53 protein-coding genes, 2 pseudogenes and 1 riboswitch are annotated in these 56818 nt (G+C 60.8%); of the genes and pseudogenes, 30 read left to right on the top strand and 25 right to left on the bottom strand.

The window, feature by feature from the left end; genetic code table 11:
* Nucleotides 1-82: 82 nt before the first annotated feature.
* A pseudogene (locus tag OOJ09_RS19415) lies at nt 83-235 on the bottom strand (zincin-like metallopeptidase domain-containing protein); the annotation flags it as partial.
* 84 nt (nt 236-319) lie between these two features.
* Nucleotides 320-1237, bottom strand: a complete 918-nt coding sequence (locus OOJ09_RS19420) for a LysR family transcriptional regulator (protein WP_269906725.1) — start codon at nt 1235-1237, stop codon at nt 320-322.
* 272 nt (nt 1238-1509) lie between these two features.
* On the opposite strand from OOJ09_RS19420, the gene OOJ09_RS19425 reads away from it, so the two are divergent.
* The 4 genes from OOJ09_RS19425 (at nt 1510) to OOJ09_RS19440 (ending at nt 5164) form a co-directional block, all read left to right on the top strand.
* On the top strand, nt 1510-2169 hold the full coding sequence (locus tag OOJ09_RS19425) for an ABC transporter permease subunit (protein WP_269906726.1): 660 nt from the start codon (nt 1510-1512) through the stop codon (nt 2167-2169).
* A 12-nt stretch (nt 2170-2181) separates the two neighbouring features.
* Nucleotides 2182-2934, top strand: a complete 753-nt coding sequence (locus OOJ09_RS19430; RefSeq protein ID WP_269906727.1) for an ABC transporter permease — start codon at nt 2182-2184, stop codon at nt 2932-2934.
* A 53-nt stretch (nt 2935-2987) separates the two neighbouring features.
* Nucleotides 2988-3836, top strand: coding sequence for a transporter substrate-binding domain-containing protein (locus OOJ09_RS19435; protein WP_269906728.1), 849 nt, complete (start codon nt 2988-2990; stop codon nt 3834-3836).
* A 74-nt stretch (nt 3837-3910) separates the two neighbouring features.
* Nucleotides 3911-5164, top strand: coding sequence for a CapA family protein (locus tag OOJ09_RS19440; RefSeq protein ID WP_269906729.1), 1254 nt, complete (start codon nt 3911-3913; stop codon nt 5162-5164).
* A gap of 16 nt (nt 5165-5180) precedes the next feature.
* On the opposite strand, the gene OOJ09_RS19445 is transcribed toward OOJ09_RS19440, so the two are convergent.
* Nucleotides 5181-5693 carry a helix-turn-helix domain-containing protein gene (locus OOJ09_RS19445; protein WP_269906730.1) on the bottom strand — a complete coding sequence of 171 codons (513 nt, stop codon included), beginning with the start codon at nt 5691-5693 and terminating at the stop codon, nt 5181-5183.
* Nucleotides 5694-5857: 164 nt separating this feature from the next.
* Between OOJ09_RS19445 and OOJ09_RS19450 the strand changes: the two genes are divergently transcribed.
* The 4 genes from OOJ09_RS19450 to OOJ09_RS19465 all read left to right on the top strand — a co-directional run bounded on the left by OOJ09_RS19450 (nt 5858) and on the right by OOJ09_RS19465 (nt 15502).
* On the top strand, nt 5858-6094 hold the full coding sequence (locus tag OOJ09_RS19450) for a helix-turn-helix domain-containing protein (protein WP_224685811.1): 237 nt from the start codon (nt 5858-5860) through the stop codon (nt 6092-6094).
* Nucleotides 6095-6819: 725 nt separating this feature from the next.
* Nucleotides 6820-8634: a hypothetical protein gene (locus OOJ09_RS19455; protein ID WP_269906731.1), complete on the top strand. Its 1815-nt coding sequence runs from the start codon at nt 6820-6822 to the stop codon at nt 8632-8634.
* Nucleotides 8634-10178: a hypothetical protein gene (locus OOJ09_RS19460; RefSeq protein WP_269906732.1), complete on the top strand. Its 1545-nt coding sequence runs from the start codon at nt 8634-8636 to the stop codon at nt 10176-10178. The genes OOJ09_RS19455 and OOJ09_RS19460 overlap by 1 nt, the downstream gene beginning before the upstream one ends.
* Nucleotides 10175-15502, top strand: a complete 5328-nt coding sequence (locus OOJ09_RS19465) for an FtsK/SpoIIIE domain-containing protein (protein ID WP_269906733.1) — start codon at nt 10175-10177, stop codon at nt 15500-15502. Before OOJ09_RS19460 ends, OOJ09_RS19465 begins: the two co-directional genes overlap by 4 nt.
* Here OOJ09_RS19465 and OOJ09_RS19470 read toward each other — a convergent pair.
* On the bottom strand, nt 15490-15942 hold the full coding sequence (locus tag OOJ09_RS19470; RefSeq protein ID WP_269906734.1) for a hypothetical protein: 453 nt from the start codon (nt 15940-15942) through the stop codon (nt 15490-15492). The two genes, OOJ09_RS19465 and OOJ09_RS19470, sit on opposite strands and share 13 nt — an antisense overlap.
* 131 nt (nt 15943-16073) lie before the next feature.
* On the opposite strand from OOJ09_RS19470, the gene OOJ09_RS19475 reads away from it, so the two are divergent.
* From OOJ09_RS19475 to OOJ09_RS19500, 6 genes are all read left to right on the top strand, one after another.
* Nucleotides 16074-17207 carry a cysteine desulfurase family protein gene (locus tag OOJ09_RS19475; protein WP_269906735.1) on the top strand — a complete coding sequence of 378 codons (1134 nt, stop codon included), beginning with the start codon at nt 16074-16076 and terminating at the stop codon, nt 17205-17207.
* 40 nt (nt 17208-17247) lie between these two features.
* Nucleotides 17248-18183, top strand: a complete 936-nt coding sequence (locus tag OOJ09_RS19480; protein WP_269906736.1) for a DUF4007 family protein — start codon at nt 17248-17250, stop codon at nt 18181-18183.
* Complete coding sequence (locus OOJ09_RS19485) at nt 18180-21521, top strand: hypothetical protein (protein ID WP_269906737.1); 3342 nt, start codon at nt 18180-18182, stop codon at nt 21519-21521. Before OOJ09_RS19480 ends, OOJ09_RS19485 begins: the two co-directional genes overlap by 4 nt.
* Entirely contained in the window at nt 21518-22366 is an 849-nt protein-coding gene (locus OOJ09_RS19490; protein ID WP_269906738.1) for a phosphoadenosine phosphosulfate reductase family protein, read from the top strand. Before OOJ09_RS19485 ends, OOJ09_RS19490 begins: the two co-directional genes overlap by 4 nt.
* A 189-nt stretch (nt 22367-22555) precedes the next feature.
* On the top strand, nt 22556-24922 hold the full coding sequence (locus OOJ09_RS19495) for a sensor histidine kinase (protein ID WP_269906739.1): 2367 nt from the start codon (nt 22556-22558) through the stop codon (nt 24920-24922).
* Entirely contained in the window at nt 24919-26904 is a 1986-nt protein-coding gene (locus OOJ09_RS19500) for a hypothetical protein (RefSeq protein WP_269906740.1), read from the top strand. Before OOJ09_RS19495 ends, OOJ09_RS19500 begins: the two co-directional genes overlap by 4 nt.
* A gap of 13 nt (nt 26905-26917) precedes the next feature.
* Here OOJ09_RS19500 and OOJ09_RS19505 read toward each other — a convergent pair.
* The 4 genes from OOJ09_RS19505 to OOJ09_RS19520 form a co-directional block, all read right to left on the bottom strand.
* Nucleotides 26918-27681 (bottom strand): IS5 family transposase gene (locus OOJ09_RS19505; protein WP_269906741.1). Its coding sequence is split into 2 segments (ribosomal slippage): nt 26918-27343 and nt 27346-27681, totalling 762 coding nucleotides; the frame shifts between segments, so codons are not numbered across the junction.
* 382 nt (nt 27682-28063) lie between these two features.
* The gene (locus tag OOJ09_RS19510; protein WP_269906742.1) at nt 28064-29500 is read right to left on the bottom strand and encodes a hypothetical protein; all 1437 of its coding nucleotides are present in this window, start codon (nt 29498-29500) and stop codon (nt 28064-28066) included.
* Nucleotides 29466-30671: an MFS transporter gene (locus OOJ09_RS19515; RefSeq protein ID WP_269906743.1), complete on the bottom strand. Its 1206-nt coding sequence runs from the start codon at nt 30669-30671 to the stop codon at nt 29466-29468. Before OOJ09_RS19515 ends, OOJ09_RS19510 begins: the two co-directional genes overlap by 35 nt.
* Nucleotides 30672-30778: 107 nt before the next feature.
* Entirely contained in the window at nt 30779-31666 is an 888-nt protein-coding gene (locus OOJ09_RS19520; protein WP_269906744.1) for a helix-turn-helix transcriptional regulator, read from the bottom strand.
* A gap of 278 nt (nt 31667-31944) precedes the next feature.
* Here OOJ09_RS19520 and OOJ09_RS19525 point away from each other — a divergent pair, with 278 nt between their 5' ends.
* Together OOJ09_RS19525 and OOJ09_RS19530 are read left to right on the top strand one after the other, a co-directional pair.
* Nucleotides 31945-32940 carry a class I SAM-dependent methyltransferase gene (locus tag OOJ09_RS19525; RefSeq protein WP_269906745.1) on the top strand — a complete coding sequence of 332 codons (996 nt, stop codon included), beginning with the start codon at nt 31945-31947 and terminating at the stop codon, nt 32938-32940.
* A gap of 11 nt (nt 32941-32951) precedes the next feature.
* A complete protein-coding gene (locus tag OOJ09_RS19530) occupies nt 32952-33911 on the top strand; it encodes a LysR family transcriptional regulator (protein ID WP_269906746.1) in 960 nt (319 codons plus the stop codon).
* A gap of 44 nt (nt 33912-33955) precedes the next feature.
* Here OOJ09_RS19530 and OOJ09_RS32055 read toward each other — a convergent pair whose 3' ends face one another.
* Entirely contained in the window at nt 33956-34183 is a 228-nt protein-coding gene (locus tag OOJ09_RS32055) for a DUF2274 domain-containing protein (protein ID WP_420107525.1), read from the bottom strand.
* Between OOJ09_RS32055 and OOJ09_RS19540 the strand changes: the two genes are divergently transcribed.
* A complete protein-coding gene (locus tag OOJ09_RS19540; RefSeq protein ID WP_269906798.1) occupies nt 34159-34602 on the top strand; it encodes a hypothetical protein in 444 nt (147 codons plus the stop codon). The genes OOJ09_RS32055 and OOJ09_RS19540 overlap by 25 nt on opposite strands.
* A 163-nt stretch (nt 34603-34765) precedes the next feature.
* Nucleotides 34766-34966 (top strand): hypothetical protein, encoded by a 201-nt coding sequence (locus tag OOJ09_RS19545; RefSeq protein ID WP_269906747.1) that lies wholly within the window; start codon nt 34766-34768, stop codon nt 34964-34966.
* A gap of 343 nt (nt 34967-35309) precedes the next feature.
* On the opposite strand, the gene OOJ09_RS19550 is transcribed toward OOJ09_RS19545, so the two are convergent.
* Nucleotides 35310-35882: a Chromate resistance protein ChrB gene (locus tag OOJ09_RS19550; RefSeq protein ID WP_269906748.1), complete on the bottom strand. Its 573-nt coding sequence runs from the start codon at nt 35880-35882 to the stop codon at nt 35310-35312.
* A gap of 176 nt (nt 35883-36058) precedes the next feature.
* On the opposite strand from OOJ09_RS19550, the gene OOJ09_RS19555 reads away from it, so the two are divergent.
* The 11 genes from OOJ09_RS19555 (at nt 36059) to OOJ09_RS19605 (ending at nt 44830) form a co-directional block, all read left to right on the top strand.
* Nucleotides 36059-36808 (top strand): COG4280 domain-containing protein, encoded by a 750-nt coding sequence (locus OOJ09_RS19555; RefSeq protein ID WP_269906749.1) that lies wholly within the window; start codon nt 36059-36061, stop codon nt 36806-36808.
* Nucleotides 36805-37020 carry a hypothetical protein gene (locus tag OOJ09_RS19560; RefSeq protein ID WP_269906750.1) on the top strand — a complete coding sequence of 72 codons (216 nt, stop codon included), beginning with the start codon at nt 36805-36807 and terminating at the stop codon, nt 37018-37020. The genes OOJ09_RS19555 and OOJ09_RS19560 overlap by 4 nt, the downstream gene beginning before the upstream one ends.
* 35 nt (nt 37021-37055) lie before the next feature.
* Complete coding sequence (locus tag OOJ09_RS19565; RefSeq protein WP_269906751.1) at nt 37056-38279, top strand: MFS transporter; 1224 nt, start codon at nt 37056-37058, stop codon at nt 38277-38279.
* A gap of 38 nt (nt 38280-38317) precedes the next feature.
* Nucleotides 38318-38379: riboswitch (Fluoride riboswitch) on the top strand.
* A gap of 117 nt (nt 38380-38496) precedes the next feature.
* Complete coding sequence (locus OOJ09_RS19570) at nt 38497-39657, top strand: cation:proton antiporter (RefSeq protein WP_269906752.1); 1161 nt, start codon at nt 38497-38499, stop codon at nt 39655-39657.
* A gap of 1 nt (nt 39658) precedes the next feature.
* Entirely contained in the window at nt 39659-40078 is a 420-nt protein-coding gene (locus OOJ09_RS19575) for a universal stress protein (RefSeq protein WP_269906753.1), read from the top strand.
* Complete coding sequence (locus OOJ09_RS19580) at nt 40075-41733, top strand: MutS-related protein (protein ID WP_269906754.1); 1659 nt, start codon at nt 40075-40077, stop codon at nt 41731-41733. The genes OOJ09_RS19575 and OOJ09_RS19580 overlap by 4 nt, the downstream gene beginning before the upstream one ends.
* Entirely contained in the window at nt 41730-43250 is a 1521-nt protein-coding gene (locus tag OOJ09_RS19585) for a MutS-related protein (RefSeq protein WP_269906755.1), read from the top strand. The genes OOJ09_RS19580 and OOJ09_RS19585 overlap by 4 nt, the downstream gene beginning before the upstream one ends.
* A 21-nt stretch (nt 43251-43271) precedes the next feature.
* Nucleotides 43272-43577 (top strand): hypothetical protein, encoded by a 306-nt coding sequence (locus tag OOJ09_RS19590; RefSeq protein ID WP_269906756.1) that lies wholly within the window; start codon nt 43272-43274, stop codon nt 43575-43577.
* Nucleotides 43578-43595: 18 nt separating this feature from the next.
* Nucleotides 43596-44000, top strand: a complete 405-nt coding sequence (gene crcB / locus OOJ09_RS19595) for a fluoride efflux transporter CrcB (protein ID WP_269906757.1) — start codon at nt 43596-43598, stop codon at nt 43998-44000.
* The gene (gene crcB / locus OOJ09_RS19600; RefSeq protein WP_269906758.1) at nt 43997-44488 is read left to right on the top strand and encodes a fluoride efflux transporter CrcB; all 492 of its coding nucleotides are present in this window, start codon (nt 43997-43999) and stop codon (nt 44486-44488) included. The genes crcB (OOJ09_RS19595) and crcB (OOJ09_RS19600) overlap by 4 nt, the downstream gene beginning before the upstream one ends.
* Nucleotides 44489-44491: 3 nt before the next feature.
* Nucleotides 44492-44830: a DUF190 domain-containing protein gene (locus tag OOJ09_RS19605; protein WP_269906759.1), complete on the top strand. Its 339-nt coding sequence runs from the start codon at nt 44492-44494 to the stop codon at nt 44828-44830.
* Nucleotides 44831-45013: 183 nt separating this feature from the next.
* Here OOJ09_RS19605 and OOJ09_RS19610 read toward each other — a convergent pair whose 3' ends face one another.
* The 12 genes and pseudogenes from OOJ09_RS19610 to trbB form a co-directional block, all read right to left on the bottom strand.
* The gene (locus OOJ09_RS19610) at nt 45014-45301 is read right to left on the bottom strand and encodes a DUF2274 domain-containing protein (RefSeq protein WP_269906760.1); all 288 of its coding nucleotides are present in this window, start codon (nt 45299-45301) and stop codon (nt 45014-45016) included.
* A 42-nt stretch (nt 45302-45343) separates the two neighbouring features.
* Nucleotides 45344-45451: pseudogene (locus OOJ09_RS19615) on the bottom strand (DUF2274 domain-containing protein); the annotation flags it as partial.
* Nucleotide 45452: 1 nt separating this feature from the next.
* A complete protein-coding gene (locus OOJ09_RS19620) occupies nt 45453-46700 on the bottom strand; it encodes a TrbI/VirB10 family protein (RefSeq protein ID WP_269906761.1) in 1248 nt (415 codons plus the stop codon).
* A complete protein-coding gene (trbG, locus tag OOJ09_RS19625) occupies nt 46697-47836 on the bottom strand; it encodes a P-type conjugative transfer protein TrbG (protein WP_269906762.1) in 1140 nt (379 codons plus the stop codon). Before trbG ends, OOJ09_RS19620 begins: the two co-directional genes overlap by 4 nt.
* Entirely contained in the window at nt 47833-48516 is a 684-nt protein-coding gene (gene trbF / locus OOJ09_RS19630; protein WP_269906763.1) for a conjugal transfer protein TrbF, read from the bottom strand. Before trbF ends, trbG begins: the two co-directional genes overlap by 4 nt.
* Before the next feature lie 2 nt (nt 48517-48518).
* Nucleotides 48519-49880 carry a P-type conjugative transfer protein TrbL gene (gene trbL, locus OOJ09_RS19635; RefSeq protein WP_269906764.1) on the bottom strand — a complete coding sequence of 454 codons (1362 nt, stop codon included), beginning with the start codon at nt 49878-49880 and terminating at the stop codon, nt 48519-48521.
* Between the two features lies 1 nt (nt 49881).
* Nucleotides 49882-50271 (bottom strand): putative entry exclusion protein TrbK-alt, encoded by a 390-nt coding sequence (gene trbK-alt, locus OOJ09_RS19640; RefSeq protein WP_269906765.1) that lies wholly within the window; start codon nt 50269-50271, stop codon nt 49882-49884.
* Between the two features lie 10 nt (nt 50272-50281).
* Nucleotides 50282-51040 (bottom strand): P-type conjugative transfer protein TrbJ, encoded by a 759-nt coding sequence (gene trbJ / locus OOJ09_RS19645; RefSeq protein WP_269906766.1) that lies wholly within the window; start codon nt 51038-51040, stop codon nt 50282-50284.
* Complete coding sequence (gene trbE / locus OOJ09_RS19650; RefSeq protein ID WP_269906767.1) at nt 51037-53490, bottom strand: conjugal transfer protein TrbE; 2454 nt, start codon at nt 53488-53490, stop codon at nt 51037-51039. Before trbE ends, trbJ begins: the two co-directional genes overlap by 4 nt.
* Nucleotides 53491-53504: 14 nt before the next feature.
* Nucleotides 53505-53771, bottom strand: coding sequence for a VirB3 family type IV secretion system protein (locus OOJ09_RS19655; RefSeq protein ID WP_269906768.1), 267 nt, complete (start codon nt 53769-53771; stop codon nt 53505-53507).
* A gap of 29 nt (nt 53772-53800) precedes the next feature.
* On the bottom strand, nt 53801-54094 hold the full coding sequence (locus tag OOJ09_RS19660; protein ID WP_269906797.1) for a TrbC/VirB2 family protein: 294 nt from the start codon (nt 54092-54094) through the stop codon (nt 53801-53803).
* A 35-nt stretch (nt 54095-54129) separates the two neighbouring features.
* A complete protein-coding gene (gene trbB / locus OOJ09_RS19665; protein WP_269906769.1) occupies nt 54130-55146 on the bottom strand; it encodes a P-type conjugative transfer ATPase TrbB in 1017 nt (338 codons plus the stop codon).
* A 613-nt stretch (nt 55147-55759) separates the two neighbouring features.
* On the opposite strand from trbB, the gene OOJ09_RS19670 reads away from it, so the two are divergent.
* On the top strand, nt 55760-55948 hold the full coding sequence (locus OOJ09_RS19670) for a hypothetical protein (RefSeq protein ID WP_269906770.1): 189 nt from the start codon (nt 55760-55762) through the stop codon (nt 55946-55948).
* Here OOJ09_RS19670 and OOJ09_RS19675 read toward each other — a convergent pair.
* Genes OOJ09_RS19675 through OOJ09_RS19685 form a run of 3 tightly spaced genes read right to left on the bottom strand, consistent with a single transcriptional unit; the run spans nt 55935 to nt 56806 of the window.
* Nucleotides 55935-56117: a hypothetical protein gene (locus tag OOJ09_RS19675; RefSeq protein WP_269906771.1), complete on the bottom strand. Its 183-nt coding sequence runs from the start codon at nt 56115-56117 to the stop codon at nt 55935-55937. The two genes, OOJ09_RS19670 and OOJ09_RS19675, sit on opposite strands and share 14 nt — an antisense overlap.
* 27 nt (nt 56118-56144) lie before the next feature.
* Nucleotides 56145-56462 carry a helix-turn-helix domain-containing protein gene (locus tag OOJ09_RS19680; RefSeq protein ID WP_006338687.1) on the bottom strand — a complete coding sequence of 106 codons (318 nt, stop codon included), beginning with the start codon at nt 56460-56462 and terminating at the stop codon, nt 56145-56147.
* A complete protein-coding gene (locus tag OOJ09_RS19685; RefSeq protein ID WP_420107526.1) occupies nt 56459-56806 on the bottom strand; it encodes a type II toxin-antitoxin system RelE/ParE family toxin in 348 nt (115 codons plus the stop codon). Before OOJ09_RS19685 ends, OOJ09_RS19680 begins: the two co-directional genes overlap by 4 nt.
* Nucleotides 56807-56818: the final 12 nt, after the last annotated feature.

Genomic DNA, 56818 nt, shown 5'->3' on the forward strand with positions numbered 1-56818 from the left:
CGTTGCAGATCCCGAAGCCCACAGGTAGCCGCTGGCTTCCGCCATTTGCTAGCGGCGGTGATGACGGCCCTGTAGTCATCTTTCAGGAGCTTAATCCAGTGGCTAAGTACTTGGCGTGATCCGCGCGCGGTTCCGCCTCGATTCCAAGTTTCGCGCAGAGGAACGCTACATCCATCTCGGCGACCAATTCTTCGGCCCCGCGTACCCGGCGTCGATGTAGCGTCGATATGCGCCTCGCAAGCCGGAAACGTCGAACACGATCCGAGTTGGGAGGGCATCCTTAAAATTTCAAACGTTGGCGCTTCCAGAGGAATACCAATCATCCTCTCGCAGGCAGTTCCGTGGAAAAGGCAGCGATGATCGCCTTGAGCGAGACATCCAGGGCTTTGGAAAAGGTCCTGCCCTTCTGCCAAATCGCCACGTAATGATACAGCGCGGATGGTTCCACCGGCTTTATTCCCAAGTGAAACGCCGCGTATTCACGCGCGATGATCTCGTTGGTGATTGAAATGCCCAGGCCAGCGGAAACGTATCCGGCTTCGTGACCGTTGCAATCGAATTCCACCAGTATGTTCGGCTCAACGCCGGCGAAACGCATGGCATTGAAGTTCATTTGATGGGCGGCGAACTGGGGATCGATATCGACGATCGTTTCACCCGCCAGGTCTTGTGCCTCGATACAGGTCTGTTTTGAAAAGCGGTGGTCGGGATGGAAGATGCATACGTTTCGCGCCGACCCAAGCGGCGCCCACTCAAAGAGACTTGGATCCAGGGGCAGCCTCGAGATTCCGAGTTCGGCACGCCCTGCCAGAATGTGCTCGCCGATCTGCTCGTAGCTTCCCGAAAGTGACCGGACATTCGAAGCGGTCTTTGCGTGGATAATCGCCACGACCTTGGGCAAGGTCACGAAGCCGAAAACAGACGGCGCGGCAATCGCAATCCGCTGCTTTTCGTCGTTCTTCATCGCGAAGATCGACGCTTCCAGCCGACCCAGCGACGTCAAGGCAAGTTCCACGTTTCGCAGGAGTTCCCAGGCTTCCTGCAAGGGGACGATGCGGTTGGCTGATCTCTTGAAGAGTGTGATGCCGAGCGTGGTCTCGAGTTGCTTCACATGTTGACTGACGGCCGGCTGGCTTATCCCGAGCGCTGCCGCCGCTCGCCTTGTCGAACCGGCCCGCAACACTTCTCGGAAAACCTTCAGTTGACGGAGCTTCAGGTCGCTCTGCAGCAACTCCATCCCTGCGCTCCTTTCCCTGATAACGCCCACCCGGGAAGCAGATACCGCCAAACCGGGGAGCAACGAACCGCCTCAGTATATAACGGTGCGTTATAGATAAAATAATAAAAATTATAGATTGAGTGTGTAATTTCAAGCGTTTAGAATTGGGCAATATCTCCAATTAACTCCAAATTACCAATATAACAATTCGCAACCTTGGGTTATACGACTTGGTCTGAGTGACACGGACCGTCGTATCTCGCGGTATTGCGAACCAAGGAACGCGCCCCATGGGTGGTTTTACTACTCAGTTTGTTGTCGCACTCACCGTGACCATAAGCCTGGCTCTTGTCAGCGGCTGCCTGGGTACGGTATTTGGGCTGTTTCTGGCCATTTCGAAGGGCACGGCCCTACCCCGCGTCAACGCAGTCGTGACGGCCTACACGACGGTCGTCCGAGGTGTACCAGAACTTCTCATTATCCTGCTCATCTACTTCGGCGGAACGACCCTCGCCAGCAAGATCGCCGGCCGCTACGTGGAGGTGAACGCATTCACCGCAGGGGTCATCGCGCTCTCCGTCGTCTTCAGCGGATATGCGACCGAAGTGTTTCGCGGCGCGATTGCGGCAGTGCCAGCGGGTCAAACTGAAGCGGCAAAGTCGCTTGGACTGAACGCCTGGCAGCGCTGGGTGTTCATCATCGGACCGCAGATGCTGCGGTTGGCGCTGCCGGCCTATGGCAATCTCTGGATTTCGCTCTTCAAGGATACCGCGCTGGTTTCGATCGTTGGCCTGACCGACATCATGCGCGTCGCGTATGTGGGGGCCGGATCCTTGCGCGCACCATTGACCTTCTACCTTGCGGCCGCCGCTCTCTACCTCTCGCTGACCACCGTCACGCTGCTGTCGATCCGGCTGGCTGAGCGGCGCTATCCGGCACTCGGCCGGTAGGAGGGAGCGACCATGAACCTCGGCTTGATGTTTGACGCACTGGTTGTCCTGCCTTCGGGTGTTGGTCTCACCTTGACCCTCACGGTCTTGTCGCTGGCGGCCGGATTTCTTCTGTCCGTGCCGCTGGCCTTCATCCGCGCGTTTGGACGTCCCGGCCTCTCGCTCGCGGTGCTGGCATACACCTATGTCATCCGCGGAACGCCGATGCTCGTTCAGCTCTTCCTGCTCTACTACGGCCTCGCTCAGATCGAGGCGGTGCGAGCCAGCATCTTTTGGGTGATCCTGCGCGACCCTTTCTGGTGCGCCCTTTTGACATTCTCGCTGAACAGCGCGGCACACACCACCGAGATCCTGTGCCGCGGCCTCCAGTCCGTGCCCAAAGGTGTCACCGAGGCAGCGACGTCTCTCGGCTTGAAACGCTTCCAGATCGCTCGCCTGGTCACCTTCCCGATCGCTTTCAGGATATCGCTTCCGGCCTACGGGAACGAGGTCGTGGGGATGATCAAGGGCTCGTCGCTGGCGAGCACCGTAACGCTGCTCGAGATCACCGGCATGGCGCGACAGATGGTGTCCACCACGTTCGCACCGTACGAGATCTTCATCGTCGCCGGAGCGATCTACCTATCGCTCACCTCGATTGCCGTCAAAGCGATCCAACTCCTGGAGCGATGGCTTTCGACCGACGGCCATCCTGTGCGTCGACGAAGGGCGCGATTGCGCCCCGCCCTACCTGATCACGAGATCACGACGACGCCCCTGCCCTAACCCGCGGGTTTTTTCGGCAGCCCATTCCATCCAAACCAACGAAGAGGTGCATAATGCGCATACCCCTGGCTATTGCTGTTTCTATCGCATCCCTGATGTCGGCATTCCCGGCGAGCGCGCAAAGCGAGCGCGTCATTTCGATCGCCTCCGAAGGTGCTTCGCCGCCTTGGGACAGCACCGACGCGAACGGTCAGCTCTACGGTTACGATATTGATGTCGGACAGGAGTTGTGCCGTCGCATCGAGATCAAATGTACCTTTGTCCCGCAGGATTGGGACGGGATCATTCCGGCACTGCTTGTCGGCAAGTTCGACGTGATCATGTCCGGCATGGCGATCACGGAAAAACGCAAGCAGAAGATCGCGTTCTCCGTTCCCTACGCCACCGGCTTCAACCAGTTCGTGGTGCGCAAGGACCTGGGTCTCGATCCTGGCGACATCAAGCAGAAGGTCAACCTCTCGACCATCGGCGACAAGGAGAAGGCGACGATCGAACGCCTCAGATCGACACTCGCCGGCAGGGCGATCGGGGCCCTGCGCTCGTCGAATTCGGAAGCAGTCGTGAAGGAAATGCTGGGCGATGTCGTGACCATCCGCAGTTATGACAGCCAGGACAACATGAAGCTCGATCTTGCCGCGGGTCGCATCGACGGCGGCCTCGCCGACTATTTCACCTGGCGGGATTTCCTGGAGACGCCTGCCGGTTCGGGTGTGGTGTTTTTCGGGCCGGAACTAAAGGGCGGGCTGTGGGGGCCAGGCGTGGGCGCCGGCATGCGCAAGGACGATGGCGAGTTGCTCGCCAAGTTCAACGCGGCCATCGACGCGGCCACCAAGGACGGAACGATCAAGGCGCTGAGCCTGAAATGGTTCAAGAGCGATATCTCACCGGCCCTCTCGCAATAGCCGGGCACCAGTTCCGTCACCGATGTGGCGCCGGCCGGAACGCCAGCGCCCTCCCCTCCTTCAAGGCGAGTTCCATGAAAGACCAGTTCTGCGCGGTCGTTACCGGCCAATCCCTGATCAAGCACGACATTCGTGGCGTCAAAGACGAACGCTTCATCGCAGTTACGGACTTCCTGCGCCAAGGCGACGTCGTCTTCACCAACTTCGAATCGACGATCCTCGGCAAGCACGGCGGGTGGCCGACCAAGGGCAAATACTTCGGATATTCCAGGGCTGAAGTGCTCGACGCATTGCAGGCCATCGGTTTCAACGCGCTTGCGCTCGCAAACAACCACGCCTTCGATCTCGGCGCTGGCGGCATCCTCTCGACGCTCGAGGAGGTGGAAGCGCGGGGCTTCCTCCATGCCGGCATCGGGGCCGACGAGACGAATGCGAGGAAACCGGGCCGCCGCCGGCTGGGCGCGCGAGAGGTCGCGCTTCTCGCGCTGGATGCAGGCCCAGGCCCGACCAACATGTATGCCGAAGACCGCACGGCCTTCCGGCCGGCTCGGCCCGGCGTCAATCGTCTGAACACCGTTCGCAAGATGGAGGTGCCGGACGGACATTTCAGCAGACTGGCAAGACTGGGCGCTCATTTGCAAAGCTCGCCCTTTGAACTGGCCAACTATGCGCAACCGGAGGACCCTGTAGAGGTGGCAGCCGGCAACGAGATTAATTTCTACGGCACCGTGTTCACGCAAGCCTCCGATTTCGGCCGTCTGATCGAAGTCGATCAGCGCAGCGCGCGTGTCCATCTGTCCGCCATCCAGCACGCAGCGGCACAAGGCGATTTCGTCATTGCCTATCTGCACCACCATCATTGGGAACCAGGTTGGCAGGACGTGCCGCGATGGGTGCAGACCTTTGCCCGGGCGTGCATCGACGCCGGCGCGAACCTATTCGTCAGCCACGGCGCTCCTGTGCTGCAGGCCGTGGAAATCTACAATGGCTCGCCGATCTTCTACGGCCTCGGAAACTTTCTTTTCCACGTCCACCCCGACGAAACCGAATGGGATCCACCGGAAGTCTGGCAAAGCATCGTCGCCGCCTGCCGCTATGATGCGGGCGGAAACCTCGCAGAAATAGATCTCCTGCCCGTCGTGATCGGCGCGGACCCCCAGTCTCTCGGATCAGCAACGGGCAGATTGGTACCGGTCACCGTCACTGGAAGCGCAGCGCGAGACATCCTTGAGGGATTCGCGACCCGCTCGCGGGCGTTCGGCGTCGAAATCGAAGTGTCCTCGGCTTGCGGCCGCATCGCCCTGCCCGCTGCACGAAAATTCGGCTGACAGGCCCGACCGGCCGTCAGACGGTCTTGCATTCGGCCGGCGCGGATTCGCCGGCCGTTTCGCTATCCGCCTCTGTGTCTCGCAGGGCCAGTTCTTCTCCTAACGCTGCGATCAGGGACGAGACGCGACCGCGCACACGCGGCGGAAGGTTCACCAGCCCCTCAATCAGGCGCCGACCCTCCGCGCTGGCAATGAAATCCAGGCGCTCGTCGACCGGCAGGGGCCGCGCCTCGACGCGGGTCTCATCGTTTCCCGGCAGGCCTTCGAAGAAGCGGCCGACAGGAACGCCGAGCGAGCTGCCGATCTCGTAGAGCATCGACGCGCTCACGCGATTCCGCGCGTTCTCGTATTTCTGGAGCTGCTGGAAACTGATGCCGATGGATCGAGCTAGCTGTGCCTGCGAGACGTCGGACTGGACGCGAACGGTAGCAATCTGCCTGCCGACATGCTGATCGGCGGGATGTGGGTCATTTTCGATCTTTGGCTCCGGCCCCGTCCGAAAGAGGACGGAGCGTTGCGGTTTCAACAAGGCCTTTTGATCCTCCACAAATCCGTCGGATTAAGAGTCTGTCGCGTACGCTCCGGCCTCTTCGCACCGATTTTATTCTGGTCGAATCGCCATATAATATACCTTACGGGGTGCAAAATAACCCTATAGGTGGCAAAGAAAATCTGCCTGCCGATTGTGGACTCATGGTCAGTCCACGACAGATTCGAGCCGCACGAGCTTTGCTTGGTTGGTCGCAGCAGGAGCTTGCCGACAAGGCAATTGTGTCACTGAATGCGCTGGCCCGGTTGGAAAATGGCAAGGTAGATTCCCGGATCAGCACTTTGCAGGCCATTGAGGCGGCTTTGATAAAGGCGGGTGTCGAATTCTTGTCCGCTGGTCAAAAGGGTGAAGGTGTACGGCTCTTAGATCCTCTGGTTTGATAGCGACAGAGCGAATCTGCGGCCAGGGAAATTCCGGATCGTCCTTTGGCGACTGCCCTTCCCTAGGCACTGCCTCAGGTTTAGCTGCCACACCGGCACAAGTGTCAGCCGAGATTTCGCACCACGCCACTACCCCAGGATCACGTGATTGGCTCGCGCCCAGATCGTTGCAAGCAAACGCGCTTAGGCTTGGTCTCGCATCTGCAATTACCGTTCCCAGAATTGCTCTCCTGCGGGTGACGAGAGGCAAAGTCGTGATATTGTCGGAATCAGTCATGATCCGAGCTCCAGAAAGCTTTGGGGTGTGGCTAGACCGAACGACGTGTTGGAGCACGTCGTTCAGCAACGAAGAGCGAACCACATTTTACGTACATACCGTACATTACGGACACCGCCATTGTCAAACGTTCCTGACCCGATCGACAACAAAACTGAACGCTTCGAGTTGCGGCTCTCGACCGACTTACTTGCTCGCGTAGACGAATGGCGTCGCACCCAGCCAGATCTTCCCACCAGATCGGAAGCGTTCCGGCGATTGGTAGAGGCTGGTCTAGCGTCAAAATAGGTGCGGCTTGGTAGAAATGTCGCGTGCGCGTGGCAGCTTCGGCTTGTATTGTTGCGGCTCACCAGTTCTACAGTAGTCTGCAACTGACGGATTTTCATGAGGCTGCGCTGGAATTCCAGGACGGTCGTCAGCACAAGACGGCAGTCGTGGGGGGTAGTGCATGCCGACCAACAACTGGATCCGGTTTCTTCGGAACTACGGACCCATTCCGACCAATGATAATATGTACGACGAGACCATTCAGCGGGCGTTGGCTCGCTTGAAGATGCAGCCAATCGAGCTGCCAGCCCAACATCTCGCATGGTTGGTCGACAATTTCAGGTCAGAAGAATGCCAGTCCATCATCCTCACGGGCACCGCCGGCGACGGAAAGACCTATCACTGCCGACGCGTGTGGCTTGAGCTTGGAGGCACGATTGAAGATTGGAATGGCGGAGAGAAGATCCAGCGCCTCAGCTTGGGGTCTCGCCAACTCATTGTCGTCAAGGACCTAAGCGAGCTTCGCTCCGACGAGAGTAAACCGCTGATCGAGCAGATGGCGTGGGATGTCGCAGACCCCAATTCCCCTAGGGTCTATCTGATGGCGGCCAATCATGGCCAGCTTTTAGAAAAGATGAAGACCGCCGGCAGCGACAAGACGACAAGCGCTCTTGTCGAGGTGGTGGAGAATCTCCTGGTCGTTGGCCGCAGCGGAAATTCAGCGATTAAGCTCGATTTGAGGGATCTCAGTCGGTCTGCCGCCGCCGTGATGATCGATCAGGTCATCGATGCGGTGACGCTGCACCCCGGTTGGGACGGCTGCGCGGATTGTCCGGCGCTGAATGGGGCAACCTGTCCGATCCGCGAGAACCGCGAACGGCTGGTCGGAACCCACGACAAGGGTCTCTTCCGGCGACGGCTCTGCAATCTGGTCGAAGCCAGCGAACAGAATGGTGGTCACTTTACCATCCGGCAGGTTCTATCCCTCGTCACGAACATCATTCTTGGCCATCCCGACGCACGCGACGGACTAATGGCGTGCACCGATGTCGTCGAATTGGCAGCTGCGGGAACCGCGGAGCGAGCCAGTCCCTACCGCAACGTGTTCGGCGGCAACTTGAAACCAAGCCGAGCAGAAAGAACCGAGCCCTTTCGCAAGCTCAACCTGTTCGGCATCGGCTCGGAAACGAGCAACAAAGTCGACAATTTGCTGGTCTACGGCGCCGACGATCCGGCACTGGTGGAAACCTACAGAACCCTGGTGCAAACCGATCAGGTCTACGGCGAGACGCCAGCCTATAAACGGGCGCAACAGTCCTACCTCGAGGGCGACGATCCGAGCGCTGTCGCCCGTTTTCTCGGGCTACTTCGCGGGCAGCGTCAGCGGTTGTTCTTTACCATCTCAGATGAGTTGGCAGACACGCTGGACCTCTGGGACCTGACCGTCTTTCGGTACGCCGGGCTCTATCTCGAGACTAGTCGTGCGTTGGCAGAGAAACGAGCATTGCCGCGGCAGGTGATGCCCATGCTCGTGCGCGGGCTGAACCGGGTGTTCACCGGCATGCTGATCCAGAACCAGGACGAGCTGGTCCTTGCAAGTTCAGGAAGCCAGTCGCAGTCGAGGACCAGTCCTCTGCTGGAGGAATTCGTGTCCGTCGCCCGCAGAGCCGGCGAGGAAGTGGCGCTGCTCGGTGACGGGGATGGAGACATGAAGCTGGTGGTTCGGCTTGCGCGTGATGATCCGCCTGAAGTCACGCTGCAACTGTCGACGACGCGCTTTGAGTTCTTGGGACGTGTGGCCGAGGGTGCACTCCCAACGAGTTTTTCGCTCGAGTGCCACGAGGACCTTCTTGCCTTCAAGGCACGGCTGCTGAGCGCCGTCGAACGGCGGCGATTCCTTGATGGAGACGATCGCAGTGACGGGATCGTCCTCAAGTTCATCGACCTCAATTCTGACGGCCGTGCATCATCGCGTAGCGTCACGGTGAGGCTCTGATGATGGAGATCCTGAAACGCCCTATTTCCCATGAGGATCGCACAGGACCAGCGTTCTGGGTCGACGAAGCGATCTGGGGGCATCGCCTGCATGACGAACAGACGCCCTGGCTGATCCTGCTTGAATTCCTTGGCGTGCTCCGATCCGAGCAAGTCGCCGGCCGCGCTTTTGCGGAAGGGGAGTTCAATGCACTTTCCTATCGTCCGCAGACACAATTGCGACTGCGCAATCTCATCTTCAATAATCCCTACCTTTTGACCATCGGGGCAGAGGGGCTCTCCGACGATGCAGCCTGGACCAAATGGCTGGAGTTAATGGAACAGAACGCCGGCGGCCTCGAGAGCCGGGACTTCAGTTATCTCCGCGGCCGCTTCGACTCATTCGACGATTTTGCCTCTGTGGTGGGGTTCTTGCAGTCGTCCGCCATCGAAGGCGCCAGCAATAAACGCTGGAGTTCAAAGTTCGTTTTCCCCTTCGGTCCCAGCGCGCTGTATGAGGATGCGGCGGTGACGGCGTCTGGTGTTTCAACCGATAGGCGGTTTTTTGCTCGGACCGGCGAAGTTCTCTATCTGATGCTGTGCCGGTCCAAACGAGCTGCGGAGCTCAAGGAACGACTGGTCGGAAAACTCTTCGAACAGCCAACCGTTTATGATCGGCTGGTCGCTGCACTGCAAGGCGAGCCACAACTTGCCGAGCGGGATCGGCCAGGCGCCTACCTGCCCTGCTCGACCCACCCGATGTTCGATCAGCTCGCCGAGGATTGGATCGCCATTCTGGATAGCCCGATTTCGGTGTTCGACGCTCTGCCGCACATCGTAACCATCACCGGGCTCAATCTTGTTCGATACCAGCTTGACCGGGCGCGTGAGCTGCTCGACTCGGTGCCCATTACGATGATCTGCGAGATCGTATCGCCAAAAAAGACCGTGATCCGTGACCTTGCGGCGGACTCTTTCCAAGCGAACAATGCGCTGCCCGGTCTTGCCATTGAGCATTACGTCCGCAGTGCCGAAACCTCTCATGAGTGGCAGCTCGCCGTTGCATCGGACGATGCCGTTCTCAGCGCCGCAGAGGTCCTTGGCCGCCAATTTGACTGGCCCGACCCTGACGACCTACCGACCGGGATGAGCAATCCTCGAGACTTGATCGATGAGCTCGTCGGCAGGGCGAAGACAAGGCACGCGCAACATGTGGGCAAGGTTCATTCGACCTGGGCGCGGCAGATCGGATTGAGTTCGCGTCGCTCAAGCCGGCGCGTGCGCTACGCACCGACCGACCGCCTGCTCAAAACCCTTGTTGTCTGCTGCGTGAGCGAGCGGATGGAGTTCAAGGACTTCCTTGCCGCCCTCCACGATCGCTACGGCTTTGTGATCGGAGATCAACAGGCCGCGAGCATCGTCGGCGCCGGAAAAGCCGATCAGGAGGACTTCTCCGACAATGCACGTCGGCTGGAGGAACGGCTGATTAGCCTCGGGCTGCTCAACCGGCTATCGGATTCGGCAGCCTATGTAGAAAATCCGTTTCGCCGCGAGGTGCGAGCATGAACGCTCTCGATCTGATCGGCACGGCAGGCGCTGCGGCGCTCCAAGAGCGCCTGCAGGGCCTCGGGGCGGACAGCGGCACCGCTCGTTTCATGCTCGATCGCCTCACCGGACCGCAGGTTGCCGCGATCGTCAGGCAATTGGTTTCTGACCTTTCGATCCAGTCGCAAGTCAAGATTGCTGTTCCCCGCGCACTCGTCGATGGCCAGGGTCTGCCCGATTCCGTGATCACCGATGAGAGGACCGTGGCGTGGCGTCATGCCGAGTGCGACCGTCCCGCTCTCCTTATCGCGAACACCGACGATGATCAGGGCGCTTCACTGCACGATGTGGCGCTGATCGGCGCCAAGGAACTCAAAGAAGGGCCCGCCTATTGGGTTCTCCCCGCGTCCGACGGTCTGGGGTTACCGGTAGAGCACATCGAAGCATGGCACATTGCCCTCAAGGCCCTGTCCAGTGTCGATGATTGGCCACTCGCTCAGCTCAGCAACTATGTTGCCATGACGCGGGCCGCGATCGACAGCATGTCGCTACCCGTGGCGGACGCACTTGGCTGGGCGCTGCCGGCACTGCAATTGCCGCGCGACACAGGATACTTTCGATCGCAGCGGCCAAAGGACCTGCAGCAGCAAGGCCGCTGGAGGCGCCTCTACGACAAACTCATCACTGACCGTAGGCCACTGCTTTCCAAGCAGCGGCCCAATCGCCAGCCGATCGAATCCGACGAGCTGCGGGATCAATTCGAGACGGTTCGAGACGAGATTGCCGCCGAGCTGCACCCGGTGATCGAGGCTTTCGTCGACTCGCCGGCCGGGTGGCGCGAGGCGACCGAAAAGCTCGCTGAGCTGGAGTGGGAACAGGACAACATTCTTCTCATCTTCTCGGGCCTCAAGCTCAAAAAGCTGAAGCTTCCGGAAGAGACCGCTCGGTTTTTCGACTATGAGCGTCCCGATCGCCTCAGCGACCCGGACAAGGCCTATCTCGGCGATCTCAAGGGTCGATCCCTCAAGGAATCACGAGAGGACGACCGAGAGTTCTTCGAAGCCCATCGGGAGGATCTCGCGGCCAACAGGCAGTTGCGCGCCAAATGGGAAAAGTTCGTCTACGGACGCCCGATTGAGTGCACGGATTTCCTCGATGGCTTGGTCCGCAGCATTGAGCGGCTCTTTGCCCAGCTTGGTACGCTCAAGATGCCACGCGGGATCGAGATCAGGTCTTCACGCCGGACCAAGACGCAGTGGTTGGACATGAATGTCGACGTGGCCCGCGCCTTCAGCCTCAAGTATAAGGCGCTGCGTCAGGTTCTCCCACCAGCGGTCAGTTGGGACACGCCGCACATTTTCGAGTTCGAAAGGCTCCTCGAAGCCGCAAACAAGAGCCGGAAATTCCGCGAGAATGTCTCGACGTCGCGCGCAAACATTCAGATCAAGTTCGATCTCACTCTGACTGTGGGAAGCGGCCCCGGTGCGGAGAAAAACACGGTTCAGTTGATCTGGCGGGCCGAGCCAAACGCGATCGGATTGGCGTTGCCCGATGACCTGGCCAGGCTCGAAAAGAACCCATTCGGCATTGCCGAAGTGTCGCGCATGCTGGTCAGCAAGAAGGGAGCGATGCAGTCGGTGTCCCTCGCCGACGTAGGCACTTTGCAACCCTCCTTCCGCCAGGATGCCGGATCGTTGGTTCCACGATCGACCAATGTCGAAGACCTAAGCAAGGCCCTGCCCAGGACCATCAAGGCAGCCGTCGCGGGCGGTCGCATGACGCCGCCTGCCGGCGCGGACCTTGGAGAGACATGGACTACCTTCGTCGCGGGCTACTCGGCTGCCATCGAAGATTGGCGGGCGAACGGCATGGGGGGAACACCCCAGCTCGAACAGGCCGATTTGTATGCAAGGCTACTTGAGCAACTTCGTAGCTCGGCGCCAGGTGACTTAAACCGGCGGGACCTGTGGGAACCGATACTCAGGATCGGGACGGTTCAGATTGCCGGTTCGACGCCGGCTGCGATCGTAGCACCTTGGCACCCGATGCGGATGGCCGCCACCGCCGTAAAGATGCGATCTCTCTGCGGCCTGATTGATCACCTTCTTAAGGCGGAAGAAGTCAATTTCGGCGACCAGCGGCTCTTTTTTGTCGATCTCCGGTCCGAGCTCGCTCACCCTTACTATCCGGAGGCAGTACCGGGTTTCAACGGAGGTGAAGCGGTTCTCCTGACTGAGACGAGCACACTCAACGATTACAGCTTTATGGAACGGCCGGTTCGCGATCCCTCGGAAGCGTCCACCGATGTGGATCCGGCAGAGGCTGCTCGTGAGATCCGCGGGCTGATCGGCCGTTATCTCGACTTGCAGCCGCATGAGCGCGCCAATCTCAGCATCATGCTCTACAACTGCGATGCTGCTGGCCTGCCATTGGCCACGGTCAACGCGTTGGGGTCAGTTCACGAAGACGAGGTCCACTGCAACGTCCTCGTCCGCCATCGAGACCGCTCGAAGCTCAACAAGGTCTATACCGATCTCCTAGATCAGTCAGGCAACGACCCCGACGCCATCGTCGTCAGTGAAACGTCGCTCAACTTCATGTCGAAGCTCAGAATTGGGGTGATGCTTGAGGGCAGTACGGGGCGGCGCGCACCTGACGAGCGCAGCGTGGACGTGGCGTTCCTGCATGATGTCGTATCGCGTCAGGCCAGGGAGGCCTGGTTTTCCGTTCCTCGCAACGACGACACAAACCCGTCGATCGCCGATCACGTGCCGCCTCGCTGGTCGTATCGCCGGGTCGTGGGGGAAGAACAACTCACCGCAACAAGCTACCTGGTTTCGCCCCGCCAACCTCGGGTCGGCTGGTCCTATCTCGACGCTCTGGCGGCCGTGATCCGCAAACAGTCGCATCGCGACAACGAGCATTACCTGCCCGCGCGTCAGATTTCGCTGCAGGACCATGGCCTGGAGGCCATGTTCAAGGATGTTCACGGCTTGGCCGAGTGGGTCGCCACTTATGACGACCTTCTCGACAAGCGGCAGCTCATGGCGCAAGGCATCAAGGTCATCCGATATCGGCGCGAACGGACGCACGGTCGCAACATGGTCGTATCCTCGACCTCGGACCTGCGCGTCCTGCCGGTACTTGTCCGTCGACGTCTCGATCAACTCAGCCTGGGGCTTAGCGACGACCGTCTATCGGCGCTTGCCGAGAGGATGATCGCCGACGCGACGGCCATCTCTGGAGATGTCATACTGCGTGCGGCCAAGCGCGGCGTATCAGCTGGGGAGTTGATAGGCCTGGTCCTCAGTCGTGCACTTGTTGCTGAGGAGCTTTTGAAGCGTCCGGCATCGTGGTTCCTTCTCGACGACTACGCGCAATGGCTGGGCCAGCGAGAGGAAGGGATCGCCGACATCCTTGCGCTCAGCGTCGACCCGGGGCCCGATGGGCGCCCCAGGCTCCGTGCGGTTGTGACGGAAGCGAAGTATGTCGAGTCCAGTGGTCTGGCGGAAGCCAAACGTCATTCTAGCCAGCAGTTGCGACAGACAATGCGCCGGATTGAGGACGCGCTCTTCGGCGATCCGGGGCGGCTTGACCGTGACCTATGGCTTTCGCGTCTTGCCGACATCCTGCTCGACGAACCCTCGGCTCTGACCGAATGCTTTGCACTCGAGGAGGTGAGGAATGGCATCCGCAACGGCACGGTGGAGATCGATCTAAAGGGCTATTCCCACATTTTTGTTTCGGGCCCCGCAGACGCCGGTGGCTCCCCTGGCGACCAGGACGAAGTGACCGAGGTTCGAGGACTGCAGGAGATCTACACGCGCGAAGGTCTGCGGCAACTGATAAAGGCATATGAGGCCTCGGAAACGTTGATGCCGATCAGAAGCGCCCTGGGAGATCGCAGGCCGTGGGAAACATCTGAGTTTCGCGCGCCGGCACCGCGCGTTCGGTGGACCAAGAGTGCCCCAGCCAGTGGTACCGGCCCCGAGCGGGGCGCCCCTCGGCCGAGCCCTCCGCCAACGACACCCGCGCCGCTTTCGCCCGATCCCAACGTGAACGCGGGAACAGCGCCTGCTGCCGATGCCGGCGAGGCTGAGCCTAATGCAGCTGCCCGCTCCGCCGCGCCTGATCGGGAGGAACAGGAGGCGGCCGGACCGATCTCAGGGGACAACGAGAGCTTCGCCGGCATGGTGTCTCGGAGAGCGGGGCAGGTGCAGGAGGCGGCTGGCGAGGACGAACAATGGCTCGAGGCCACAGCCGGCCGGCTGCGTACCGCGCTTATGGGTTACAACCTACAGGCCAAGATCGCTGGGATGCGATTGACGCCAAACGCCGCCTTGGTGCGATTTGTCGGCAGCGACCGGCTGCGCGTCGAAGACATCGAGGCGAAACAGTCCGCCCTTCTGACCACGCATGGCCTGAGGGTGATCTCCATTTCGCCGCTGCCCGGCGAGATCGTGGTGGGCGTGGCAAGAGCAAAGCGGCAGATTGTCTCGATGTGGGATCTCTGGGAACGCCGCGCCCTGAACCGCAATGCCGCCGGTCTCAACACGAGCTTCCTCCTCGGTCTGCGCGAGCTGGATGGCGAAATTCTCTATCTCAACTTGGGTGGGCCGTTCGCTGGCGTATCTCAACACGACCCGCACACGCTCATCGCGGGCGCGACGGGCAGTGGCAAATCAGTGCTGATCCAGGCGCTGATCCTCGACATCGCCGCGACCAATCCTAGCGCCCTGGTGCACATTCACCTGATCGATCCAAAAATGGGCGTCGACTACTCCGCGATAGAGCGGCTGCCGCATGTGAAGGGTGGGATAATCATTGACCAACCGGCCGCCATCGAAATGATGGAAGGGCTCGTCATCGAGATGGACAGGCGATACGAGCTCTTCAGGCAAAGTGGGGCTCGCGACATCCGATCTTTCAACATCAAGGCCGCGCCAGAAGCACGGCTGCCGATGAAGTTTCTCATCCACGACGAGTTCGCCGAATGGATGCTGACCGAGGATTACAAGGGCGCCGTCACCTCTATTGTTTCCAGACTCGGGGTAAAGGCGCGAGCCGCCGGCATCCACCTGGTCTTTGCGGCACAACGGCCAGATGCCGGGGTCATGCCCGTTCAGCTGCGTGACAATCTCGGTAATCGGCTGATCCTCAAGGTCGCGAGCGTCGGAACCTCAGAGATCGCACTCGGGACGAAGGGTGCCGAGAACCTGCTCGGCCTTGGGCATCTGGCGGCTCGGCTGAGCGGCGAGGCCTCGACCGTCTTCGCTCAGGCACCATTTCTGTCCGACGAGGACATAGAAGACGTGGTGTCGGCGATCGCGGCTCAGGACGGTTGAGCTGGCAAAACCGGAGGCGCGGGAGGACAAAACAGGGGGGCGAGGGCGTAAATGACCCCGGCGCACGAAATCGCCGCCGCGACCCACAACAGGAACTGAATGATCTTCACCGTCGAGGGCGGCCATTTCTTGTCCTTGTTCTTGATCGAGACCGCATAATCGCCGTCGAGCTTGTTCAAATTGGTAATGTAGAGGCTGAAGGCCTGGCTGAAGCGACCCATGATGAAAACGCTGGCGATACTCACGACGGCCGCGAACAAGAAAATTGCGACGGCAATGAGCCGATCGGTCTTGAGCTGGGATGCCGCGAAGTACCACAACCCGCCGATCGCCACCGAGAACAGCGGGGGAATCTTGTAGAGGATGTCGTTCATCGCTCTGAAGTGGGCGTATTGCTCTTTGTAGATTTCTTTGACGCTGACGTCGTTGCCTTCGGGCATGGGGATGCGCATCTCCTGTTCCGCCAGTACTCTATCAGCAAATCGCCTGGGCCTCGACCGTGGGCCGATTTAGAATTTTTCCCGTTCCGGATAAGGTCGAGCTTGATCCGAAGACAGAGTCACACGCGCCCATGCCGATATATCTTGATGGTCACTCGACAACACCATTGGCGCCAGAGGCGATGGAAGCGATGGCACCTTGGTGGCATGCTCAGGTCGGAAATCCGCACTCACCTCACCTGAGCGGTATGTTGGCGTCACAGGCCGTTGAGACTGCGCGCTCGGAACTCGCGTCCCTCATCGGCTCTGATCCACAGGAACTCGTCTTCACGTCCGGGGCGACCGAGGCAAACAACATCGCGATAAGGGGCATTGCTCTCGCCGCGCTTGAAGGTGGCATCGGGCGGCGTGACATTGTCGTATCGGCCATCGAGCACAAGAGTGTGCTGTCGTCCGCGAGTTCGCTGCGGAGTGCCGGCTTCCGCATCATCGAAGCGCCGGTTGATGTGAACGGCATCATCGATATTTCAGCTCTGGAACGGTTGGTCGGCATTGAGACACTCTTGGTGTCGGTGATGGCGGTCAACAACGAGGTGGGATCCATTCAACCGCTTGCCGATGTCATTCGTATTGCCCGTGCCGCGGGGGCGCTCGTGCATGTCGATGCTGCACAGGGCGCGGGCAAACTTCCTCTCGACTGTGCGGAGTTCGATTTAGCGAGCCTTTCATCGCACAAAATTTACGGCCCAATGGGCATCGGTGCGCTGTTCATATCATCGGCCGCTTCTCTCCGGCCGTTGCCGGTGTTGTTCGGCGGCGGTCAGGAGGCTGGCGTGCGCCCTGGAACCGTACCGACGCCGCTCGTGGTCGGGTTTGGCGCGGCCGCCAAGGTCTCCAGGACGCGGCTCGTCGCGGACGCCGCCCATTCAGGGCGGCTGTCGGCTCTGTTCCTCGAAGAGTTGCGCAGCAGGCAAGTGCAATTCATCGAGAATGTTTCCGCGCCGAGTCGGGTACCCGGAAGTTTGAGTCTGAGATTTCCTGGTAATGAAGCCATGTCTATAATAGTGAAGGCCAGTGATCGGATCTCGATTTCCGAAGGATCAGCTTGCACGAGTGGGCAGATCACCGCATCGCACGTCCTACTTGAGATGGGATTTACTCATCAAGAGGCTACGGAAACTATCCGTTTATACTTCTCCCGCTACAATAGGGAGGCGGACGCCATGGAGGCGGCCGCGGTGCTATCAGCAATAGTGGCGCGCTAGGGATTGCCAACTGGCGACGCTCTCCAGTAGCATCCCCTCCATGTTGAACGACCTTCATGATCCGGCGACCGCGATTCGCGTTTCGGGCCACGAGACCTTCCCGCTTCGGCTCCTTTGGCTGAAGAAGGCGTTCGACCATGCATCCGACCCGGATGGAGTCGATCGTAGAACATTTCAGGAACAAAACGCAATTGCCACTTTCGGTGTCGGCAAGAACATGGCGCTCTCGATGCGTCATTGGGCGTTGGCGACGAAGATTCTGAGAGACAGCCCCACCCATCTTCACGCCACTGATTTAGGGCGGTTGATCTTCACCGACGGCACCGGGCTCGACCCATACCTCGAGCATCCGTCCACTCTGTGGTTGATGCATGCACACCTCGTGAGTGAGCCGCGCGCCGCAACGACATTCTACTACGCGTTCAACCTGCTCAATCAGATTGCCTTTACCAGGGACGATCTCGTTAGGGCCATGGCAGCGATCATCGAAGCCCGTGCAACCGCAAGGGCAACCGCCGAGACCCTCAAGCGCGACGTTGAAGTGTTCGTACGCAGCTATGCGCCCCGTCACTCCGATGCAGGGGAAGACGCCGCAGAACCGTTGCTAGTTGAGCTCGGCCTGTTGCGGGAGCAGCGGTCGACAGGCCAACTCGAATTTGTCCGTGGGCAGAAGCCCTCACTGGACAACAGCATATTTGCGCTCGTGTTAAGGCAGTTCTGGGAGCGTCAGCACTCATTGTCCCCCACCCTCTCCGTAGAGCAGGTGCAGTATGACCCCGGGTCTCCCGGGCGCGTCTTCAAGCTTGACGAGGATAGCCTAGTGGCACGGCTGATGAGCATCGGGGACGCCACCGGCGGGAAAATGGTGTGGACCGATACGGCGGGACTCCGTCAGGTCGCTCTGGCTGGCCGTCTCGAGGAAATCGACGAGATCGATCTAGTCAAAGCCGGTTACCGTGGGCGGAGAGCGGCATGACCAAGCTTGCCGACATCGTCAAGGTCGAACGCCGGTTCGCGCTGTCCGCTCGGATCGACACCGATCTCAACGGAACACCGCCGCTCACCGGGTATGTGTTGCAGGCGAGCGTCCGCAAGTCGCTATTGGCCATGCTGGCGGGGATCGCCGATGGGTCGCAGTTCGCCTTCACCTGGACCGGCCCGTATGGCGGCGGCAAATCTTGTGCGGCGCTGCTTGTTGCCAATCTGGTCGCCGGCAACAAGAAACAGCGTGCTCTCGCCGAAGGGATCGTTGGGCAAGATTTGGCGGAGCAGTTTTCCTCGGCGTTTCCTGGCCGAGGACGCTCGTGGGATGTGGTTGCACTGACCGGTCGGCGCACGAGCCTGGCGGGCGCGTTGGCGGACACGGCCGCAGAGCAATTTGAGTGGACTCAGGCGGCGCGGGATGCAGCGCGCGACGAACGAGCTCTTATCGACCAATTAGAAGCGCGTGCTCGTCAAAAGGGCGGTTTGCTGATCGTTATCGACGAGCTCGGCAAGTTCCTCGAGCATGCGACGAGTTCTGCCGGCGACGTGCATATTTTGCAGGATCTCGCCGAGCGAGCAGCACGCTCTGACGGTAGGCTGGTGGTTGTCGGCATCCTGCATCAGTCTTTTGAGCAGTACGCCAACCGGCTGAGCCGGACTGGCCGGAACGAATGGGCAAAGGTTCAGGGCCGATACCAGAACGTGCCCTTCGTTGCGCAAGCCGATGAGGTCGCGGCGCTCATCGCTCGCGCCATTGGCAGCGACCAAGCTCCTGCCAGCGCCAAAGCGATCGCTAGACTGACGGCGGAGGCGATCTCGCACCGTCGACCGGTCGATGTTACGGTGCTGACGGAAATCCTCACCCAAACGTGGCCATTGCACCCGGTTTCGGCGCTCTTGTTGGGGCCGGTGTCACGCCAACGGTTCGCACAAAACGAACGAAGCGTTTTCGGCTTTCTATCATCATCTGAACCGAACGGATTTCAGGCGCACTTGGCTCGGACCGAGGTCGGCGGAAACGCTTGGTATGGGCCGGATAAGCTTTGGGACTACCTGGTCGCAAATTTCGGCAGCGCGCTTTCTGTTGGTCCTGAAAGCAATCGGATGACACTTGCTATGGAGGCCGTGGAGAAGGCTGCACTCTACGGCTCGCTGGCTGCCAAGCTCGCCAAGGCCGCAGCGGTCGTCGAGTTGTTCAGGAACGGGTCCGGACTCGCGGTTGCCGACGACATCCTCTCCCTTTGCGTACCAGAAGTGAAGAAGGCCGACGTCGCTGCGGCCATCGACGAGCTGGTCAACCGGGCTATCCTCATTCGGCAGCCGCGGCTTGGCGGATATGCCCTCTTCGCCGGCAGCGATTTCGACCTCGACGAGGCCATCTCCAAGGTCGCGCTGAAGCTCGACGCAGATGTCCTGGCTGATTTGCCTTCACGGCTTGGCGTGGGACCGATCGCAGCCAAGAGCCACTACTTCGCGACCGGTGCACTGCGCACATTCGATGTCGTCATTCAGTTTGCCGACGAGAGCCCACAAAGTCCCGCTGCGTGGGCTAAAAGGACCGCCGCGTCATTGGCCAAGACGAAGCGACGGTCGGCGGGTCTTCTCATTATGCTGCTGCCCGATGCGCGAAGCTTTGAAGCGCCGGTCAAGGTCGCCGCCAAACAGCTCAGCGTCGAATTGGAAAATCTGGGCGTCTTGGCTGGCGTTGCCGCCAGCGAGCAGGTCTATCTGCTAAGGGATCATGCGAGCGACCTCTATGCCTTGGACCGCATCGAAGAGACGCATCCGCAGCTCGAGGGTGATCGGATCGCCCGCCGAGAGTTGTCGGCACGCAAATCGTTGATCGCCGAAATTGTTCGCAGCGACTTGCTGAAGGCCTTCTCTTTGGCTCGCTGGTGGGCATTCGGTGACAGGGCAAAGGATGCAGCCGGCAAGAAACTCGATGGCGGGGAACTGACCGTCTTGGCGTCGGCGCTTGCAACGGCCGCTTTCAGCAGCGCACCCGTCATCCAATCGGAGTTGCTCTATCGGGACAAGCCCTCGACTGCCGCCATGGCAGGCCTGAGGACCTTGATGCATGCCATGGTTTCGAAGTCGGATGTGGCAGACCTTGGGATTGAGAACTTCCCTGTCGAGCGTGGGCTCTATCTGACGATTGTTCAGCCGTTGGGGCTGCATCGGCAGGACGAAAAGGGCGTGTGGCGCTTCGCCGATCCTGCCGGTGACGGGGCGGGCAAGACACTCAAGCCTGCCTGGACGGTGTTGGGTGAGAAGCTGGTCAATCTGGCCGAACTCTTCGACACCTGGGCCGCGCGGCCATATGGCATCAAGCGCGGGGTCATGCCTGTGCTGGTATTGTCCTATCTGCTGGCGCATAGAAACGCGGTCGCGGTTTATGTCGACGGCGCTTTCCAGCCCGCCATCGACGATATCATCGCCGACCGCATTCTGCAGGATCCGGCAGCCATCGAGTTTCGCCGAATTTCGCGCTCCAAGCGGGATGACGCGTTCGTCCAGCAGCTCGCCGCACTTCTTTCGACCGAGGCAAATCCCGTTGAAGCGAAGGCGCTGCCAGTCGCATCGGCGCTCTATCAGCGCTTTCATGCTCTTCCGCTGTGGGCGCAGCGCACTCAGACGCTGGCCGAAAATGTTCGTAAGGTTAGGGACATCGTGTTGAAAGCCAGTGACCCTGAAGCGCTGCTGTTTTCAGACCTCGCGTCCGCGCTTGAGGGAGAACCCGATCCCGGGGTCAGCGTGGTCGCCGCACTGAACAAGGCAGAGTCCGCCTATCCGAAAATGCTGGAGGAACTCCGCAAGGATCTCGCCGAGCATCTTGGGGTCGACACGAAGACATTTGAGGGCATTGGGCCGCGCTCCTCTACGGCGTCGGGGGTGTCAGCAGAGTTGCGCGTCGACGCCTTCATCATGCGCGCCGGCGCTTTCGAGGGAAACAGCGGCGACATCGAAGGATTGGCGAGCCTGCTCGTTCACAAGCCGCCGCGGAACTGGTCCGACCGCGAGCAAGAGCAGGCCATGTTCGAAATGGCTAAGCTCTGCCTGCGCTTTCGCGAGGCAGAGACATTCGCCGCGGTTCGCGGCCGCTCCCCAACCTCCCAAGCCATTTCGGTCATGGTAGGGTTGGACCCCAAGGAGAAGCCACTCTTCCATGCCTTCCAGGTGTCGAAACAGGAGCTTGCTACTGCAGACAAAGCGGCAGACGACTTGATGGCGCAGCTTCGGCTAAAGGGCATGAGGCCGGCCGTAGAGCTTGCCGCTCTCGCGCGCATCGTAGAACGCCTTTCCGAAGGCAAGGGATTGGAGCCAGCATGACGATTGCGGTGCGTGAGCGTCATATCCTTGGGATATCAGGGGGGCGCGATAGCGCGGCCCTTGCCGTCCATATGCGGCAGACCCGGCCAGAGGTCGATCTCGAATACTTCTTCACCGACACCGGCAAGGAGCTGGAAGAGGTGTATTCGTTCCTCGACAAGCTTGAGGGGTTCCTGGGAAAACCGATCACCCGGCTTAATCCGGACCGGGATTTCGACTTCTGGCTTAAGGAATACAATCACTTCCTGCCCTCCCCCAAAACTCGGTGGTGCACGCGGCAGCTCAAGCTCCGTCCGCTCGAGCAGTGGCTGCGTGAAGACCTCGATGCCGGGGTTGTCGTACATTCCTACGTGGCCATCCGGGCTGATGAACCCAGTCGCGAGGGCTATCAGGCGACCCATGGCAACATGCAGGTGCACTTCCCTCTGAGAGAGGACGGCATCAGTAGGGCCGGTGTGATCGAAACGCTCGAGAGCGCCGGCCTAGGCGAACCCGAGTACTATCGCTGGCGGACTCGTTCGGGCTGCACATTCTGTTTCTTCCAGCAAAAAATCGAGTGGGTGCGATTGATGCGCGAGCACCCCGACGCGTTCGACGAGGCCAAGGGATATGAGAAGACCGCCCGCGATCACGGCTCACCCTTCACCTGGAGCCAGGGAGAGGGCCTAGATGAGCTCAGCGCCCCGGCGCGGGTCGACGAGATCGAGCGGGAGTTCGAGCAGCGCCGCGCGCGACTATTGGCGCGGCGCCGCGTGAACCCGCTCGCCGGCAATGTGGTGCCTACGATCGATGACGTCTACGGAATTGACGAGACCGCGGCAGGATGTGTGATCTGCCACAAGTGACAGGATGAGGTGTCGCGTAACCGCCCGGGCAACCCTTGCATTGCCACTGCCAAAAGAGCTGTAGACGGCAAAGTCACCGGCATTGGGCCGGAAGTCAGAGGGAGGTTCTTGACACCTTCGCTTGATGCTAAGCTGCTGGGGACTTAGAGCAGTCAGTTCTGCCTGGATATTGCCGACCGAGGGGGCCACTTGTTCAAAATATCTGCCCGCACAGTCTTGGAGCTGGGCGCCGAGCTAATTAGCTCGGATATCATTGCCTTCTACGAACTCATCAAGAATGCCATCGACGCCCATTCTCGGAAAGGGGTGGAGCTGGCATTCAATGTCCCGCTTCGGCGCAACTCCTATCTTAAGATCCGTGCTCGTGCTCTTGAGGCGAGCAGCGCCGAGGCGCTCAGTGACCTTCGCAGCGATCTCGAGAGTCGCCTCGACCCTACCGCCACCAACGCTCGCGCATCATTCGCGCCAGCTCTGGCGAGCAAGTCCATCGAAGACTTCATTGCCAACCTTGATGACGGTTACGCCGAAGCCAACACCATAACCGTCTCCGATACAGGGGACGGTATGTCGATGGACGAACTGAAACGCTACTACCTGACTATCGGAACCCCTTCGCGCAAACACGAGGTCGACAGCTCGATAGCCACCGGCCGGGCGACGACGCCCTATTTGGGTGAGAAGGGCATCGGGCGTCTTTCCGCCATGCGGCTGGGTGAGCGCCTAAGAGTTGAGACTGCGAAGTCCGACGATCGCACTGTCAACGTTCTAGACATCAACTGGAAGGCGTTCGCTGATCTTGATGCCATGATCGAGGACGTGAAGTTCGAACCCCGTACTGGCGGCTCTAAGCCGGATGGGGCTTGGAGCGGCACACGTCTAACCATTGGTGACCTTCGGGAGGACTGGACCGAGGCGCGCCTACTGCAATTCGCTCGGTACGACTTCGCGCGACTTACTGATCCCTTCCTTGACCCAAAAAAGCGACCCCGCATTGTCCTTTCTTGGAATGGAACGCGTATCCCTATCGACTTTATGGACAAGACGCTTCTGGAAGCCGCCCACGCCTCGTTTACGGGCCGATATGAGGTCAAGGAGGGGAAGCCCGAGCTGTTTATCCGAATGGACGCGGTCAACCTCGGCTACTCCCATCCGCGGGAGTCGGACGTCTTGACACTCACGGAGCCCGATCTTGAGGGTCTCCTCACCGGAACTTCGGGAGAAATTCCATCGACTGCGCTTGTCTCCGTTGGGCCCTTCTACTTCGAAGGTTACTGGTACAATCGCCGCCACTTCACCGCAATCGACGGCATCGGTACTCGCAATGACGTTCGCGACCTGCAGAAAACTTGGAGTGGAATTCTGCTCTTTCGCGATGGCTTCCGCGTTTTTCCCTATGGCGATGAGGAGGATGACTGGCTCGGGCTAGACAGGCGCGCGCTCGGCCGCACCGGATATGTCCTGAACAAAAACCAGTTTGTCGGACACGTTCAGATCACGCGGGCAGGCAACCCCCACCTGCTCGATCAAACCAATCGCGAAGGTCTCCGGGTCAACCCAGAACAAGCTGCCTTCGTTCAAGTCCTGGGCCATGTCATCAAGGACCTACTCTGGGGCTTCTTCAAGGACGTAGACAGGCGACACAAGCTCACCCCAGTTGAGCTCGGCGACATGAAATCGCAAATCAACGAGCTGAAATCGCGCGCTTCTGCCGCGGTTGCCCGAGTTCGGAGGCTGGTTCCCAAGGACGAACAAGATGTCGTCGATGACCTTCAGCATGCACTCGTCGAGTTCCAAGATCTCACAGCACGAGCTCAGAAACGCATCGAAGAAGTCGAAGCGGATGGCAAGCAAATGATTCAAATGGCCGGCGTGGGCCTGATGGTCGAGGTCGTGGCTCATGAGCTCGCGCGCGCAACCGAGGGCGCACTCCAAGCTCTGGAGGCCCTAAAAGGCCGAGACCTGCCATCCGAGCTCAAGGCGCGCCTCGACACCTTGCGCTCCGAAATGAAAAGTGTGTCCAAGCGGCTTCGCGTACTTGATCAGCTCAGCGTTTCCGGTCGCCAGCGCTCCGAAACATTCGATCTCGCAGAGCTCTTCGACGACATTCAAGAGGGCCACGCGGCGCAATTTGCGCGCCATGGCGTGTTGCTCAAGATCAACAAGCCCAAAAATCCCATTCGCGTGCGACTTGTAAAAGGCATGGTGATTCAGATCATTGAGAACCTGCTTTCCAACTCTCTCTATTGGATTCAGATGCGGCAAAACCGGGAGCCGCGGCTCGTTCCCACCATAACCGTCACCATCGAAAGCAACCCGCCCACTATCACGTTCGAGGACAATGGCAGCGGCATCGCGCACGATCACATCGAAAAGATCTTCCGACCTTTTTGGTCGCTGAAGGAAAAGTCGAAGCGGCGCGGTCTCGGGCTCTATATTGCGAAAGAGAACGCCGAACATCTCGGCGGCACCTTGTCGATATCAGACAAGCAGGATTCACAGACACGTCGGCATAACGAGTTTGTTCTTGAGCTACCGGAAGCGGCGTTCGTCCCATGACACTTAATGCGCTTCTTAAGGACAAGGGCATCCAGACCGCGGTCATCATCGATGACGCCTATGACGAGGTGCCTAAGGCAAGCGACATCGATGCGGACGCATGGTCGACCTTCTTTGCTGATGCCGGTGCGTACGAAGACGTCTTGGTGGAGCTCTTCCCAGATTACGAGAACATCGACGGGTCCCAGCTGATCCATAGTGATGCTTTCGTGACGGCGGTATGGAAGGGGAAGGAGGGGCTGGCGGCGCTCGCGAGCGAACTCTTCACGGATTACGAAAACAACAAGAAGGCCGACACCAAATTTCTCGCTGACCTCGAAGTCGCGCTGGGTACTTTTGGAATTACCCCGATCCGCATGGGACGGACCGTTGTCGAGGCCGCCAAGACTGCCGATCTCATCTTCGCCGATCTCTTCCTTGGAAACCTCCAGGAGCCTGATGACATTGCGCAGTCAATCACGCTGGTGAAGGAGCTGATGGTTGCACGCCAAGCCTCGCCGCCGCCCGTGGTGCTCATGTCACGCAGCCATTTACTAAATGACAAGCGAGCCGACTTCCGGGACCAAGCGAAGCTCCTTGGGGCCCTGTTTAGGTTTTACCGTAAGGACGATTTGCTTAAGGCGGACAATCTTCCACGTACGCTTGAGCGCTTAGCGACGCACCTTGTTGATGCGGTAAAGATCGCAACTTTCCTATCGAATTACGAAGGGAGCCTCAAAGAGGCGGCGGCTCGTTTCTTCAAGACCGTAAGACGGCTCGATCTCTCCGACTATGGTGAGATCAGTCAGTTGCTCTTGAACTTCGAAGGGCAGCCGCTGGGCAGCTACCTTGTCGACGTGTTTGATAGCGCCCTCCAGTTTGAGATCGAGGCTGATGGCCCGACCATCGAGGCGGCCCGCGCACTCGAGGAGGTCGACCTTAGTCTCTATCCCGCTCCCCATATTGCCGGAACCAGTGACCTCCAGCATCTCGTTCACCAGACCGTCTGGCAGCATCGCGCGCGTCTTGGCGTGGCCACCAACAAACTCGAACCCTCAATTGCTTTCGGCGATGTTTTCCTGCGCCGCGACTATCCCGCAAACAGCCAGGAGAAAGACCTTCGCGACGCATTCATCGTGATGACGCCGGCATGCGATCTCGTGCGCGAAGAGGGTACGAAACGAATTCTGCTGCTTGCCGGCGACGTCAGCCCGTTGACACACACGTCGTGGGACTACGGCAATTCCCTGACGACGCCTCTGGGCCGCTTAGAGGACGGCAGCGCCATTCGACTGGAATGGGATGCTAAAGACTTGCGATCCGAGAATCGCGCTGCAATTGGAAAACTGCTTGCGGCTGACGGACCTTATTTCCTGTTTCAGCGAATGCGGGAAAACTACGCGCTCGACCTGCAACAATCGCTGTTAACGCGCCTTGGTCGGGTGGGATTACCCGCCAAAATGCCGGCGACGTTTCCTGTGACGGTCACCGTCTCGTATTTCGACGACACAAAGACCCTGCAGACTCTCAACCTGCCGACGCTCGCTCAAGATGGAGCCGTCTGCTACCTCGGACGTGACGAGGATAATGCCGAGAATGCCCGCCTCGTCATGACTGAAGCCGCTATCGATGAACTGATGGCCGCGGTTGCGGCAATTCCTGACGACAAGGTCATTCCGAAGGGAAAGGACCCGCTCAAAGCTCTCAAAACAACCGACACTTTAGCCCGGCTTCTGCAAAGGGGCCTGCCACTCGGCAAGCTGGCTGGCGGATATGGCGAGATCCGCTCCCACGAGAAACCCGCGGACGGCACAAAACCTCCGCTTTTGGGTTTTATCACCAGAAACCCAGAGGCAAAGCAAAATAACCAGAACGGCGGAGTACTCATAACGGTGGAACACGATTCGATATTCATCGCCGCCAACGTCTCCGCGCAAATAGCGGAGACCGCCGTCTTCGAGGAAGCCGTCGCGGCCCAGTCTGGTGGTGAGGTAGCGGGCTAGGCGGTGTGGACATTTACCTGAGCCATAGGACGATTGCTGCGAGAGTGACAACGGCGCGGTAGTTGCGGGCGGTTTTCTCGAAGCGCGTTGCAACTCGGCGGAACTGCTTGAGCTTTGAGAAGCAGCATTCGACGAGATGACGCTGAGCATAGAGGTGCTTGTCGAGCGGATATTTGATCGAGCGCGATGGGTTGTTGGGTATGACAGCGATCGCATCTTTGGCGGCGATAGCTTGGCGTAGATAGTCGGCGTCATAGGCGGTGTCGGCCATGACCACCTTGGCGGGCAGTCCTTCGATCAAGGCGGCGGCTTGCGGCGCATCGCCCTTTTGACCTGCGGTAAGGGTGAACCGCACAGGGCAGCCCAAGCCGCGTACGGCCATGTGTATCTTGGTGCTCAGGCCGCCGCGGGAGCGACCAAGGGCTTGATCTTCAGACCCCCTTTTTTGGCGCCGGCCGCATGTTGATGGGCCCGCACGATGGTGGAATCGATGATGAGATATTCGAAGTCCGGATCATCCGACATCGACTCGAAGATGCGCCACCAGACACCCTTGCTGCTCCATCGACTGAAGCGACGGAAGACGCTGTTCCAATCGCCGAATACATCGGGAAGATCGCGCCAGGGGGAACCTGTTCGCACAATCCACAGCACCGCCTCGACGAACATCCGGTTATCGCGGCCCGTCGATCCCTTCTGATCAGGGCGCCCGATGATAAGCGGCGCCATCCGCTCCCACGCCGCGTCACTCAATACCAACCGATCCATCACACCCAAGGCTGCCTCCAAAAAGCAGTCTTGAATCACGCTGCGATCAAAAAGGGAATCCTAAGAGTCCACACCGCCTAGTGGGTTCCATCGAGGGCCAGGCGGTGTCGCTCTCCCGTGGCTAAGCTGCGGCCTTAGTTGAGCAAAGCGGAAGTCGAGCTGGCGGTCCCCTGCTCATGTAGAGTTGGCGTGACGTGAAAGGTCGAGGTAGTTCGTCGCGTCCTCGTCGTAATTCTTGATGAACTCGTGTAGACGTGCCGAGTTTCCGCCTTGATAGCCCCAGTGGTGCGTAAGCAAGGCGGCGAACCAGTCGACTATGGCCAGTGAGGCGCGAAGCAGCCATTCGCAACCAGGCGTACACTTCCCAGTTGCTGGAAGCGCATAAAACATTTCAGGAAAAAGCCCATTCCGCATCGGCCGGCGTGACCAACCCCTGCCGCAGCCGGCTGTGAAGTTCATTCCATGACGGGTCAGTCACGAAGCCTTTCATGCTTCCACATGCCTCGGCGAAGGAAATGTCGCCCAAACGGTCGATAAGATCACTCATCCCGCCGTTCATGCCATTTAGGAACAGTTCGAGCGGATCATCATCACACTCAATTGCCCGATGTCCCCAAGCGCCCGGTACGTCGTCGGTTGCGAGAGCCTGCCGAAGATCTCCATCCACGCCTGCGGCCTCGAGCGCCCGGCAGACGACATAGCGCATCAGGGGGTAGTAGATCGGCTGATAGCTGCCTCCAAGCGCGCGCACGCCGGGCAGGATCGACAAAACCAGAAACATCAGCAGGAGATTCGGGACAAGGCTACGGTTTGCCAGCCGCTCGAGGATGTCGGGGGCTGTGAAGCACGCCACCTTCATACCGGTCGCAGGATCGATGAGTTCGCCGGCGATCAGACGCAGCGGACGGCGTTTGCCATTTTCATAGAACCAGAAGAAATCAGTACCCCGAGCGAGCCAGCCACTCCAGGGGCCAGACGCGAGCCCGTCGAGGCCGGCAAGGATGTTGGAAGCGAACTTCGGGTCTTCCAGCAGTCTCATGCGTAGCCAGGAATTTTCGTCCGACAGATGGTCCGCCACCAGGTCGGCAACATCCTCGTCGTCGATCTGCAGGAAGGCAAAGCGGCCTCCGAACATTTTTGGCCAAAGGATGAGATTGGCTGCCTTGATGGCATGCGAGGGCCGCTCGAATTGCGTCTTCGGCAGAAAGCTACGAAGCAGCGTGAGCGCGTCTCCCTCAGTGTTTGGCTCCGTCGGCAACAACTCGAACCTATAGGGTCCCTGCCCGGCTAACAGGCTGTATCCGATCATCCGGCTTCGGCTGAGGCCGAAGACGTTGACCGGCTTCCCGTCAACGGTGAGCCAGCCTGGTCCCTTGCGTGGCTTTTCGACGAGATTCACCGTCGAAACGGCATAGGAAACGTAGGTCGAACAGCCATGCGCGGCGAGGCCGAGAAGGCTGAAGACGTGTGTGTAAAAGGCTTCCGGCTCCATGAGGAGAAACAAATGAGGCCCTGTCTGCATCACACGGCGCCTTTCGAAATCCCTGCAGATTTCCGAGGCGGTGTCGGCAGACAACCCGTTTCGTGTCGCAGCCTTCCTGATGATGGCGAGTAGTTTGGTGAAGGCTCGGAGTCGGATTTCTGGCATGGAACCCGAAGCCGGAGCTGTAAACAGGCGAAACGCATAATCGCGTATCGGCCGGGAATGATATGGTCTCATCCAGGGGTAGAGTGCCGTCAACGACCCCAGGACTGCCTGTTTCGCATCGGCACCTGCTGCTAGCTCTTCCACCTCACGATTCACCTTTTTCTTGTGGCTGACCGGCACCGACGCTCAAACACAAAATACTGATGAGGAGCACCACTCCGAAGCTGAAGAAGATCGTCGAAGGAAATGCTCGATCTCCTACAGCGGCGCCGATGCCGAAGACGAGTAACCCGAGCGCCACGGCCACACTGTGCATAATGCCTTTGGCCCGGCCCAACAGATAAATGGACACATACGACTGCAATGTGACTTCAACGCTGACGCGTCCAAGATTGTATAGAAATCCGAGCGCGGCAAAAAGGATCACTGGCCAGGGCGTGCGCAGATATGCCAGCGCCATGAGTACCAGCGCCGTTAAGCCCAGAAGCATGAGATGCCGCGCATGGGTACTCATCGCTCTTTCAATTCGGAACAGAGAGACAGTGCCGATCAGCGAGCCCGCCGACCATGCAGCCTCGAGGTAGCCGAAATCCACGGCAGTACCCTTCTGCTCCTGGAAGACGAAGCTCGATCCCATGACGCTGACAAGCACCGCGCTTGTATAGAGAAGCGCGTAGACGACGATGAGACGACGCAGGCTCGGATCGATTAGTGCTGCAGAGATCTTGGCGATGCGGAGATCGCGCGAAACCGGTTCCAGCCGCATCAAGGCAAGACAGCCCGCTGAAAATAGGAAGAAGGCAGCAAGAACGGTGAATGGCAAGGCTGGGGAGCGCTGATGCAGCAAAGGCCCTGCAAGCAGAGCTGCGCCCAGGTTACCGACCTGCATGACGAAGAAGACGGTGGAATTCGAAGCTACAAGATCGCGGCCGTCAGCTATCACGGGGATCATTGATTGAGAGCTCGTAAGCGCGACACGGTCGCAAAACGAAAACAGGGCTGCTGAAAGGCAGATAATCAGAACCACGTCCATGTAGAGGAGCGCGCAAGCGGTCGCCAGCAAAACGACGAAGCGGCCGAGGTCTGCCGCAACGTTCAAGCGTCGCCTGTCAAATCGATCCGCCGCCAGGCCGGCCAAAGGGCTGGCGATGAATTCGACAATGCTTGCGATCGCAAGGAACGTCGCCACGCCGGCGGTTCCGTACCCTCGCTCGACGAGAATCCAGGCGGAGGCGATGTAGTAGCCGTTTCGGGCGACAGCCGCCGATAGCGTGCTGGCCAGGAATCCGAAGCGGGGATTGGACGGGTCGGCCCGTCCCTTGGCATGATGAATGCGAACCAGGTTTGACATGAGCGGCGTATCCGGGCTGACCGCCGATGGATACCTTCTTCCGCCGAGCCTGCTTTACTGTGATGTTGGGGTTTTCCGATACTTGCTGAGAACCGACAAGCGGCGGCCTAGATTCTACACTTGCGACGAAATTCCGTGGGGGCCGAGGCGAAGGCTCGCTTAAAGGCGGTCGTGAAATGGCTCGAGCTGCCGAAGCCACATTCCATCGCGATTTCTGTCGCCGACAAATTGGTCGATCGCAGCATATCCGCGGAGTGCTCCAATCTGCGCTGCGCAATGAATGCGTGCGGTGTCATGCCTGTCGACTGCTTGAAGGCCCTCCAGAAATGGAACCGGCTAACCCCAACCTCTTTTGCCAAATCAGCGAGCGTAGGTCTGCCGCCCGACAAGGCCTCGATCATTCCCACCGCGCGCTTGAGATCGAACGATGACAAACCGCCTTTTGCCGGTTCCTGATGGACGCCGTTCAACCTGAACATTTGCCCGAGCAATTGCGTGGCCTGGCACTCCACCATCGTTGCGCTGATGGGGTCAGGCTGCTTGAGCTCCAAGACAATCCTCTGCAACGCCAACTCTACAGTGGTGTCCCGGAATCCGATCGAAGGCGGCAGCACTGCCGCGCGATTGCGAGCCATTCCCGCAAACACGTCGTCGGCGAACCCCTTTTCAATCGAGACCAGCAGGTAGGAAGCGGTCGCGTCCCCCTCGTCCCACCCATTCCAATCACTGCCGGCGGGCATGAAGATTATCGAACCGGCCCGGCGCGGCAAAAAGGCAATCCGGCGCCCGTCCACAACGTCTTCTCCGCGGCACGCCGTGCCCTTCAGGTTCATCAAGAACACATGGTTTGGCTGGAGGATTCTTGTCTCCTGGCGCTCAAGCCCGGTTCTTTTGACTACGTCCGCCCGCACGCTCCCCCAATTCTCATACTTGTGGGCAAGCGATTGGTGGCGTGAACGGCGGTTCTCGGTCGGGTCGAGGGCAAGAGTATTCACGTATCCACAGTCTCCTTACTGGCGAGTGGCCAGTCGTTGCGTGATGTGGCGAACCATGGGTTGCTGAACAACACGCAAATAACTCTGGATTGGTAGAAGATGTGACTTTAGCGAAAAAATGGCAAGCGAGTGAAAGCCGCCTGTATCCGGCAGGTCTACCAGTTGGCTCAGCCAATACTTGAGCCCGGTGAAATATTAGACCACTCTTATCTTAGTGGAATTTCGCCCATCGACGTATCGGCATCTCACCAATGGAACGGTGCTGGAGGCATACTGCGATGCGTGGACTCGACGACTTTCTGGCTGAGTGCGACCATGGCCCACGGATCAACGGACTAGCCGGCTTTTTCGCGGCGACCGCGGCCGGAAAGAGCGGGATGCCAATCCGCAAGCCAGTCGCCGACGCCCGCCTTCTGCCGAGCGATGAACTGCTGCGCGGCCTGGTCAGCCTGCATGCGGCACGACAAGGTTTTTTCGACCAGCACTACCACGGCAGCATTCCCTACAGACTGGAGGAAGAGTGCCGGATGGCCTATGCAGTGCTGAAATATGCCCGCCAACGTGGCGCTCCGCTTTCGCTATACAGCCTTGGAACTGCGGAAGGCACGATGGCGAGAACGTTGTCGGAACTGTCCGAGGGACAGATACGCACGCTGTCGTGCAGCCCGAACGCGGAGAATTACACAAGCTTCATGGCCTATGGCGAACCGCCGCACGCCGACTTCTTCATTGGTCCCTTCCATAAGTTGACCAAGGACGTCCTGAGCTCGGATCCGCGACTGGCAAATTTCGCCCACGGCTTCGATATTATTCTGGAAGATACGACCTTTCAGATGTACTCGCCAAACAGAGCAAGCCAGATCGAGTTCGTGACCCAGCACCTCAAGCAGGACGGAATCTTCGTCTTCGTCGAGAAGTTCCGGGCTGTCGAGGAGCCGGACTACAGGCGTCGCGAATACCAGAAGGATTTCGGCTTCAAGGCGCGCTATTTTCCCCCAGACGAAATCGAGAAGAAGCAAACCCTCGTTCTGGATACGATGTTCGGCAGTGAGGTCACTTTGGCGCAGATGGCTGACGCGATACGCGCGCATTTCAGCTACTGCTCCCTGACGTGGAACAGCGGAAATTTCTGCAGCCTGGCTGCGAGCAACAGCGAGGAAAACCTGAACCGGTACCTTTCCCAGATGGCTACGCCAGCCATTCCGCACGAGTACGTCTACGAAACCAGCTTGTATCCGACCCTGCCGGTGAGCCGCGCCGCCGCGCAGGAATAGGCGCTTAAGCCTTGGGACAGGTCAACAACACGCTCCGCCGTTTGGACCATGTCTTCGCAGCTGTCGACCATGGCAGCCTCAGGCAGGCTGCCAGAGCTCTCAGAGTGAGGGAATCCTGTGTCAGCCGCAACATCGTTGCCCTCGAGCAATTGCTGGACATGCAGTTGTTTGACCGCGACGTCCGTGGCGTTCGGCTGACCGAGGCGGGCCGGGCCTGGGTCGACCTTGTCCGCGCTCATTATGAAGGCTTGCGCGATGCCCTGGCCGGAAGTAGTCGCGGTCACCAGGATGCGAGAACGGTCAGGATAGGGTTATGCGCCCAGATGGGGCGCACGTTCGTAGCACGTCTCATCGATCGTTTTGGCCGTTTGCATCCGGACGTGTGCGTCGCGATCGAAGACGTTCCAGTCGAACAGTGCCTGGCGGCTATACGCCGCCGGCGCCTCGATATCGTCTTCACGCATGGGCTTGAGAACGCCGCCCTGTGCCGTAGCGAGATATTTGCGCACGAGCGCTTGTTCGTTCTCCTGCCCTGTCACCATCCGCTTGCTGAAAGGCCTGCGGTCACATGGGCAGATCTCGCAGATACGTGCCTGCTGGTTTCAGTCGCATCGCCGCAGGATCCGGGTTTGCTGCAGCATATCGCCGCGAATGGTGGCCCCACTGTCCAGATATGTCGCGCCAGCGAAGCAACGGTCATCCTCAAGGTGCAACTCGGGCAAGGCGTGACTCTCGCGGGCGAAGGCTTTGCCAGGACAGTTGCCATCGACGCCACGGTGTGGAAACCGATCCGTGGCCAGAGCAGCATCAGTTCGATCAAGGCAGTATGGCTGGAATCGAATCCAAAGCGCGCGCTTTTGCGGCTGGTTGGGACCGCAAGAAACATGGTGACAGGAGCGCGACCCGGGCCTGCCCCCGTCAATGCGGGAAGCACGGAACGGCGTGGTGCGATTTCTGAAGTCACGCCATGACTGGGCGGCGCGACTGAACCGCGTTCGCCTTAGTGGTCCGGCCTCTAACCACCCTCCGAACGCTTTGCACTGGCAAAACCCCGATCCGTCGCAATGAACCTCTCCAGCATCGCAACGATGAGGCGCGGCGCATCGGCAGGCCGTTGAGGGATATTCCGGCGGCAGTCCGTCGGGCATCCGCCGTGAGGTCGAGCAGGAACGTGCGCTCGGTCAACTCGACGACGTTGTTGAGCGCTATGAGCAGGCCGTGAGGCATGACCTTGCTCCCGCAGGCCCGGCGGCAGCGCGGCTGAAGACGGAGTTCGCAAGAATCCGGTACGAGCTGGGCGATCTGCCGGGCCGGATCGTCGATCCGCAACGGCTGCGCGCCATGCCGGCCCGTCTCGGACGCACGCTGCATACCGGGATGCTCGCAGACTGCTTCTTCGACCCCGAGACGGCGCTGTGCCTCGACCACGGCAAGGACGATCTCGACCACACGGCGCCGGCGCTGTCGCAGTGTCGCCCCGATCGCTGCCCCAATGCCTGCATCACGCGCTCCCATCTGCCGCTGTGGCAAGCATCCATCGCCGACGCGGAACGGCTGCTCGCTGACCGCCGGCTCTCACGCCTCCAGCGCATCGCGCTTGAGCGGGACATCGAACGCATGCGCCGCCTGATCCCACCCCTGCTGGAAGGACCTGACGCATGAAGCCGATCGGCAAGAATGCCACCCAAGCCATCGAAGAGGCGCTCGCTCGCCTTGCGGCGAACCCGGGAAGCGGTAGGCTCACCGCGGCGCGTCTTGCCGCAGAGGCTGGAGTGTCTCGCGCCACCCTTTATCGCGCGCCTGAGCTCTTGCGCCGGCTCCGCGCTTGGACGTTGCCGATGTCGCAGAGCCTCGAACGGCTGCAGATCGCATTCGTGAGCTCGAGGCCCTGGTCTTAGCGCTGAAGGGTCGTGAATCCGACGAGCTGCGCGAACTCAGGGCGGCGAACCGGCATATGGCTCAGCACATCCAGGTGCTCAGTCTGCTCGTGCAAGACCAACAGCGCAGGCTGGTGGTCAAAATCTAACGCTAGGTACCCTAAACTAACCGCCGCAAAGGCTGGGGTCTTGTACCTTGGCATCGGCCACCGGATCGAGCCGGTTGCGCCGGAAGCTGCCATTCTCCGCCTGATCGACCTATGACCGGGTTCGGCCATTCCGGCCGTTCTTCGTGAATTGAATCGTTCTGGGATGCGAGCTAACTGAGGGCTGTCCACTGCCGGCAACTCTTAGCTGCCTCTGCCAAGGCGACCTTTCACAATGTTAGGCAGCGGGACAAGCTACTACCCGGCATCCAGCCATAGGCGAATAGGCATACCCCTATCTCATGCCGCTCTCCGCGGTCATCTGCCCAGATCCGGCCCGTCTAATTCATGCACCATCGGACTTCCGGGCAACGCCGCCAACGTTTTCCTCCTGAGCGGCGAACACGTTGTGCGCGTAGGCATCCAGAATCCCTTCGCATCTGACCAGCCAGTCGCGGGCCTCGTTGGCGCGAGGGGCAGTGTAAAAATCGTTCTTCTCGATCTTGGCGAACCAGGTCTTGAATTTCGCGAACTCCTGTTCGTTTTCCTCCAGCTCGGCATACGTGAAATGCCGCACACGGGTTTCCTCGGCGATCTCCTGCTCGTAGGCTTCGCACTTGCTGATCAGTTCGCCGTATTCCTCGTCCCGGTCGGAATTGAAGCGCCGGATGATCTTTTCCTCCTGCCTGGGATCAAGTCCCGCCGCAGTGAACAATACGGCCTCGCCCTCCATCTCCGCGATTTCGTTCTCCAGCATCTTGAGGCGGCGCAGATGGTCGTCGGATTTCGGCAGCAGGCACACGCCCCCTTGCATGTACACGGCCCCCATCCCTTTGAGCTTGCGCCACACCGAGATGCGCTTGCGCGCTGGTTCAGGCGGCATCTTGTACGTCAGCAACAGCCACTCAAGTGCTTTCATGGATCATCTTGCCTGTTACCGCCGTAACATATATCGTCACGCCATCGTTGCAACGCACCTGCGGCTTTCGAACTGTACGATGATACCCATGGCAGGATTGACCATGGATTGCCAGCCCGACCACCACGACCCGGTCGGCACGCATTGAAAGCCATTCGGGCGTAGGGGGATAGAAGATGGGCTCCTGGGCAACTGCCGCGCCTGCCGTCACTGCGGCTTTTCTGGCCTCTCTGGTGGAGGCAGTCGAAGCCCTTACCATCGTGCTGGCGGTGGCCACTGTGCGCGGCTGGCGCCCGGCCCTGATCGGAACCGGGGCCGGGTTGACATTGCTGGCGCTGCTGGTGCTGGCGCTCGGGCCGCTGCTCAACCGGGTGCCCCTGCGCGCGCTGCAGTTAGTCATCGGCGTCCTACTGCTGCTGTTCGGCCTGCGCTGGCTGCGAAAGGCCATACTGCGGGCTGCCGGGATCATCCCTCTACACGACGAGGCCAAAGCGTTCGAGAAGGAAGAGGAAAATCTTCGTCAGGCCGAAGGCCGCAAGGAAACGCATCTCGATTGGTTGGCCGGCGTCACTTCCTTCAAGGCCGTTATGCTGGAGGGGCTTGAGGTCGTGTTCATCGTCATCGCGGTTGGGGCCGGCCGAGGATTGCTTGTTCCCGCCGCCATCGGCGCTCTCGCGGCCTGCCTGCTGGTGCTGCTGATCGGCATCCTGGTACATCGGCCGCTGGCCCGCGTGCCCGAGAACACGCTCAAGTTCGGCGTCGGCGTTATGCTTTCGGCCTTCGGTGTGTTCTGGACCGGTGAAGGATTAGGGGTCGATTGGCCGGGTCAGGATCTGGCGATCCTGGCCTTTGCCGTGATCTTCCTGGTAGCGGGCTTTGCGACCGCCAAACTGGCGGCGCGTCGCTCCTTGGAGGTTTCGTCATGAACGTCGTCTCGCTCATTCTGCGCGAACTGGCCGGCATGTTTGTCGACGACGAATTCTTGGCACTGGCCGTGTTGGCCGTCGTAGCCGTTGCTGCAGGGCTTGCGAGCTGGCTGGCGGCGCCACCGCTCCTTGTCGGCGGGGTTCTGCTCGTCGGTTGCGTCACGGTGGTCGTGTTCAGCGTGCTCAACTCGAGTGGAAATCACCGGACATGAACCCTCCTTCGACCAGCAAGCGGAAGGCCGACCGAATGTCGGCAAAGCCCCAAGGTTGGCTCAACCGGACGGTCCTCGGCGCTGGCCTCACGAGCGCGCTCGGCGATTTCTGCTACGAGACGACAACCGTCATCTTGCCAGGCTTCCTCGCGGTGCTTGGAGTGCCAGCGGCAGCTCTCGGCATCATCGAGGGGATCGCCGACGCGATCATGAGCTTCACAAAAATGGCGGCCGGGTACGTCGCCGACAGGTTCGGCCATCGCAAGGTGCTGGTTATGATCGGCTACGGGCTGACGCCTGTCGGCCAGGTGCTCATCGCTCTTGCATTGGGCTGGCCGCTGGTCCTCGTCGGGCGGATCGTCTCCTGGTTCGGAAAAGGCCTGCGAGGCCCGTTGCGGGATGCGATCGTGGTGCAGTCGATCACGCCGGAAACGCGGGGCAGGGCCTTTGGCTTTCACCGCGCGATGGATACGACCGGCGCGGTGGCAGGACCGCTGCTCGGCGTCGCGCTGCTCGGCTGGGCACAAGGATTGACCTGGGAGAATGCGGCCGGACCTTTTCGCATGGTATTCTGGATGACCCTCATCCCCGGGGCACTCGCGGTCCTGGCGTTCCTGACGCTGGTCAAGGACCCCGAGCAATCGGCTAACCCTGAACTGAAATTCTTCTCGACCCTGCGTGGCCTCCCGGCCCGCTTCAGGGATTATCTCGCGGCCGTCGGCATTTTCGGGGTCGGTGATTTCTCGCATACCCTGCTCGTACTGGCTGCAACGCAGTTGCTGACACCGAAGATGGGCGTCGTCCACGCCGCGCAGGTCGCAGGTCTGCTCTACGTTTGGCGCAATGTCGTCCAGGTCGCCACGTCCTATCCGGTCGGGGTGCTGGCGGACAGGTACGGCCAGCGCGCTGTCCTGGTCGCCGGCTACGCTCTAGGTGTGCTCACCGCCGCGCTCACAGCGCTCGCCTTCGCATTTGCTGCCGAGAGCCTTGCCGTCCTTGCAGCGATTTTCTTCGTCGCCGGTCTCTATGTCGCCATTCAGGAAGCGCTGGAGCCGACCGTTACCGCCGAGATGGTCGACCAGGCCACCCTCTCGACGAGCTACGGTGCCCTCGGCACTGTCAACGGTGCGTCAAAATTCGTTTCCAGCGCAGCAGTCGGACTGCTGTGGACCGTGATCTCGCCTGTGTTCAGCTTCGGCCTTGCCGCCGTCCTGATGGCCGCCGGCACCTTGTGGCTGGCCAATGTGCGAGATCACTGAGGACCGGCCTTGCCGATTCTCCACAACCTCCTTATGTTGAATTGCAAGGGGATGGAGTCCCCCAAAACCGCCCGCGAGGGCTGATGACTCCTGCCGCGTGGAGACGCGCGGTGGGAGCCGGACGAGTGCCCGACCGACCCGCCGCGATGCGGGTTTTTTGTTGCCCGAATTCCACGTACCCGAGGGTGCCGGCCCGTCCGGCCGGAAGGAGCGTGCGATGGAAAACGTCTGGCTGGTTTCGGCGGTCTGGTTGGGGCTGGCCCTGCTTGCGTCGATCATCTCCATCCGGGTGGCGATATCGGTCGCCCTGATCGAGATCATCGTCGGCGCTGTCGCAGGCAACACCATCGGCCTTCACCTGACCGAGTGGGTAAACTTCCTCGCCGGCTTCGGCGCAATCCTGCTCACCTTCCTCGCGGGCACCGAAATCGACAGTCGTGTCGTCCGCAAGCATTTCTGGTCGAGCATGACGATCGGCGTCGTTGGTTTTATCGCGCCCTATCTGGGAGTTCTGCTTTACGCACACCACGTCATCGGCTGGCCGTGGCCGCAGGCGCAGATCGCCGGCATATCGCTCTCGACGACTTCGGTCGCGGTGGTCTACGCGGTGATGGTGGAGACGGGCTTCAACAAGTCCGAGATGGGCAAGATCATCCTTGCCGCCTGCTTCATCAACGATCTCGGCACGGTGCTCGCGCTTGGCATCGTCTTCGCGCATTTCGACTATTGGCTGGCGCTGTTCGGGGCTGTCACTGCTGCCGCGCTCTGGATGCTGCCGCGCTTCGCACCGTGGTTCTTCACCAAGGTTGGTCACCGGGTCAGCGAACCGGAAACAAAATTCATCTCGCTGGTGCTGCTCGGCCTCGGCGGACTTGCCTCGATCGCTGGCAGCGAGGCGGTGCTGCCGGCCTACCTAGTCGGCATGGCGTTGGCCCCCGCTTTCCTTGCCGATCCAGAATTGCCCCACCGCATGCGCATCATCGCCTTCACCATCCTGACCCCCTTCTACTTCCTGAAAGCCGGGTCGCTCGTTGACTTCCACGCCGTCGTTTCCGCAGCCGGACTGATCGCGGTCTTTCTCGCCATTAAGATGGCAACCAAGTTCGTCGGTATCCTGCCGCTCACCAAGGTGTTCCGGTTCGAGGCGCGCGAAGGCATGTACACGACGCTTCTGATGTCGACCGGACTGACCTTCGGCACGATCTCGGCCCTTTTCGGCCTCACCAACCACATCATAGACCAGCACCAGTACACGATCCTGGTGACGGCCGTGATAGGCAGCGCCCTGGTGCCGACGCTGATTGCCCAGCGCTGGTTCCAGCCCGTGTTCAAGCCGATCGGCAGGGACCCGGCACTGTCCTCGGAAGAGGAGGCCTGACATGTACAAGAAGATCTTGATCGCCAATGACGGCTCCGAGGGAGGCGCAAGGGCGCTGTCTGTCGCTATCAAGCTGGCGCATCGGCTCAAGGCAAGGCTGGACATGATCTGCGTCGAGGAAATGCCGATCGCCCCGGCAACCATCGACGAGATAGTCGAAGAACAGCTCGAGGAAAATCACCGCTACGAAAGGGTGATCGGACAAGCCCGGTCCCAGGCAACGGCCGCCCGCGTGAAGATCGAGACTCACGTCGTCTCCGGTCATGCGGTGTCGAGCATCGTCGAATTCATCGAGCGCGGCGGATACGACCTGCTGGTCGTTGGCTTCATGGGCCACTCCGCCCTTTACAACCGATTGATCGGGGGCACCACCGATCGTCTGGTCGAACTAGCACCCTGCCACGTGCTGGTGGTGAAATGAACGACGGCCGTCAAATCTCGGGGCAGTCCGCTTCGGTCGATGAGCGGGAAGCGAAGCGAAACGGCGCATCGCCCGGCCGCCCGATCCCTGCAAAGGATACCGAGGCGCGTCCGCCGCATCCGAAGCTCGGACCCAAGGTTTTCCAAAGCATACTGGGTGAAGCGCCTGAGGAAATTCCCGAAACGCCAGCCTGCTTCGGGGACCTCAATCTCGACCAGATCATCGCGGCCGTCACGGCTGGCCGGGAAGAGTACGAATCGCGGCCGTTCTTTCACGCGTCCCTGCACACCGTCGACGCGGTCCACTATCGCCACGAGGTGTTTCGCGATCTCGAAAGCGAGACGGTCTTTGAATGCGTCGCGGAGTTCACGCGCAAGATGCGACAGATGCGCGAGCAGATCACAAAATCCGGCAAGCTTTACTACAAATACCAGAAGGAAAGATTGCTTCTGGACGCAGTCTCGACCTACTGCGAGGCCGTAGCCTGCGTGGCGAGAGATCTGGGCACCGCCGATCTGCGCTCGCGCGGCTTTGTCGCGTTTCGCGAATTCCTGGCCGGCTACATAGACTCTGCCTCCTTCACCTCGCTTCGGGACGAAGCCAAAGCCCTTTATGACGGTCTTTCGACCGTAAAGTATTGCATGAACATCAAAGGTACTCGCATCAGGGTCCGCAAACCGGAATCCGAGATCGATTACAGCGCCGAGGTGGAAAGAACCTTCGAGAAATTCAAACGCGGGGCGGTGAAAAGCTATCTGGTCGAATTCCGTGACTCGCTGGACATGAACCATATCGAGGCGGCGGTGCTGTACCTAGTCGCGAAACTGTACCCGAACGTGTTTATCGCGCTTAGCGATTTCTGTGCTCGCAATGCAGCCTATCTTGATCCGAAAGTCTCCGCTTTCGACCGCGAGGTTCAGTTTTACGTCGGCTATCTCCAATACATCGAACGCTTCAAGCAGGCCGGGCTCAGTTTCTGCTATCCACGGCTCTCGATCACCGACAAAGCGATCCGCAGCGTCGACGGCTTCGATCTGGCGCTTGCCGGAAAACTGATCGCGGAGAACACTTCGATCGTCTGCAACGACTTCCACCTTCAGAACCCCGAATGCATTTTCGTGGTGACAGGGCCGAACCAGGGGGGAAAAACCACCTTTGCCCGGACCTTCGGGCAGCTGCATTTCCTGGCGAGCGTCGGATGTCCGGTTCCCGGCAGGGAAGCCAGTTTGTTCCTGTTCGACAAGCTGTTCACGCATTTCGAGAAAGAGGAGGACATCCACACGCAACACGGCAAGCTTGAGGAGGACCTGATCAGGATTCACGACAGTCTCGGACGGGCAACCCCGAACAGCATCGTGATCATGAACGAGATATTCACCTCGACCACGCTGCACGATGCCCTTTTCCTGGGCAAGAAGGTGGTGGGAAGCATTGCCGCTCTCGACGCGCTGTGCGTCTGCGTGACATTCGTCGATGAGTTGGCATCCCTTAATGAGAAAACTGTCAGCCTGGTGAGCACGGTCGGCACGGCCAATTCGACAGAGCGCACGTACAAGATCGTCAGAAAGCCGGCGGATGGTCGGGCCTACGCCATGGCGATCGCAAGGCGACATCGCCTTGCCTACGACGACTTGAAGGAAAGGCTGCGGACATGAAGCCGCTTCTCATGCACAGGGATCGTGATTTTGATCTGCAGGGTGCCTTGCCGTGGAACGAGCAGGATCTGACGCAGGACCTCGAACTCGGCACGCTGTTCGAGACCATGGCGCACGGCGATGCATTTCTGAAGGACATGGCAAGACGGGGCATCCTGGCATCCGCGACTGATCCGTCGTCCATCGTCTACCGCCAGGACGTTCTGAAGGACTGCCTGGACAAACCGGCCGTCGTCCATGCCATCTATGAGATCGCGGTCGATGCCATAGAGGGCGAAAGGAAGAACCACTGGGGACTCGTCATGGGATATCCCGACTCAGTCCTGCGCCGGTCGGTCGATGTGATGGGCCTGTTCATCGTGTCCCTGAAGAAACTTCGCGCCTTCGGCGAAAGCCATGCCGGCAACTTCAGCTCAGCGGGGTTCAGGACGTTTTTTGCCATGCTGGCAAGCGAACTCGGCGATGACTATTTCGCCGAGGTGCAGGAGCATCTGAAAGAGCTGAAATTCTGGAACGGGGTCCTGGTCAGCGCGGAGCTGGGAGCGGGCAACAAGGGTGTAAACTACGTCCTGCGCAAGCCGCTCGACATCGACCGCGGGTGGATAAGGCGTATTTTCGCGAGGAAAGTTCCCAGCTACAGCTACCAACTTGCTTCTCGCGATGAAAATGGCGCCAGGGCGCTTTCGGAGTTGCGGGACCGAGGCCTCAACCTCGCAGCCAACGCGCTCGCGCAATCCAACGATCACATTCTCAGTTTCTTCAGGCAGTTGCGGGCCGAACTTGCGTTCTATCTGGGCTGCCTCAACCTGAACAAGCGGCTTTCCGAGCTCGACGAGCCGGTCTGCTTCCCGGAGCCGGTCGCCCAGACGGAACATCGCCACATTGTCGCCGGCCTGTACGACATCTGCCTTGCCCTGACCAAAGGGCAGCGGGTGGTCGGCAATGATCTGGATGCGAACGGGAAGGACATGGTCGTCATCACCGGCGCCAACCAGGGCGGCAAGTCGACATTTCTCCGCGGCGTCGGTCTTGCCCAATTGATGATGCAATGTGGCATGTTCGCGCCGGCGCAATCCCTTCGCGCCAGCGTCTGCGACAGCGTCATCACGCACTACAGGCGCGAGGAAGATGCCACGATGAAGAGCGGCAAGCTGGACGAGGAACTCACCAGAATGAGCGATATCGTGGATCATGCGACGTGCGGCTCGATGGTCTTGTTCAACGAGTCGTTTGCCGCCACCAACGAAAGAGAGGGGTCGCAGATTGCAACTCAAATCGTGAACGCGCTGACCGAGGCGGGGATCAAAGTCTTCTTCGTCACGCATCTGTATGAATTTGCGCACGATCTTCACAATACGGAACGGCCCGACGTGAAATTCCTGCGCGCCGAAAGGCAGGCCGATGGAACGCGAACTTTCAGATTAAACGAAGGCGAGCCGTTGCAGACAAGCTACGGCGAAGATTTGTATCATAGGATATTCGAGACTCCTTCTACGGGCCACGAACTCCGCCAGTAGAACACAACAAGCGAGGCGAACATGAGTAGGGAAACTGATTTCGTCCGGATCGTCCGGCTGCACAAGAGATGGGCGGACGGCTACACGCTGCTAACCCTGCTGCTGATCCTCGTGCTCTTCACAGGGACCTATGTGCTCTACGATCAAGCCGGCATGGATGGAGCCGAGCGGACGGGTGCCCTCATCTTGATGGGCACCATCATACTGGCCACGGCTATTTGGCAGGCGGTCGGCCTTGGCGTTGCGCGTGTGCATATGCTGATCGAGGGAATGGACCTCGACGCCCGATCAAAGCGCGGCGACAAGCCGCCAGCAGATCAACCATAGCGAACCGGGCCTCAGAGCATGAAGGACGTTCTCCAGGGATTGATATGGGTCATTCTGGGCAGCGCTATCGGCGGCCCGACACGGTATTTCGTGTCCGGTCTCGTTGGCCGCCACATCGGCGAGACGTTTCCCTTGGGCACGATGGTCATCAATGTCAGCGGAGCGTTCTTCATGGGCGTGCTCGCGGCCGCCGCTGCGATAGGGGGAATGTTGCCGATGCCTGTCGCCTGGCAATTCGCTGCCACTGGATTCCTTGGCAGCTACACCACCGTTTCGTCGTTCAGTCTGCAGACACTGGCGCTCGTCCGTGACGGCCAGTTCCTGCGTGCAGGCGCCAATGTGACCTTGTCGCTTCTTCTCTGCCTGTCGGCGGTGGCGCTCGGATACGCGGTCGGCTCTGCCATGTTGGGTGCGAACGCATGAACCAGTTGGAGGAAGTCGAGGCTGACGAGCAACCCCCGTTGCGATCCGAAAGCCCGGCCAAGGTCCGACGGCAGGCGATCCCCGAGATAGCGCAACTCTATCTTGCCGTTTCGGCAGGCGCGGTCATCGGCAGCGTCTTGCGCGCTCTTGCCTCGATCGGCGCCCTTGCCTGGCTTGGCCCGGGTTTTCCCTGGGGCACCTTGTTCGTGAACGTCCTGGGTTCGTTCGTCATCGGCTTTTATGCGACGCTGACCGGCCCGGATGGACGCGTGCTTGCCGGAACGCGGTGGCGTCAGTTCGTCATGACCGGGATCTGCGGTGGGTTCACAACGTTTTCGACTTTCAGCCTCGAAACGTTCCGTCTCTTTCAGGGAGGCCACTGGCCAATGGCAGGGTTGAACGTCGGCGTCTCGATTGTGACCTGGCTCGTTGCAGTGTGGCTCGGCCACATGGTCGCATCGCGCCTCAACAGGTTGGGAGGAGTCTGAATCATGCAGATACCAAGACAGGCGATGCTTCTGCGCATTTTCATCGGCGAGGACGACCGGGACAATGGCCGTCCGCTCTATGAATCGATCGTGCTCAAGGCCCGCGAAATGCATCTGGCGGGCGCGACGGTGTTGCGCGGCGGCATGGGATTCGGCCATTCGAGCCGGCTACACACGACAAAGATCCTCCGGCTTTCGGAAGACTTGCCGCTTGTCGTCGAGATTGTCGACAGCGAAGACAAGATCAACGCTTTCTTGCCGGTGCTCGAAACGATCATGAGCAGCGGCCTGGTGACGCTGGAGAAGGTTCAGGTGCTGCAGTACGGGTCGGCTGCTCGATGAGTTCCGAATCGTCGGCCGGAACGGTAGCGAAACACCCGATTTTCGACGTTCAGATTGAGCATCGCGACTGGCCGCAACGGGTCATAGGCGTGAATTCGGCCGGGGCGAACGAACTTCCGCTAGAGTGTCCGATCCGGTATGCGCCTAGGGTACCAAGCGTTAGATTTTCACACTAGGACAGCTTCACGCGGAGCCATCGCCTTCGGCACCAGTCCGCGTCGTACTGGTGGCTGGAGACGCCCCTCGCTGACGGGCACGGCCGGCCTTCGCCTTACGGCTGCGCCAACCGCGGTCCGAACGGACGAAGACTTCCAGCATGTGCGGGATCAGCGCTGCGGTGTCCACGGGCTCGTATAGCCGGCTGTGTTCGGCTGCATACTGGTCGAGTTCCTCCTTGAGCGGCTCCGGCAGGATGATGGTCATGCGGACGACGCCGACCTTCGGCAGCCGACCGAGCCTCAGATCCGGCATGGTTCACCTCCTGCGTGTGAGACAAAAGACATGTGGACTGTTCAGGTAATCGGCATAGGCGGTCAGATCACGGTGCAGTGCCGCAGGGAGTTCCACCACGACCTTGACAGGTTTGTCATCGGCAATCGGCCCCAGTTTCAGCTTGGCCATTTCAGCCTCCGTAAGGTTCGAGTACGAGATCGCGAGTGACGATTATGCGCACCGGGAATCCCGGTCGGATGGTGAGCGTCGGCGCTATGTTGAGCTGCCGCTGGACGATCTGCTGGCCTGTCTGGCTGATGCTGTCCGAGGCGCCCTGGCGAAGAGCGCGCATGATGTCGCTCTCCTGGCCCGATGAGCCTGCTTGCGCCCCGATGCTCAGAACCGTGGAAAGCGCGGCAGCCTTGAACAACTCGCCCCAGTGATAGTCGACGCCGTCCTCCAGGCCAGCATAGCCCTCGGCGTCCGCGCCAGACTCACGTTCCAGAACGATGGAGCGGCCGTCTGGAAAAATCAGCCTGGTCCAGACCAGCAAAACGCGACGCTGGCCGAAGCCGACATCATTGTCATACTGGCCGATGAGGCGCGTCCCCTGCGGAATGAGAAGGATGTGGCCGGAGGGGCTGTCATAGACATTCTCCGTGACCTGCGCGGTAATCTGGCCCGGCAGGTCGGAACGAATGCCGGTGATGAGGGCGGCTGCGATGACCGCGCCCGCCTGCAGGACGTTCTTCGACGCCGGCGCCGCAACACGATCCGACGAGACGGTGCGCTTGTCCGGCGGCTGATTGAGGAACGCAAGTTGGCGGTCCTGCGCCGATGGCGTCGCTGGCTGCGGCGCGAGACCAAGGCTGGTGAGGTCGGCTCGCGGCATGGCGTCTGTCGCAGGCTGAGCGACCGTCGCGTCACTTGCGGGCCGCGTTTGCGTGGACGCAAACAGACGCGCGGTCCTGGCCGCTTCCAGTTCCTGCTCCCGGCGCTGCTCCTCAGGGTCCGGTCCCATTGCCGGCGCTCCAATCGCCGAGACGGCGCCGTTTTGCGCATTGAGGATCGGACGGCCGAGATCGCCGGGAAGCGGTGGGCCAAGTTTCGGAACGCCCGAATAGTCCTTCGGCAAACCGGCAAGCCCATCCGGCGTCGAACGATTGTTGGTTGAATAAAGCTCCTGCCCCTGGCCCTGTTGGCGGGTCTGAAGCGCGTAGATCAGTGCCCCGCCAACGCCGAGGCTTGCGGCAAGCCCCAATCCGGCCAGGACCTTGCGGGACAGACGCGTCACGCGCGGTGGCTCGGCGCGCAGCCGCATGGCCGCGGCCGGCTCACCTGTCAACGGCCGGGCGTCATCCTCGACCGGTGCCTCCGGCCGGGCGTCATTCGCCGGCCCCCGGCCTTCTTCCTTCCCGGGACCCATCTTGTCGCTCATGATGACGACCCTGCCCTGTCTGTTCGGAGGTACGTCGCTGGCGGGGTCTCACCAGGGCCACGCATCCATGAAAATCGACTGCTCTTCACCCCATCGGTGCGGGAGACGCGGACGCGCTTCTGGTTCTTGCCGGCGCCGAAGCGCAACTCGGCGGCGGCAAACAGCCGATCGACGATGATGTAGTTGCCGCGCACGCGATAGTTGACCAACTCGGACGTGTCGCCTTCCGGCCCGATCACGAAGAGTGGCGGCATCTCGCCCTGGCCGATGCCTCGCGGGAACTCGATGAACACCTGCTTGCCATCGTCGAAGGCGCGCAATGGCCGCCAAGGTGCGCGATCGCCCGTGACGTCGTACCGGAAATTCACACGAGAGAGATCGATGCCGGTCGAGACCGGCTGTGCGGCTTCGGCCTCTTGGTTCTGACGGCGCAAGGCAATGAGTTGGTCCTGCGGGTACTGCCAGGAAACCGATGCCATATAGGTGGACGGCGTCGAGCGCAGTTCCATGTGATAGGTGCGCCGATCGGTATTGATGACGAGATTGGTGAGAAGGTCGGCGCGCGTCGGCTTGACGAGGATGTGGACTTGCTTGGCTCCGCCCGCACCGCTCTCGGTATCGCCGATGATCCAGCGCACGGTGTCGCCGGCGGCGACGGGACCGGAGCCGACGAGCTGCTCGCCGGGCTGGAGCGCGATGTCGGTGATCTGCCCCGGCGAGGCATAGACCTGATAGAGCGCGCCATCGACGAACGGATAGACCTGCATCGAGTTGATGAAGCCGTTGCGCACAGGCTGGACGCGCGCTGCGGCGTTGGCCAGGTTCACGCGCGCGGTCGGATCGGTCGGTTCCGGCTCGGGCTTTGCGACCTTGCCGACCGGCTTCAACTGGCCTGGAAGCGGCAGCGGCTTTGACAACTCGACCACCTTGACGGGCGGGGGCGGATCGACGGCCTGCACGGCCGGGAGCGGATCATCATAGGAAATCTCCGGCGGCTTCTGCCTGGTGGCACAGCCTGCAAGCGCCGAAGTGCAAAGCAGAAGTACTGGAAAGGCTATCTTGCGGAAAGCCGGCACTGCGTGGATGAGGAAAGTTGGACACCCCCAGCGGGCGGCCTTGAAGAGTGCGGGCGTCATTGTCCAAGCTCCTTCGACCAGTTGATGGCGTTGATGTAGATGCCGAGCGGGTTCTTCCTCAGCGCGTCGGCGTCACGCGGGGGCTGCACGACAATTGTGAGGATCGCAGACCAACGCTCCGTGGAAGCGAGGGAACCGTCCTGATAGCGGCGTTCGACCCAGGCGATGCGGAAGCTCACCGGCGATGCGCGGATGACCGACGACACGTCGACGGCGACCTGTTGTTTGCCGACCTTGGTGAACGGGTCATTGGCGCGCGCATAGTCGTTGAGAGCAAGCGCCCCGCCCTGCGTTGCGAAGTCATAGGCGCGCAGCCAGTTCTGCCGCACGATGACCGGATCGGCGGGGATCGACCTCACCTGTTCGATGAAATGCGCCAGGTAGAAGGCGATCTGCGGATCGTTTGGCTGATAGTCGCCGACCGCGGGGGCGACAGCCTGCGCCTGGCCGAGACGATCGACCTGCACCACCCACGGCACGATCGAGCCGTTGGCGGATTGCCAGACGAGCGCGGCGGAGAACCCGGCGGCGAGAGCCAGGCAACCGAAGGCCATGTAACGCCAGTTGCGCGCCTGCACGCGAGCGGAACCGATGCGATCGTCCCAGACCTGGGCAGCGCGCTGGTAGGGCGTCTCGGGTTGAGGGGATTTGCCGTAGTGCGTGGACGGTCGTTTGAACATGCTCAGTCTCTTTCAGAGAGGTTGATCGAGGAGCCGCCGCCATGGCTGTCGCCACTGCGAACGGCGTGGGCGGCGGCCTGGACGCCATGGGTCATCTGTTGCGAGCGCTTCATGCGCTTCGCCCAGGCGGGCTGACTTTCGGTTGCGGAGGACGCGAAGGGAGCGGAGCCGGCTTCGGCGACGTTCGCGCCGATCGTGCCAGCGGTGGAAGATCCACCCGTCGTCTCGAAGGCAGCGCGAGCGCCCAACTGGTAGCTGTGCTTCATGCTGCCTGCCGCATTATTGGCCGCGCGCTTCAGCGGTGAGATGGCGCCCTGGGCGCCAGCGTTGATGACACCGCCGAGCCCGGATGCGACGCCGGAAAAACCAGACTGTCCGGCCGCGCCGAGATTGTAGGCTGTGGATGCCCTGCCCGCAGTCGCGGCACCGCCACGGGCCGCCGCTGCAGCACCGCCGCTGACAGCCGCGCCGCCGGACATGACGGCGCCGGCAGCCGCGGCGCCCACTGCTGCCATGCCACCGGCGGCAAGCCCGGTACCGACAGCCGCTCCCGCGCCGAGCTGCGGGCCGCCGGAGACGAGACCGTTGGCAATGCCCGGTCCAAAGATGCCAAGGCCGAGCAGCGACAGCGCTGCCAGCACGATCGCCATGGCATCGTCGATCGACGGCGTGTTGCCGTTGAAACCTGCGGTGAACTCGGAAAAGAGGGTCGAACCGATGCCGATGATGACGGCGAGCACCAGCACCTTGATGCCGGACGAGATGACGTTGCCAAGCACGCGCTCGGCCATGAAGGCGGATTTGCCGAACAGGCCGAAGGGGATCAGCACGAAACCGGCGAGCGTCGTCAGCTTGAACTCGATCAGCGTGACGAAGAGCTGGATCGCCAGGATGAAGAAGGCCAGCAGCACCAGCGCCCAGGCGAAGAACATGCAGGCGATCTGGATGAAGTTCTCGAAGAAGGACCAATAGCCCATCAGGTTCGAGATCGAGTCCAGCAACGGCCGGCCGGCGTCGAGCCCGGTCTGCGCCACCTTGCCCGGGCGCATGAGATCGTTGACGGTAAAACCCGTACCCGAGGCCTTCAGGCCAAGCCCAGCGAAGCTTTCGAAGACGATGCGGGCGAGATTGTTCCAGTTGGAGATGAGATAGGCAAAAACGCCGACGAACAGGGTCTTCTTAACGAGGCGCGCCATGATGTCGTCGTCCGCGCCCCAGGACCAGAAGAGCGCAGCCAACGTCACGTCAATGACGATCAGGGTTGTGGCGATGAAGCCGACCTCGCCGCCGAGCAGGCCGAAGCCGCTGTCTATGTAGCGCGTGAAGACTTCGAGGAAATGGTCAATGACGCCCATGCCGCCCATGTCAGCGAACCTCCGGCCGGGGCGGCTCGACCTGCATCGCGGGAGCGGTCACATCCGTCCCCTGCCCTTTTTTCCGGTCGGCTGACGCCGCTACGTTCGGAAACAGCGTTGTCGGCGCTACCGGAGCAGGCGCGGTAGCCGAGCCACGTTGACCGAGAAACCGGTGCCGGCTGTCTGCCCACGCCTTCAGACAACCGGGATCGCGAGGACCGGCCTCGCCGATCCCGGAACAGCGGCGCAATTCGGCCGCAAGTGGGTCTTGTGACGCGATGGAACGGTCCCGTGTCGCCAGGGCGTCAGGCTCATCGTCCTTGCTCTCGATCGCGGTCACTGTCAAAGCGACCGCGATGAAGACGACCGCACTGACACGAGCGAGGATCTTGCCATCCATCGCGCCGGCCTCAGTTCTTGCCATAGAACATCTGCGCACTGCCGGGCTGGTAGCCCGAGCCCTGCGTCAGGAAGCGGCGGCGCTGCTCGCGGCCCTGGTCGGCGGCGGTGGCCTGCTCGGCCGATTGCAACGCCTGCGCCCGACCGTTCGCGGCAACGACAGCGGTGAGATCGGCGAGTTGCTGCGCCTGAAGCGCGAGGAGCTGGTTGCCGGCCTGTGTTGCCTGAAGCGCGCCGGTCGCACCCTGGCTCTGGCCGACCAGCGCCGACATCTCACTGCGATTGGTGTCGATGTTGCCGACGACGCCCGCCTGCACACGCATGGCATCCTGAAGGCCACCAACCGTGTTGCCCCAGCGCGAGCGCGCGTCAGTGACGAGTTGCTGATCTGAAGCCGACAGCGAGACGTTGCCGTATTTCTGCTGGAAGGCCTGATCGATCTGCTGGACGTCATAGGCAACGTTCTGCGCTTGACCGAGCAATTGCTGCGTACGCTGCACGGACTGCTGGAGCTGTTGCAGCGAGGAGAATGGCAGGCTTGCGAGATTACGGGCCTGGTTGATGAGCATCTGCGCTTCATTCTGAAGCGAGGTGATCTGGTTGGTGATCTGCTCAAGCGAGCGCGCTGCCGTCAGGACGTTTTGCGAATAGTTCGAGGGATCGAAAACGATGAAGGCGTGTGCCGGCGTCGCCAGCATCGGCGAGAGCGCGGCGGGAGCGGCAAGCAGGGCGGCGACGAACCGCATGGCAAGTGAACGGCGCATTTTCATGGGGACTTCTCCTTGTTGGTGAGGGCGGGGCTGGTTAGGGCGGGAACGAGTTCAGCGGCCCAGGCGACGCCACGGTGGTTGAGCCAGGCAGCGAGGAAACCGTCGCGGCCATGCTCGGAGACGATGCCGGCGATCGCGGCCTGGTCGGTCTTCGCGGATACAGCGCAGAGCGCGAGCGCCACATCCGACAAGCCGAGCTCGAACAGCCGGTTGCCACGACGGGACTGGCAGTAGTAGTCGCGCTTCGGCATCGCCCGGGCGATGATCTCGATCTGCCGGTCGTTGAGGCCGAAGCGGCGATAGATCGCCGTGATCTGCGGCTCGATGGCGCGCTCGTTCGGGAGGAGAAGCCGGGTCTGGCAGCTTTCGATGATCGCGGGCGCGATTGCCGAACCATCGATGTCGCTCAGCGACTGCGTGGCGAAGATGACACTGGCGTTCTTCTTGCGCAGCGTCTTCAGCCATTCGCGGAGCTGGCCGGCAAAACCCTCATCATCCAGCGCAAGCCAGCCTTCGTCGATGATGAGAAGGGTTGGCGAGCCATCGAGCCGGTCCTCGATGCGATGGAAGAGATAGGACAGGACCGCGGGCGCAGCACCCGTTCCGATCAGCCCTTCGGTTTCGAATGCCTGGACCGACGCCGATCCGAGATGCTCGCGCTCGGCATCGAGCAACCGGCCGTAGGGACCCCCGACGCAATAGGGGCGCAATGCCTGCTTGAGATCGTTTGATTGAAGCAGCACGACCAGACCGGTGATGGTGCGCTCCTCGACAGGCGCGGACGCCAGAGAGCTCAACGCCGTCCAGATATGCTCCTTGACCTCAGGGGTGATCGTCACATTCTCGCGCGTCAGGATCGCCACGATCCAGTCGGCGGCCCAGGCTCGCTCGGGGACATCATGAATGCGGGCGAACGGCTGAAGGCTGACGCTGTCGATCGCCCCATCGCTGAGATCGCCGCCGAGATCGTGCCAGTCGCCGCCCATGGCGAGTGCCGCCGCGCGGATCGAGCCGCCGAAATCGAAGGCGAAAACCTGTGATCCCGCATAGCGGCGGAACTGCAGCGCCATCAGCGCCAGCAGCACGGACTTGCCGGCGCCGGTCGGGCCGACGATCAGTGTATGGCCGACGTCGCCGACGTGTAGCGAAAGCCGGAACGGGGTCGAGCCTTCGGTCTTGCCGAAGAGCAGAGGGGGCGCTGCAAAATGCTCGTCGCGCACCTCGCCCGCCCACACCGCGGAAAGCGGGATGATGTGGGCGAGATTAAGGGTGGAGATGGGAGGTTGACGGACGTTGGCGTAAACATGACCCGGCAGGCTGCCGAGCCAGGCGTCGACGGCGTTGATGGTTTCGATCATTGCCGTGAAATCGCGGCCCTGGATGACCTTTTCGACCCGGCGCAGTTTTTCGTCGGCGATGCCGGGATCATCGTCCCACACCGTCACCGTCGCGGTGACATAGGCCATGCCGGCATAGTCGGCACCGAGTTCCTGCAGTGCCATGTCGGCGTCGGCGGCCTTGTTTGCGGCGTCGGTGTCCACGAGGACGGACGCCTCGTTGGTCATCACCTCCTTGAGGATCGCGGCGACCGATTTGCGCTTGGCGAACCATTGACGCCGGATCTTTGTCAGCAGCCTGGTCGCATCGGTCTTGTCGAGCAGGATCGCGCGCGTCGACCAGCGATACGGAAAGGCCAGTCGGTTCAGTTCGTCGAGCAGACCCGGCGTGGTCGCCGTCGGGAAACCCGTGACCGTGAGAATGCGCAGATGCGCCGCGCCAAGCCGCGGCTCAAGCCCGCCGGTCAGCGGCTGGTCAGCCAGCATGGCATCGAGATACATCGGCGTTTCGGGAACGCGGACACGGTGACGATTGGTCGAGACGCAGCCATGCAGGTAAGTCAGCGTCTCGGCGTCATCGAGCCAGCGGCACTCCGGCATGAAGGCTTCGACAAGGCGCAGGACGCGGTCGCTGCGATCGGCGAATCCGGTCAGCACCGCGTTGGGGTCGAGCCCCTTGTTCTCTCGGCCTTCGTAGAGCCAGCTTTCCGCTCGCGCGGTGTCTTCGGCGGGCGCAAGATAGGTGAGCGTCAGGAAGTAGCTGGACTCGAAATGCGCGCCGGCCTCTTCAAAGCCCGCCTTTCGCTCCGCATCGACCAGCGTGGAGGCCGCATCCGGAAAGTGGCTGTCGGGATAGCGGGTCGAGGCATGGCGCTGCGCCTCCACGAAGATCGCCCAGCCGGAGCCGAGGCGGCGCAAGGCATTGTTGAGCCGGCCGGCGACGGCGACCAGTTCGGCCGGCACGGCGCTGTCGAGATCGGGACCGCGAAAGCGCGCGGTGCGCTGGAAGCTGCCGTCCTTGTTTAAGATGATGCCGGCGCCGACCAATGCCACCCAGGGCAGGAAGTCAGCGAGCCGGCTGCTACGATTACGATATTCGGCAAGATTCATCATCCGATGGCCCCCCCTCAGACCGTGAGATGCGCCGGGATGCGCAGATGACGGCGAACGACGTCGACGAAAAGCGGATCGCGCTTGGCGGCCCAGACGGCGGCAACATGGCCGATCGCCCAGATTGCGAGGCCGACGAGCCAGAGACGCAGTCCCAGCCCCACGGCGCCGGCGAGAGTCCCGTTCATGATCGCAATGGCGCGCGGGGCGCCACCGAGCAGGATCGGCTCGGTCAGCGCCCGGTGCACGAGGACCGCATAACCCGGCACTGCGTAGTCCGGCATTGACACGCTCTGTTCGACCGACCCCGCCATCAGATCAGCGCTCCGCCGCCGAACGAGAAGAACGAAAGGAAGAAGCTCGACGCCGCGAAGGCGATGGACAGGCCGAACACGATCTGGATGAGCCGGCGGAAGCCGCCCGACGTGTCGCCGAAGGCGAGCGTCAGGCCGGTGACGATGATGATAATCACCGCCATGATCTTGGCGACGGGGCCTTCGATCGACTGGAGGATCTGTTGCAGCGGCTGTTCCCACGGCATCGACGAGCCGGAGGCATGGGCGGGCGCGGCCATGGCCAGGAAGAGCGTGGCAACGGAAACGGTGATGGCACGACGATGGGGCGCAAGGCGCAGGCGTTGGATCACGGATTTTCTCCTTCAGGGCTTTGGATGGGCAAGGTCGGGCTGTCGTCGCCCTCAAGGACGGCTGGCGCGACCCGGTAATCGCCGTCCGGGCGAAGGCCATCGACACGGGCGAGTTCGGACAGCCGGCGCGCGGATCCGCGGCCGGAAAGGACGGCAACCAGATCGATCGTTTCGGCGATCAGCGCGCGCGGGACGGTGACGACGGCTTCCTGGATGAGCTGTTCCATGCGGCGGAGCGCGCCAATGGCGCTGCCGGCGTGGATCGTGCCGAGGCCGCCGGGGTGGCCGGTGCCCCAGGCCTTGAGCAGTTCGAGCGCCTCGGCCCCGCGCACCTCGCCGACCGGAATGCGGTCGGGGCGCAAGCGCAGCGATGAGCGAACAAGATCAGATAGAGACGCGACGCCGTCTTTCGTTCGCATCGCAACGAGATTTGGCGCGGCGCATTGCAGCTCGCGCGTATCCTCGATGATGACGACGCGATCGGTGGTCTTGGCCACTTCAGCGAGCAGCGCGTTGATCAGCGTGGTTTTGCCTGTGGATGTGCCGCCAGCGACGAGAATGTTCGCGCGACTGGCAACGCCCTGGCGCAGCGCGTCCGCCTGCTGCGTCGACATGATTCCGGTCGCGACATAATCTTCGAGGGTGAAGATGGCGACGGCGGGCTTGCGGATCGCGAAGGCGGGCGCCGCGACGACGGGAGGAAGAAGCCCCTCGAACCGCTCGCCCGTCTCGGGCAGCTCGGCCGAGACGCGCGGGGCACCGGCATGGACTTCGGCACCGACATGATGAGCAACGAGGCGAACGATGCGCTCGCCGTCCGCTGCCGACAAACGTTCGCCGGTATCGGACAACCCCTCGGACAGGCGGTCGATCCACAAACGCCCATCGGGGTTGAGCATCACTTCGATGACGCCCGCATCGCCGAGATAGCTCGCGATCGCAGGTCCGAGCGCCGTGCGCAACATGCGTGCACCGCGCGCGAGACCTTCTGAATTGTGAGGCGAAGCTGCCATCCTGTCCCCGTTTCGATCCGGGGAACATGGGCGGCCCCTGGACGGGGATGATTAAGAGAGCCGCATCTCGAGTGGTTTCAACACCTATATCGAGGCGTAGTGGCGTAGCGTGCAAATACAGGAGATTGGCGGTGCCGACCAGCAATCAAGGCTGACGATCTTCAGGCAAGGGGCGGCGCTCGCCGTTAGAAAACTCCGCGCCAACCTTCACCAAACACCGGATGATGCAACTTTACAAAAGCTTCGGGGCTACCTTGCCAATCCGGCATCCCTCTCCAATCCGAATGACCACTGGGCGCATAACGGGCTTAGCCGTCACGCGGGCGAGAACCGCCATAACCGGATGACGACGTTGGTGACTATAGATGGCGTGCCATTGAAACGCAGACCTATGTAGCCGAGCGGCAGAAAAATCCTGCGCGAGGACGGCCGGCACCATGGGTTGCCCGGTCCCCTATCTCGCCATGCTCGACGCGCTGGGTGAGGATATCAGGATCGTATCTGGTGGATCTGTCAAAACCATAAAAAAGGCGGGTAGTGTTTCAGTTTGAAATTTCAGCGGCCTCAGAAGCGACCATTCAGCCAAGCCTCGCGATGTGCTATGATTCGTCTTATGGGCAAGAAGGCGAAGCAGAAGGCCAAGCAAGCGATTGATGCGCCACTAGAGGGCGGGCTTGAAGCGGAAGCCGCCTACTATGCCCGCAAGGTCGGCATCACCAGAGACGAAGCCGCCAAGATCATCCGGGAAGCCCACCAGCCGAAGCTCTCGATAGTCCGCAAGGATTCGCTTAAGCGACCTTGATTTTGTACGGACCGCGCTTGCTGGGCTTCGGCGCTACGGCGTCCATCTTCCCGCGAAGACCGTCCATCGACCAAAGCGTCTGCGACACGCCAGTGGCCATTGCCAGAGACATTTTCAGCGTCTTGTGAATGCGGATGAAGTTGTACCAGACGGTGTACAGCGCAACCATGTGCATATGGTCGGCAAAGCCGTCTGATCAAGCGGCTTCAGCACGAGTTGACCGTCGAGGCTTGTGGCGAACCACCACGTCAACCTTGTAGTCGAGCCGGTCCAGACAGCGAACCAGCCTGTCTATTGAAAACTTACCCGTACGCCCGGTGGCGATAGCGGAGACGTCGGGCTGTTTCATTCCGAGCAGTTCAGCCGACTTCGCCTGGGTCAGGCGCCGGCGCTTGATAATGGCGCGGATCTCGCGGGCCAGCTTGGCCTTGAGCAATTCCTCTTCGGGATTGTCAAAGCCGAGGTCCGCAAACACGTTGCCGCTGCTCACTTCGGCGGTGATGTCTTCTGTCATGACTTTGTTCCTTTCCCATAGTTTTCGCGGTAGTGCGCCTCGGCCGCCTTCAATCGCACTGTCACGAGATCGATTTCGTGCTTAGGTGTCTCCCTGCCCTTCTTCGACTTCTTCTGGAAGCAATGAAGCACGTAGATCACCCCGGCAAAGCGCACGGCATAGACGGCCCGGTAGGTATCTCCGTCGAAGTCGTCGACCACCTCGAGGATGCTGCGGCCCCCAAACCCTTTCAGGGCTTTGACAGCCGGATGCTCCTCACCATTCTGGGCGTCGTTGATTGCGACACCCATCAACCGGCGAACATCGACCGGAAACTCGCGCAGGTCGGCCTTCGACGACCCCATCCATACAGCGGG

Origin of the sequence: Mesorhizobium qingshengii (assembly GCF_027563465.1) — a bacterium.
Taxonomy (GTDB): Bacteria; Pseudomonadota; Alphaproteobacteria; order Rhizobiales; family Rhizobiaceae; genus Mesorhizobium; species Mesorhizobium qingshengii_A.

Bases quoted from the DNA above. Each gene is read 5' to 3' on its own strand.
- OOJ09_RS19440 (WP_269906729.1), top strand. From the start codon at position 3,911: ATGAAAGACCAGTTCTGCGCGGTCGTTACCGGCCAATCCCTGATCAAG.
- OOJ09_RS19525 (WP_269906745.1), top strand. From the start codon at position 31,945: ATGCGTGGACTCGACGACTTTCTGGCTGAGTGCGACCATGGCCCACGG.
- OOJ09_RS19575 (WP_269906753.1), top strand. From the start codon at position 39,659: ATGTACAAGAAGATCTTGATCGCCAATGACGGCTCCGAGGGAGGCGCA.
- OOJ09_RS19655 (WP_269906768.1), bottom strand. From the start codon at position 53,771: ATGCCGGACTACGCAGTGCCGGGTTATGCGGTCCTCGTGCACCGGGCG.
- OOJ09_RS19500 (WP_269906740.1), top strand. From the start codon at position 24,919: ATGACACTTAATGCGCTTCTTAAGGACAAGGGCATCCAGACCGCGGTC.
- trbL (WP_269906764.1), bottom strand. From the start codon at position 49,880: ATGGGCGGCATGGGCGTCATTGACCATTTCCTCGAAGTCTTCACGCGC.
- OOJ09_RS19470 (WP_269906734.1), bottom strand. From the start codon at position 15,942: ATGCCCGAAGGCAACGACGTCAGCGTCAAAGAAATCTACAAAGAGCAA.
- OOJ09_RS19480 (WP_269906736.1), top strand. From the start codon at position 17,248: ATGTTGAACGACCTTCATGATCCGGCGACCGCGATTCGCGTTTCGGGC.
- OOJ09_RS19475 (WP_269906735.1), top strand. From the start codon at position 16,074: ATGCCGATATATCTTGATGGTCACTCGACAACACCATTGGCGCCAGAG.
- OOJ09_RS19565 (WP_269906751.1), top strand. From the start codon at position 37,056: ATGTCGGCAAAGCCCCAAGGTTGGCTCAACCGGACGGTCCTCGGCGCT.
- OOJ09_RS19580 (WP_269906754.1), top strand. From the start codon at position 40,075: ATGAACGACGGCCGTCAAATCTCGGGGCAGTCCGCTTCGGTCGATGAG.
- OOJ09_RS19555 (WP_269906749.1), top strand. From the start codon at position 36,059: ATGGGCTCCTGGGCAACTGCCGCGCCTGCCGTCACTGCGGCTTTTCTG.
- OOJ09_RS19620 (WP_269906761.1), bottom strand. From the start codon at position 46,700: ATGAGCGACAAGATGGGTCCCGGGAAGGAAGAAGGCCGGGGGCCGGCG.
- OOJ09_RS19605 (WP_269906759.1), top strand. From the start codon at position 44,492: ATGCAGATACCAAGACAGGCGATGCTTCTGCGCATTTTCATCGGCGAG.
- OOJ09_RS19560 (WP_269906750.1), top strand. From the start codon at position 36,805: ATGAACGTCGTCTCGCTCATTCTGCGCGAACTGGCCGGCATGTTTGTC.
- OOJ09_RS19675 (WP_269906771.1), bottom strand. From the start codon at position 56,117: ATGGTTGCGCTGTACACCGTCTGGTACAACTTCATCCGCATTCACAAG.
- trbB (WP_269906769.1), bottom strand. From the start codon at position 55,146: ATGGCAGCTTCGCCTCACAATTCAGAAGGTCTCGCGCGCGGTGCACGC.
- OOJ09_RS19670 (WP_269906770.1), top strand. From the start codon at position 55,760: ATGGGCAAGAAGGCGAAGCAGAAGGCCAAGCAAGCGATTGATGCGCCA.
- OOJ09_RS19585 (WP_269906755.1), top strand. From the start codon at position 41,730: ATGAAGCCGCTTCTCATGCACAGGGATCGTGATTTTGATCTGCAGGGT.
- OOJ09_RS19590 (WP_269906756.1), top strand. From the start codon at position 43,272: ATGAGTAGGGAAACTGATTTCGTCCGGATCGTCCGGCTGCACAAGAGA.
- OOJ09_RS19435 (WP_269906728.1), top strand. From the start codon at position 2,988: ATGCGCATACCCCTGGCTATTGCTGTTTCTATCGCATCCCTGATGTCG.
- OOJ09_RS19610 (WP_269906760.1), bottom strand. From the start codon at position 45,301: ATGCCGGATCTGAGGCTCGGTCGGCTGCCGAAGGTCGGCGTCGTCCGC.
- trbG (WP_269906762.1), bottom strand. From the start codon at position 47,836: ATGACGCCCGCACTCTTCAAGGCCGCCCGCTGGGGGTGTCCAACTTTC.
- OOJ09_RS19425 (WP_269906726.1), top strand. From the start codon at position 1,510: ATGGGTGGTTTTACTACTCAGTTTGTTGTCGCACTCACCGTGACCATA.
- OOJ09_RS19570 (WP_269906752.1), top strand. From the start codon at position 38,497: ATGGAAAACGTCTGGCTGGTTTCGGCGGTCTGGTTGGGGCTGGCCCTG.
- trbJ (WP_269906766.1), bottom strand. From the start codon at position 51,040: ATGAAAATGCGCCGTTCACTTGCCATGCGGTTCGTCGCCGCCCTGCTT.
- OOJ09_RS19490 (WP_269906738.1), top strand. From the start codon at position 21,518: ATGACGATTGCGGTGCGTGAGCGTCATATCCTTGGGATATCAGGGGGG.
- OOJ09_RS19550 (WP_269906748.1), bottom strand. From the start codon at position 35,882: ATGAAAGCACTTGAGTGGCTGTTGCTGACGTACAAGATGCCGCCTGAA.
- OOJ09_RS19430 (WP_269906727.1), top strand. From the start codon at position 2,182: ATGAACCTCGGCTTGATGTTTGACGCACTGGTTGTCCTGCCTTCGGGT.
- crcB (WP_269906758.1), top strand. From the start codon at position 43,997: ATGAACCAGTTGGAGGAAGTCGAGGCTGACGAGCAACCCCCGTTGCGA.
- OOJ09_RS19455 (WP_269906731.1), top strand. From the start codon at position 6,820: ATGCCGACCAACAACTGGATCCGGTTTCTTCGGAACTACGGACCCATT.
- trbK-alt (WP_269906765.1), bottom strand. From the start codon at position 50,271: ATGGATGGCAAGATCCTCGCTCGTGTCAGTGCGGTCGTCTTCATCGCG.
- OOJ09_RS19420 (WP_269906725.1), bottom strand. From the start codon at position 1,237: ATGGAGTTGCTGCAGAGCGACCTGAAGCTCCGTCAACTGAAGGTTTTC.
- trbF (WP_269906763.1), bottom strand. From the start codon at position 48,516: ATGTTCAAACGACCGTCCACGCACTACGGCAAATCCCCTCAACCCGAG.
- OOJ09_RS19485 (WP_269906737.1), top strand. From the start codon at position 18,180: ATGACCAAGCTTGCCGACATCGTCAAGGTCGAACGCCGGTTCGCGCTG.
- trbE (WP_269906767.1), bottom strand. From the start codon at position 53,490: ATGATGAATCTTGCCGAATATCGTAATCGTAGCAGCCGGCTCGCTGAC.
- crcB (WP_269906757.1), top strand. From the start codon at position 43,596: ATGAAGGACGTTCTCCAGGGATTGATATGGGTCATTCTGGGCAGCGCT.
- OOJ09_RS19515 (WP_269906743.1), bottom strand. From the start codon at position 30,671: ATGTCAAACCTGGTTCGCATTCATCATGCCAAGGGACGGGCCGACCCG.
- OOJ09_RS19460 (WP_269906732.1), top strand. From the start codon at position 8,634: ATGATGGAGATCCTGAAACGCCCTATTTCCCATGAGGATCGCACAGGA.
- OOJ09_RS19685 (WP_420107526.1), bottom strand. From the start codon at position 56,806: ATGGGGTCGTCGAAGGCCGACCTGCGCGAGTTTCCGGTCGATGTTCGC.
- OOJ09_RS19465 (WP_269906733.1), top strand. From the start codon at position 10,175: ATGAACGCTCTCGATCTGATCGGCACGGCAGGCGCTGCGGCGCTCCAA.
- OOJ09_RS19450 (WP_224685811.1), top strand. From the start codon at position 5,858: ATGGTCAGTCCACGACAGATTCGAGCCGCACGAGCTTTGCTTGGTTGG.
- OOJ09_RS19680 (WP_006338687.1), bottom strand. From the start codon at position 56,462: ATGACAGAAGACATCACCGCCGAAGTGAGCAGCGGCAACGTGTTTGCG.